The 56185-nt window shown below is 69.5% G+C and carries 55 protein-coding genes and 4 pseudogenes (2 of these 59 cut by a window edge); 29 read left to right on the top strand and 30 right to left on the bottom strand.

Annotation, left to right across the window (positions count from 1 at the left end; genetic code table 11):
• Both CES90_RS12595 and CES90_RS12590 read left to right on the top strand, forming a co-directional pair.
• On the top strand, positions 1–865 hold the 3' portion of the coding sequence (locus tag CES90_RS12595) for an LLM class F420-dependent oxidoreductase (protein WP_189784235.1). 146 nt of this gene lie to the left of the window's left edge; only the last 865 of its 1011 coding nucleotides appear in the window; its start codon lies beyond the left edge, outside the window; its stop codon occupies positions 863–865.
• Between the two features lie 233 nt (positions 866–1098).
• Positions 1099–1386, top strand: a complete 288-nt coding sequence (locus CES90_RS12590) for a hypothetical protein (RefSeq protein ID WP_189784234.1) — start codon at positions 1099–1101, stop codon at positions 1384–1386.
• Positions 1387–1475: 89 nt separating this feature from the next.
• On the opposite strand, the gene CES90_RS51940 is transcribed toward CES90_RS12590, so the two are convergent.
• The 4 genes from CES90_RS51940 to CES90_RS12570 all read right to left on the bottom strand — a co-directional run bounded on the left by CES90_RS51940 (position 1476) and on the right by CES90_RS12570 (position 5110).
• Positions 1476–1670, bottom strand: a complete 195-nt coding sequence (locus tag CES90_RS51940; protein WP_189784233.1) for a DUF397 domain-containing protein — start codon at positions 1668–1670, stop codon at positions 1476–1478.
• Between the two features lie 250 nt (positions 1671–1920).
• Positions 1921–2991, bottom strand: a complete 1071-nt coding sequence (locus CES90_RS12580) for a prenyltransferase/squalene oxidase repeat-containing protein (RefSeq protein ID WP_189784232.1) — start codon at positions 2989–2991, stop codon at positions 1921–1923.
• Entirely contained in the window at positions 2988–3734 is a 747-nt protein-coding gene (locus CES90_RS12575; protein ID WP_189784231.1) for a class I SAM-dependent methyltransferase, read from the bottom strand. The genes CES90_RS12580 and CES90_RS12575 overlap by 4 nt, the downstream gene beginning before the upstream one ends.
• A complete protein-coding gene (locus CES90_RS12570; RefSeq protein WP_189784230.1) occupies positions 3728–5110 on the bottom strand; it encodes a glycosyltransferase family 4 protein in 1383 nt (460 codons plus the stop codon). Before CES90_RS12570 ends, CES90_RS12575 begins: the two co-directional genes overlap by 7 nt.
• 217 nt (positions 5111–5327) lie before the next feature.
• Between CES90_RS12570 and CES90_RS12565 the strand changes: the two genes are divergently transcribed.
• Positions 5328–5993 carry a TetR family transcriptional regulator gene (locus tag CES90_RS12565; RefSeq protein ID WP_189784229.1) on the top strand — a complete coding sequence of 222 codons (666 nt, stop codon included), beginning with the start codon at positions 5328–5330 and terminating at the stop codon, positions 5991–5993.
• A gap of 364 nt (positions 5994–6357) precedes the next feature.
• Here CES90_RS12565 and CES90_RS12560 read toward each other — a convergent pair whose 3' ends face one another.
• From CES90_RS12560 to CES90_RS12545, 4 genes are all read right to left on the bottom strand, one after another.
• On the bottom strand, positions 6358–7938 hold the full coding sequence (locus CES90_RS12560) for an alpha/beta hydrolase (protein WP_229913956.1): 1581 nt from the start codon (positions 7936–7938) through the stop codon (positions 6358–6360).
• 168 nt (positions 7939–8106) lie between these two features.
• Entirely contained in the window at positions 8107–8991 is an 885-nt protein-coding gene (locus CES90_RS12555) for a tetratricopeptide repeat protein (RefSeq protein WP_189784227.1), read from the bottom strand.
• A 47-nt stretch (positions 8992–9038) separates the two neighbouring features.
• A complete protein-coding gene (locus CES90_RS12550) occupies positions 9039–9272 on the bottom strand; it encodes a ferredoxin (protein ID WP_189784226.1) in 234 nt (77 codons plus the stop codon).
• On the bottom strand, positions 9272–10762 hold the full coding sequence (locus tag CES90_RS12545; protein WP_189784225.1) for an aldehyde dehydrogenase: 1491 nt from the start codon (positions 10760–10762) through the stop codon (positions 9272–9274). Before CES90_RS12545 ends, CES90_RS12550 begins: the two co-directional genes overlap by 1 nt.
• A 339-nt stretch (positions 10763–11101) precedes the next feature.
• On the opposite strand from CES90_RS12545, the gene CES90_RS12540 reads away from it, so the two are divergent.
• Positions 11102–12130, top strand: a complete 1029-nt coding sequence (locus tag CES90_RS12540) for an MBL fold metallo-hydrolase (protein ID WP_189784224.1) — start codon at positions 11102–11104, stop codon at positions 12128–12130.
• Between the two features lie 159 nt (positions 12131–12289).
• Here the strand turns inward: CES90_RS12540 and CES90_RS12535 are convergent, their stop codons facing one another.
• Positions 12290–13480, bottom strand: a complete 1191-nt coding sequence (locus tag CES90_RS12535; RefSeq protein WP_189784334.1) for a Cmx/CmrA family chloramphenicol efflux MFS transporter — start codon at positions 13478–13480, stop codon at positions 12290–12292.
• A 654-nt stretch (positions 13481–14134) separates the two neighbouring features.
• Here CES90_RS12535 and CES90_RS12530 point away from each other — a divergent pair.
• Both CES90_RS12530 and CES90_RS12525 read left to right on the top strand, forming a co-directional pair.
• On the top strand, positions 14135–14545 hold the full coding sequence (locus CES90_RS12530; RefSeq protein WP_456300562.1) for an aggregation-promoting factor C-terminal-like domain-containing protein: 411 nt from the start codon (positions 14135–14137) through the stop codon (positions 14543–14545).
• Positions 14546–14760: 215 nt separating this feature from the next.
• Positions 14761–15477 carry a hypothetical protein gene (locus CES90_RS12525; RefSeq protein ID WP_189784222.1) on the top strand — a complete coding sequence of 239 codons (717 nt, stop codon included), beginning with the start codon at positions 14761–14763 and terminating at the stop codon, positions 15475–15477.
• Here CES90_RS12525 and CES90_RS12520 read toward each other — a convergent pair.
• Positions 15461–15832, bottom strand: coding sequence for an ATP-binding protein (locus CES90_RS12520; RefSeq protein ID WP_189784221.1), 372 nt, complete (start codon positions 15830–15832; stop codon positions 15461–15463). The genes CES90_RS12525 and CES90_RS12520 overlap by 17 nt on opposite strands.
• 173 nt (positions 15833–16005) lie before the next feature.
• On the opposite strand from CES90_RS12520, the gene CES90_RS12515 reads away from it, so the two are divergent.
• Together CES90_RS12515 and CES90_RS12510 are read left to right on the top strand one after the other, a co-directional pair.
• The gene (locus CES90_RS12515; protein ID WP_189784333.1) at positions 16006–16854 is read left to right on the top strand and encodes a helix-turn-helix domain-containing protein; all 849 of its coding nucleotides are present in this window, start codon (positions 16006–16008) and stop codon (positions 16852–16854) included.
• A complete protein-coding gene (locus tag CES90_RS12510) occupies positions 16814–17089 on the top strand; it encodes a DUF397 domain-containing protein (RefSeq protein ID WP_189784220.1) in 276 nt (91 codons plus the stop codon). The genes CES90_RS12515 and CES90_RS12510 overlap by 41 nt, the downstream gene beginning before the upstream one ends.
• An 18-nt stretch (positions 17090–17107) precedes the next feature.
• Here the strand turns inward: CES90_RS12510 and CES90_RS12505 are convergent, their stop codons facing one another.
• Together CES90_RS12505 and CES90_RS12500 are read right to left on the bottom strand one after the other, a co-directional pair.
• On the bottom strand, positions 17108–17632 hold the full coding sequence (locus CES90_RS12505) for a GNAT family N-acetyltransferase (RefSeq protein ID WP_189784219.1): 525 nt from the start codon (positions 17630–17632) through the stop codon (positions 17108–17110).
• Positions 17633–17909: 277 nt separating this feature from the next.
• Positions 17910–19067, bottom strand: coding sequence for an RNA-guided endonuclease InsQ/TnpB family protein (locus tag CES90_RS12500; protein WP_229913954.1), 1158 nt, complete (start codon positions 19065–19067; stop codon positions 17910–17912).
• A 353-nt stretch (positions 19068–19420) separates the two neighbouring features.
• Between CES90_RS12500 and CES90_RS12495 the strand changes: the two genes are divergently transcribed.
• Positions 19421–20170: a hypothetical protein gene (locus tag CES90_RS12495; RefSeq protein WP_189784218.1), complete on the top strand. Its 750-nt coding sequence runs from the start codon at positions 19421–19423 to the stop codon at positions 20168–20170.
• Positions 20171–20228: 58 nt separating this feature from the next.
• Here the strand turns inward: CES90_RS12495 and CES90_RS12490 are convergent, their stop codons facing one another.
• Complete coding sequence (locus CES90_RS12490; RefSeq protein WP_189784217.1) at positions 20229–20585, bottom strand: hypothetical protein; 357 nt, start codon at positions 20583–20585, stop codon at positions 20229–20231.
• Positions 20586–20594: 9 nt separating this feature from the next.
• Positions 20595–21764, bottom strand: a complete 1170-nt coding sequence (locus CES90_RS12485; RefSeq protein WP_189784216.1) for a steroid 3-ketoacyl-CoA thiolase — start codon at positions 21762–21764, stop codon at positions 20595–20597.
• A 266-nt stretch (positions 21765–22030) separates the two neighbouring features.
• On the opposite strand from CES90_RS12485, the gene CES90_RS12480 reads away from it, so the two are divergent.
• Positions 22031–23266, top strand: coding sequence for a cytochrome P450 (locus tag CES90_RS12480; protein WP_189784215.1), 1236 nt, complete (start codon positions 22031–22033; stop codon positions 23264–23266).
• A 67-nt stretch (positions 23267–23333) separates the two neighbouring features.
• Entirely contained in the window at positions 23334–23894 is a 561-nt protein-coding gene (locus tag CES90_RS51935; protein WP_373313412.1) for an eCIS core domain-containing protein, read from the top strand.
• Positions 23895–24142: 248 nt separating this feature from the next.
• Here CES90_RS51935 and CES90_RS12470 read toward each other — a convergent pair whose 3' ends face one another.
• Positions 24143–26197 carry a bifunctional glycosyltransferase 87/phosphatase PAP2 family protein gene (locus CES90_RS12470; protein WP_189784214.1) on the bottom strand — a complete coding sequence of 685 codons (2055 nt, stop codon included), beginning with the start codon at positions 26195–26197 and terminating at the stop codon, positions 24143–24145.
• A 271-nt stretch (positions 26198–26468) separates the two neighbouring features.
• Between CES90_RS12470 and CES90_RS12465 the strand changes: the two genes are divergently transcribed.
• On the top strand, positions 26469–27737 hold the full coding sequence (locus CES90_RS12465) for a DUF2330 domain-containing protein (protein WP_189784213.1): 1269 nt from the start codon (positions 26469–26471) through the stop codon (positions 27735–27737).
• Between the two features lie 125 nt (positions 27738–27862).
• Complete coding sequence (locus CES90_RS12460; protein ID WP_189784212.1) at positions 27863–28534, top strand: O-methyltransferase; 672 nt, start codon at positions 27863–27865, stop codon at positions 28532–28534.
• A 442-nt stretch (positions 28535–28976) separates the two neighbouring features.
• Here the strand turns inward: CES90_RS12460 and CES90_RS12455 are convergent, their stop codons facing one another.
• Positions 28977–29372 carry a hypothetical protein gene (locus tag CES90_RS12455; protein ID WP_189784211.1) on the bottom strand — a complete coding sequence of 132 codons (396 nt, stop codon included), beginning with the start codon at positions 29370–29372 and terminating at the stop codon, positions 28977–28979.
• A gap of 116 nt (positions 29373–29488) precedes the next feature.
• Between CES90_RS12455 and CES90_RS12450 the strand changes: the two genes are divergently transcribed.
• Positions 29489–29905 carry a DnaJ family domain-containing protein gene (locus tag CES90_RS12450; RefSeq protein WP_189784210.1) on the top strand — a complete coding sequence of 139 codons (417 nt, stop codon included), beginning with the start codon at positions 29489–29491 and terminating at the stop codon, positions 29903–29905.
• Between the two features lie 598 nt (positions 29906–30503).
• On the opposite strand, the gene CES90_RS12445 is transcribed toward CES90_RS12450, so the two are convergent.
• The gene (locus tag CES90_RS12445) at positions 30504–31166 is read right to left on the bottom strand and encodes a hypothetical protein (protein WP_189784209.1); all 663 of its coding nucleotides are present in this window, start codon (positions 31164–31166) and stop codon (positions 30504–30506) included.
• 87 nt (positions 31167–31253) lie between these two features.
• Between CES90_RS12445 and CES90_RS12440 the strand changes: the two genes are divergently transcribed.
• On the top strand, positions 31254–31766 hold the full coding sequence (locus tag CES90_RS12440) for a GNAT family N-acetyltransferase (protein WP_189784208.1): 513 nt from the start codon (positions 31254–31256) through the stop codon (positions 31764–31766).
• On the opposite strand, the gene CES90_RS12435 is transcribed toward CES90_RS12440, so the two are convergent.
• Positions 31747–33732 (bottom strand): MDR family MFS transporter, encoded by a 1986-nt coding sequence (locus tag CES90_RS12435; RefSeq protein ID WP_229913968.1) that lies wholly within the window; start codon positions 33730–33732, stop codon positions 31747–31749. The two genes, CES90_RS12440 and CES90_RS12435, sit on opposite strands and share 20 nt — an antisense overlap.
• A 315-nt stretch (positions 33733–34047) precedes the next feature.
• On the opposite strand from CES90_RS12435, the gene CES90_RS12430 reads away from it, so the two are divergent.
• A complete protein-coding gene (locus tag CES90_RS12430) occupies positions 34048–35109 on the top strand; it encodes a peptidoglycan-binding domain-containing protein (RefSeq protein WP_189784207.1) in 1062 nt (353 codons plus the stop codon).
• A gap of 264 nt (positions 35110–35373) precedes the next feature.
• Here CES90_RS12430 and CES90_RS12425 read toward each other — a convergent pair whose 3' ends face one another.
• Positions 35374–35664 (bottom strand): recombinase family protein, encoded by a 291-nt coding sequence (locus CES90_RS12425; RefSeq protein ID WP_229913967.1) that lies wholly within the window; start codon positions 35662–35664, stop codon positions 35374–35376.
• 69 nt (positions 35665–35733) lie between these two features.
• Here CES90_RS12425 and CES90_RS12420 point away from each other — a divergent pair, with 69 nt between their 5' ends.
• The 3 genes and pseudogenes from CES90_RS12420 to CES90_RS49455 all read left to right on the top strand — a co-directional run.
• The gene (locus CES90_RS12420) at positions 35734–36066 is read left to right on the top strand and encodes an antibiotic biosynthesis monooxygenase family protein (protein ID WP_189784206.1); all 333 of its coding nucleotides are present in this window, start codon (positions 35734–35736) and stop codon (positions 36064–36066) included.
• Between the two features lie 67 nt (positions 36067–36133).
• The gene (locus tag CES90_RS51230; RefSeq protein WP_268257028.1) at positions 36134–36265 is read left to right on the top strand and encodes a hypothetical protein; all 132 of its coding nucleotides are present in this window, start codon (positions 36134–36136) and stop codon (positions 36263–36265) included.
• A gap of 24 nt (positions 36266–36289) precedes the next feature.
• A pseudogene (locus CES90_RS49455) lies at positions 36290–36493 on the top strand (hypothetical protein); the annotation flags it as partial.
• Between the two features lie 43 nt (positions 36494–36536).
• Here the strand turns inward: CES90_RS49455 and CES90_RS12415 are convergent.
• Entirely contained in the window at positions 36537–37202 is a 666-nt protein-coding gene (locus tag CES90_RS12415) for an HAD family hydrolase (protein ID WP_189784205.1), read from the bottom strand.
• Between the two features lie 186 nt (positions 37203–37388).
• Positions 37389–37976 carry a TMEM165/GDT1 family protein gene (locus tag CES90_RS12410; protein ID WP_189784204.1) on the bottom strand — a complete coding sequence of 196 codons (588 nt, stop codon included), beginning with the start codon at positions 37974–37976 and terminating at the stop codon, positions 37389–37391.
• Between the two features lie 471 nt (positions 37977–38447).
• On the opposite strand from CES90_RS12410, the gene CES90_RS12405 reads away from it, so the two are divergent.
• From CES90_RS12405 to CES90_RS12380, 6 genes and pseudogenes are all read left to right on the top strand, one after another.
• Positions 38448–39092 carry an HNH endonuclease family protein gene (locus tag CES90_RS12405; RefSeq protein WP_189784203.1) on the top strand — a complete coding sequence of 215 codons (645 nt, stop codon included), beginning with the start codon at positions 38448–38450 and terminating at the stop codon, positions 39090–39092.
• Between the two features lie 80 nt (positions 39093–39172).
• Complete coding sequence (locus CES90_RS12400; protein WP_189784202.1) at positions 39173–40825, top strand: alkaline phosphatase D family protein; 1653 nt, start codon at positions 39173–39175, stop codon at positions 40823–40825.
• Between the two features lie 446 nt (positions 40826–41271).
• Positions 41272–43231: pseudogene (locus tag CES90_RS12395) on the top strand (FAD/NAD(P)-binding protein).
• A 77-nt stretch (positions 43232–43308) separates the two neighbouring features.
• Positions 43309–43761, top strand: a complete 453-nt coding sequence (locus tag CES90_RS12390; protein ID WP_189784201.1) for a DoxX family protein — start codon at positions 43309–43311, stop codon at positions 43759–43761.
• Positions 43762–43889: 128 nt separating this feature from the next.
• A pseudogene (locus CES90_RS12385) lies at positions 43890–44177 on the top strand (hypothetical protein); the annotation flags it as partial.
• A 434-nt stretch (positions 44178–44611) separates the two neighbouring features.
• The gene (locus tag CES90_RS12380; protein ID WP_189784781.1) at positions 44612–45106 is read left to right on the top strand and encodes a hypothetical protein; all 495 of its coding nucleotides are present in this window, start codon (positions 44612–44614) and stop codon (positions 45104–45106) included.
• Positions 45107–45206: 100 nt separating this feature from the next.
• Here CES90_RS12380 and CES90_RS12375 read toward each other — a convergent pair whose 3' ends face one another.
• Positions 45207–45584 carry a PIN domain-containing protein gene (locus tag CES90_RS12375; RefSeq protein WP_189784782.1) on the bottom strand — a complete coding sequence of 126 codons (378 nt, stop codon included), beginning with the start codon at positions 45582–45584 and terminating at the stop codon, positions 45207–45209.
• Positions 45581–45844 (bottom strand): hypothetical protein, encoded by a 264-nt coding sequence (locus tag CES90_RS12370; protein WP_189784783.1) that lies wholly within the window; start codon positions 45842–45844, stop codon positions 45581–45583. The genes CES90_RS12375 and CES90_RS12370 overlap by 4 nt, the downstream gene beginning before the upstream one ends.
• Before the next feature lie 313 nt (positions 45845–46157).
• Between CES90_RS12370 and CES90_RS12365 the strand changes: the two genes are divergently transcribed.
• Complete coding sequence (locus tag CES90_RS12365) at positions 46158–46577, top strand: hypothetical protein (protein ID WP_189784784.1); 420 nt, start codon at positions 46158–46160, stop codon at positions 46575–46577.
• A gap of 29 nt (positions 46578–46606) precedes the next feature.
• Here CES90_RS12365 and CES90_RS12360 read toward each other — a convergent pair whose 3' ends face one another.
• Positions 46607–46969: a hypothetical protein gene (locus CES90_RS12360; RefSeq protein WP_189784785.1), complete on the bottom strand. Its 363-nt coding sequence runs from the start codon at positions 46967–46969 to the stop codon at positions 46607–46609.
• A 103-nt stretch (positions 46970–47072) separates the two neighbouring features.
• The gene (locus CES90_RS12355) at positions 47073–47957 is read right to left on the bottom strand and encodes a hypothetical protein (protein ID WP_189784786.1); all 885 of its coding nucleotides are present in this window, start codon (positions 47955–47957) and stop codon (positions 47073–47075) included.
• 345 nt (positions 47958–48302) lie between these two features.
• On the opposite strand from CES90_RS12355, the gene CES90_RS12350 reads away from it, so the two are divergent.
• Positions 48303–48689: a hypothetical protein gene (locus CES90_RS12350; protein ID WP_189784787.1), complete on the top strand. Its 387-nt coding sequence runs from the start codon at positions 48303–48305 to the stop codon at positions 48687–48689.
• Positions 48690–48709: 20 nt separating this feature from the next.
• Here the strand turns inward: CES90_RS12350 and CES90_RS12345 are convergent, their stop codons facing one another.
• Both CES90_RS12345 and CES90_RS52445 read right to left on the bottom strand, forming a co-directional pair.
• Entirely contained in the window at positions 48710–49171 is a 462-nt protein-coding gene (locus CES90_RS12345; RefSeq protein ID WP_189784788.1) for a hypothetical protein, read from the bottom strand.
• Between the two features lie 21 nt (positions 49172–49192).
• Positions 49193–49330, bottom strand: a pseudogene (locus CES90_RS52445) (zinc finger domain-containing protein); the annotation flags it as partial.
• 334 nt (positions 49331–49664) lie between these two features.
• Between CES90_RS52445 and CES90_RS12340 the strand changes: the two are divergent.
• Together CES90_RS12340 and CES90_RS12335 are read left to right on the top strand one after the other, a co-directional pair.
• Complete coding sequence (locus tag CES90_RS12340; RefSeq protein WP_189784789.1) at positions 49665–51611, top strand: hypothetical protein; 1947 nt, start codon at positions 49665–49667, stop codon at positions 51609–51611.
• Positions 51612–51679: 68 nt separating this feature from the next.
• On the top strand, positions 51680–52699 hold the full coding sequence (locus CES90_RS12335) for a hypothetical protein (protein ID WP_189784790.1): 1020 nt from the start codon (positions 51680–51682) through the stop codon (positions 52697–52699).
• A 157-nt stretch (positions 52700–52856) separates the two neighbouring features.
• Here the strand turns inward: CES90_RS12335 and CES90_RS12330 are convergent, their stop codons facing one another.
• The 3 genes from CES90_RS12330 to CES90_RS12320 all read right to left on the bottom strand — a co-directional run.
• Positions 52857–54764, bottom strand: a complete 1908-nt coding sequence (locus CES90_RS12330; RefSeq protein WP_229914027.1) for a UvrD-helicase domain-containing protein — start codon at positions 54762–54764, stop codon at positions 52857–52859.
• 48 nt (positions 54765–54812) lie between these two features.
• Positions 54813–55877 (bottom strand): DUF6083 domain-containing protein, encoded by a 1065-nt coding sequence (locus CES90_RS12325; protein WP_189784791.1) that lies wholly within the window; start codon positions 55875–55877, stop codon positions 54813–54815.
• A gap of 112 nt (positions 55878–55989) precedes the next feature.
• Positions 55990–56185, bottom strand: the 3' portion of a protein-coding gene (locus CES90_RS12320) for a hypothetical protein (RefSeq protein WP_189784792.1). The gene runs 59 nt beyond the window's last position; only the last 196 of its 255 coding nucleotides appear in the window; its start codon lies off the right edge, out of view; its stop codon occupies positions 55990–55992.

Raw genomic sequence — 56185 nt, 5'->3', positions numbered from 1 at the left:
GATCGCGGCGCGGACGTCAAGGATCAAGCTGGGCACGGCGGTTGCCCAGATGGCAGCCCGGTCGCCGACGACCACCGCGATGCACGCCCTCACTCTCGACCACCTCTCCGGCGGGCGGATGCTCCTCGGGCTCGGCCTCTCCGGTCCGCAGGTCGTCGAGGGCTGGTACGGGCGGCCGTTCCCGAAGTCCCCGCTGACCGCGACCCGGGAGTACGTCGACGTCGTACGCCAAGTCCTCAGGCGCGAGGGCCCGGTCGAGCTGGACGGGCGGTTCCACCCGCTCCCGTACGGCGGGCCGGACGCCACCGGCATCGGCAAACCCCTGAAGTCCATCACCCACCCCTTCCGCGCCGACCTGCCCGTCCTCCTCGGCGCCGAGGGCCCGAGGAACATCGCGCAGACGGCCCGAATCGCGGACGGCTGGCTGCCGTTGTACTGGTCGCCGACGCGGACGGAGGTGTACGAGGCCTCGCTGGCCGACGCCCCGGAGGGGTTCCTCGTCGCACCGATGGCCCGTGCGCGTGTCTGCGACGACATCGCCGAGGGGCTGTTGCCCGTGAAGGCCATGCTCGGCTTCTACATCGGTGGGATGGGACACGCCAAGCGCAACTTCCACGCCGATCTCATGGCTCGCATGGGGTACGAGGAGGAGGCCCGGCGGATCCAGCGCCTCTTCCTCGACGGACGGCGCGAGGAGGCCGTACTCGCCGTGCCGGACTCCTTCGCGGACGAGATCTCCCTGGTCGGCCCGCGCGAACGGATCGCGGAACGGCTGGAGTTGTGGCGGAAGGAGCCGGTGACCGATCTGCTGGTCCTGGCCCCGGATCCGCATACGCTGCGGGTGCTGGCGGAGCTCAACGCATAGCGCCGGAGCGGATCGGGGTTCGTGGATTTTCGAAGTTGAGCGGTGGAGCGGTGGAGCGGCCGCGAGATTGGCAGATCTGTTCCACTCCCCGCGCGGAAAGGACCTGGTCACAGACCCCGACACTGGAACAAATCTGCCTATCACCTTCCCTGCTCGCCCTGCCGTCAGGACGCTTGCACCGCTCAACTTCAAGGACCCGGTTTCGTCGAACCCCGGCGGGCAACTCGTGTGGCATGTCTCGATATAGCGGTTCCAATCAAGCGGGTCGGGTCATCGCGATCGTCGCCGATGTCATGGCGTTCATCCTCGGCCTGTGGATCCTGATGTACCTGTTGGACGCGAACGGCACGAACGACTTCGTCCAGTTCGTCCACGACGCCGCCCGCTGGCTCGCGGGCTGGTCACACGACCTGTTCACCTTCGACGAGGCGTGGGCGCGGGTGGTCGCCGGGTACGGTCTGGCCGCCGTGGTGTACCTCTTGGTGGGGCACGCGATCGCCAACCGGATGTACCGCCACTGAGCGGTGAGCTCGGGGATGGGGTGCGTTGGCGACTGCGTGCGCAGGGCGCCTGGACAAGCACACGCCTGCCCAGGGGCCCTGCGCCCATGTCAGAGTGCCGCGAACTCGACGAACGCGGTCCACGCCGTGGGTTCTACGGTTAGTGCGGCACAGGTCGTGTCCTTCGAGTCGCGGACGTGGACCCTGGCGGGGCGGACGGCGAGACCGACACCCGCGCCGAGAGACTGCCCCCGTCCACTGCCCCGACCCTCGACTCGGCATCCGAGTCCGGCCGCGGCCTCCACCTCGTCGCCTCCCTCGCGGACGGCTGGGGCGTCGCTCCTCGACCGGCCGCCCCGGCAAGACCGTATGGGCGGAGCTGCGCGTACCGACCGGAGACCACCCGCTGCACCTGTGCCTTCAGGGCGCGGGGAACTGCGCGAGCAACCCAACACCACCCGCACCCGAAAACACACCCAGGGGGTCGAAGGGGCGCAGCCCCTGGGGATGGGACGGGTAGGGGCGGCGGGGGCGAAAACCCCGGAAAAACCCCTCTCAGCAGCACTCCGAGTCGTCGAGACCCACCGGCAGCCGCTCCCCGCCGAACACCGTGCAGGTCGCCTCGTCGCCCCCTAGCGCGGCCACCGCCAGCAGCAGCGACCCCGCCGTCCAGGACGTCAGCTCCTCGGGCCAGACGGCCTGGTCCTCGAAGACATACCCGGTCCAGTACAACCCGGAGTCGGCGTCACGCAGATGCTGGATGGACTGGAGGATCTCCAGGGCCCGGTCGGACTCGCCCATCGCCCACAGGGCCAGCGCGAGTTCGGCGGACTCACCGCCCGTCACCCACGGGTTGGGGACGACGCAGCGAACCCCGAAGCCGGGCACGACGAAACGGTCCCAGCCCTTCTCGATACGGGACTTGGCCTCCGTACCCGTCAACGCACCGCCCAGGACCGGGTAGTACCAGTCCATCGAGTAGCGGTCCTTGTCCAGGAAACGGTCCGGGTGACGGCGTATCGCGTGGCGTAGCGCGCCCACCGCCAACTCCCAGTCCGGCTGCGCCTCTTCCCGCTGCTCGGCGATGGCGAGCGCGCAGCGCAACGCGTGGTGGATGGAGGACGAACCGGTCAGCAGCGCGTCGACGACCGGCGTGCCGTCGTCCTCGCGCTTCCAGCCGATCTGGCCGCCGGGCTGCTGAAGCCGCAGGACGAATTCGACCGCCGCGTAGACCGTCGGCCACATGCGGTCCAGGAAGGTGTCGTCGCCGGTGGCGAGGTAGTGGTGCCAGACGCCCACCGCGATGTACGCGACGAAGTTGGTCTCCCGGCCGCGGTCGGTGACGTCGTCGGCGTCCCCGTCGGCGTACGCGGCGTACCAGGAGCCGTCCTCGTTCTGGTGCCGGCGCAGCCACTCGTAGGCGCGCTCGGCGGCCTCGTGCTCACCGGCCGCGTCGAGGGCCATCGCCGCCTCGGTGTGGTCCCACGGGTCGAGGTGATGCCCGCGGAACCACGGTATGGCGCCGTCCTCCCGCTGTACGGCGAGGATGCCCCGTACGGTCGCGGCGGCCTGCTCTGCGGTGAGGACCCCGGGCAGGACCAGGTGTTCCGTCCGGGGGGTGGTCACGAAGCGTCCACCCGGGCGGCGTCGGCGGGAAGGTGCGGCTTCGTCGCGTACGCCACGAAGCTCTTGCCGATCAGCGGGTTCAGCGCCTGCTCGGCGACCCGGGTGGCCAGGGGCTTCTTCATGATGTCCCAGACCAGCAGCTTGTGGTACGCCCGCACGGGCAGCGCCTTGTCGTTGTCGACGCCGAACGCGCACTTCAGCCACCAGTACGGCGAGTGCAGCGCGTGCGCGTGATGGGTGCCGTACGGTTTCAGGCCCGCCTCGCGGATCTTGGCCAGCAGCTCGTCCGCCTTGTAGATGCGGATGTGGCCGCCCTCGACCTCGTGGTACGCGTCGGACAGCGTCCAGCAGACCTTCTCGGGGCCGTAGCGGGGCACGGTGATGGCGATACGGCCGCCGGGCTTGAGCACCCGGACCATCTCCGCCAGCACCCCCTTGTCGTCGGGGATGTGCTCCATGACCTCGGAGATGATGACGACGTCGAAGGACTCGTCGGGGAAGGGGAGCGCGAGGGCGTCGCCCTCCATCGCCGTGGCGGTCGCGCCCTCCGGTGCCTCCCCGGCCTCCTTCATCGCCGCGAACCACTTGGCGACCTCGCGGATCTCCTCGCCGTTCTGGTCGAGGGCCACGACCTGGGCGCCGCGCCGGTAGCACTCGAAGGCGTGCCGGCCCGCTCCACAGCCGAGATCCAGGACACGGTCCCCCGGGGCGAGCGGGAACCGGGAGAAGTCGACGGTCAGCACGTGGCCCTGCTTTCGGAATAGTTGCTGGTGGAGGCCGCAGAGGTAGTCGTGGAGGTGCCGGCGCGGGCGATCGCCTCGCGGTAGTGGGCCACCGTGCCCTCGGCGGCCTTGGCCCAGGTGAACCGGGCCAGCACCCGCTCGCGTCCCGCACGCCCGAGCCGTACGCGCAGCTCCGGGTCGCCCAGCAGCCGGTTCAGCGCGGCGGCCAGCGCCCCCGGGTCGCCCGGCGGCACCGCGAGGCAGGTCTCGCCGTCGGGTCCGGCGACCTCCGGGATGGCCCCGCCGGTGGTGGCGACCAGCGGCGTACCGGTGGCCATGGCCTCGGCGGCGGGCAGCGAGAACCCCTCGTACAGCGAGGGCACACAGGCGACCTCGGCCGAGCGGACCAGGTCGACGAGCTCGGCGTCGGAGATGCCCTTGACGAAGTCGACGGCGCCTTCGAGGCCGTACCGCTCGATCGCCTGGGCGACGGGTCCCTCGGCGGGCCGCTTGCCGACGACGACCAGATGCGCCGCCGGGTGCTCGGTACGCACCTTTGCGAGCGCCTCAACAAGAAAAACAAGCCCCTTGAGCGGCACGTCCGCGCTGGAGGTGGTGACGATCCGGCCCGGTATTCGCGCCACGGACGGATCCGGCGAGAAGAGGTCGGTGTCGGCGCCGATGTGGACGACGTGGATGCGGTCGTCGCGTACGCCGAGGTGGTCGACGATCTCCTGGCGGGAGGTGCCGGAGACGGTGAGCACGGACGGCAGCCGCCGCGCGACCCGCTTCTGCATGCGCGTGAAGGCGTACCAGCGGCGCACGGACATCCGCCGCTGCCAGCCCTCGGCCGCGTCCAGCTCCAGCTGCCGGTCGACGGTGATGGGGTGGTGGATGGTGGTGACGAGGGGCGCGCCCACGTTCCCCAGCAGCCCGTATCCGAGGGTCTGGTTGTCGTGTACGACGTCGAACTCCGCGCGTCTGGCGCGCAGATGACGCCGGGCGCGGAGCGAGAAGGTGAGCGGCTCGGGGAAGCCGCCGGTCCACATCGTCACCACTTCGAGGGCGTCCACCCAGTCGCGGTACTCGTCGCGGCCCGGGGTGCGGAAGGGGTCGGGCTGCCGGTAGAGGTCGAGGCTGGGCAGCTCGGTGAGGGAGAGCGCGCCCGGTCCCTCGACGGGGACGGCGTCCTCGTCGAGCACGGGGTAGGGCTGGGAGCCGATCACCTCGACCCGGTGGCCGAGGCGGGCGAGCTCGCGCGAGAGATGCCGTACGTAGACGCCCTGACCCCCGCAGAACGGGTTCCCCTTATAGGTGAGGAGCGCGATGTTGAGCGGTCGCTCGCCGTCAGTGGCGAGGTCATGCCGGGACCCCGCCTGACTGGCCTCAGCGGTCACTCCTGGCCCCCTTCTCACTGCACTTTCCCGTGAGATTACGACGAGACGGTAATCTAGAACAAGTTTCAGAGTTGATCGTTCAAGAGGCTTTGAATCTACCGGCTGGTAGAACCGCTGCGAGGGGTGGATCAGGTGATTCACGCCACGGCACCCGCCCTGGCATGCTGTCTGATCGCACACCCTCACCGACCGTCATGACCGTCACGGAACGAGACCCATGCCTGCGGAAGTCAAGGTGGAAGCCAGTAGCGCGGCCGGCGCACGACAGGACTCGCGGCCGGGCTCACCGCCCCTCACGGAGCGGCAGGAGGCCCGTCGGCGCCGCATTCTGCACGCGAGCGCGCAGCTGGCCAGCCGGGGCGGTTTCGACGCCGTGCAGATGCGCGAGGTGGCCGAGTCCTCCCAGGTCGCGCTGGGCACCCTCTACCGCTACTTCCCGTCTAAGATCCATCTGCTGGTCGCCACGATGCAGGCCCAGCTGGAGCACATGCACGGCATGCTCCGCAAGAAGCCGCCGACCGGCGAGACGGCTGCGGAGCGCGTCGCGGAAACCCTGATGCGCGCCTTCCGCGCCCTTCAGCGCGAGCCCCACCTCGCCGACGCCATGGTCCGCGCCCTCACCTTCGCCGACCGCAGTGTCAGCCCCGAGGTCGACCAGGTCTCCCACCAGACCACCGCGATCATTCTCGACGCCATGGGCCTCGACCGCCCCACCCCCGAGCAGCTGTCGGCGGTCCGCGTCATCGAACACACCTGGCACTCGGCCCTGGTCACCTGGCTCTCCGGCCGCGCCTCCATCGCCCAGGTGAAGATCGACATCGAGACGGTGTGCCGCCTGATCGACCTGACGGCGCCGGAGGACAAGAAGGAGAACAAGAAGTAGCCCCGGCGGCACTCACCAGGGCCACCGGGGCACGTCAAAGACCTACGAGACGGGTTCCCTGCGCCGGTATTACCCGGATCAGGTATTGGGGGTCGCCTTCCAGTCCTGTCCTAGCAACCTTCCGGCCTCTCAGCCCAACCGTCGACGTCGGCACCAGCGGAGTCTGACCTCTCGCAAATGTCGGCTACTCCGGTTGAACTCCCTCACTCGTCCCGTAGGCCGATTTCCAGGATATAACACCCCCATCCGGAGGCAACCCCCAGATGGGATTTTTTACCCATGGCGATGGTCGGAAGTGGGGACGTGCGAGCCGCGTGGGGCCCTCCGCAGGCGGAGGGCCCCACGCGGGACTCATGTCCGGGGTTCAGAAGCCGCCGGCCAACCCCGGGATCCCCCGAGGCGTCGGCAGCGGCAGCGGGTTGGCGCCGCTGCTCTCGCGCTCCGGAGCGGCCTTGCAGGTCACATCCTTCGCCGGCAGCTTGCCGGTGGTCAGGTAGGCCGTGGCCGTCTTGTCCGCGCACGACTTGGAGAAGCCGTAGATGCCGTGTCCGACACCTCCGGCGACCGTGACCATCTTCGCGCCCTTCATGACACGGCGCAGGCCCTGGGCGCTGGTCAGCGGGGTCTGGGAATCCCACTCGTTCTGCAGGATCAACGCGCCGACCTTGTTGCTGATCCTGGTGGCGGGCTCACTGCCGTTCTTCTTCCAGAACGCGCACGGCATGATGTTGGACGCGAAGTCGCCGTACAGCGGATACCTGGCGTTGTCCCGGATCGCGTCCTTGCGGTACTGCTCCGGGACGCGCGGCCAGTTGCGGGTGTCGGCACACAGGACGGTCCAGAAGGCGGCGGTGCCGTTGTCCCCGGGCACAGCGCGGCCGAACGACGGCGGAAGCGGCGTGGGCGTCCTGGTCTCCCGGTCACCGGACGGGCGCCTGCCCTCGGCGGCCTTCTTCAGCTCGACGACCATCTCGGCGGCGTCGCGCACACTGAAGAACACGGCTCGCCCGCCGGAGCGGATGTCATCACCGGTCAGCCAGCTCCCGTCGCCGAGGTCGATGGGCTCGCGGTCGGCCTGGGCGATCAGGTCGTAGAAGGTCTTGCGGACCGCCTGGGGGGTGTTCCCCAGCTTGTACGTGGCGTTCCGCTCAGCGGTCCACTCGGTCCACCTGGTGAAGGCGGGCTCGCTGCCCTCCGCCCAGACCTGGATCATGCCGCGCCAGATCCGCGCCGGGTCGATGGCGCTGTCCAGCACGAAACGGTCGGAGCGCTTGGGGAACATCTGCGTGTAGACCGCGCCGAGGTAGGTGCCGTACGAGTACCCCAGGTAGGAGATCTTCTTCTCGCCGAGTACGGCACGGATCACGTCCATGTCCCGGGCGGTGTTGCGGGTGCTGATGTGGCGCAGCTTGTCGCCCTGTTTGGTGTGGCACTTCTCGGCGAAGGTTCGTGCCCACTTCACGTCCTTGGCGAACGTCTCGGGTTTGTAGGCCCGTTCCCAGTCCTGTTCCTGGTCCGTCAGGCCGCAGCCCACGGGGGAACTCTGGCCGACTCCTCGCGGGTCGAAGCCCACGAGGTCGTACTTGCGCTTCACGGACTTCGGCAGCTGGCTCGCCAACAGCTGCGGCATGTCGACGCCGGTACCCCCGGGGCCACCGGGGTTGATCAGGAGCACACCGCGACGCTCGCTCTTGGTGCTCGTCTTCAGCCTCGATATCGCGAGACCGAGCTTCTTGCCCTTGGGGCGGCTGTAGTCGAGGGGCACCTTGATCGTGGCGCACTGGAAGGCCTTCGGCATCCCCTTGTCGCAGCGGTGCCATGCCGGCTTCTGCTTGAGGTACTGGCTCAGGGGATCCGCGGCGGATGCCGTAGCCGGGGCGATCGCGGGTACCAGGGCGGCGACTGTACTGACCGCCAGGAAAGAAGCTATTCGACTTCTTCGCACGTGGGGGGGTCCTCGGGGTAGTTGCGTGTGAGACGCACTAACCCTTTCGTGCAAGGGAGTTGAGCGAATCCACCAAAGAGACAGGATTGCTCCGACCACGGATGGACGACAGGGCATGCCGGATGGTCCCGGAGTCGGACAACCAAGTCCGGCTCCGCGACGTCTTGCTCAACTGGGCTTCATGGCCGCCTGATCCATGACCTCCAACCCGCTCCAGCTCCGCCCGGCCGCCGTCTCCCCCGCCCAGCGGTCCAGCAGTCCTCGGGCCTCGTCCTCCGGGGCCGCCAGGGAGACGCGCTGGGTGCCGGCGTGGACGCCCTGTTCCTTGTGGATGGTGCCCTCGCTGCAGCAGGCGCAGTAGGTCTGGACGCTGCTGGCGGGTTCCGCTCCGAAGTCGTGGTCGGTGAAGAGGGCGAGCAGGGACTCCAGATCGGTGCGCTCGGCCGCGGCGACCGTCACCGACAGGGTGGGGAGGTCGGAGGGTTCGAACAGGAGGAGTTCGTCGAAGACGGGGTACGTCGTGCCGTTGACGACGCGTTCGCCCTTGGGTTCGCCGTCGTGGACGACGATCTCGCCGTAGCGCCGGCCGCCGGTCACGGGCACGTTGACGACACGGCCGCGGGTCGGGCAGAGGCGTTCCATCCACACGACCTCGCGTTGGCCGTCGGTGTCCAGGCGGACGCAGGCCACGCCGAAGCTGCCGTTGATCTCACCCTCGCCGTCCGGGAGTTCGAAGCCGAAGCCGGACCAGGCGTCGCGGGCCGTGGTCCAGTCGCGGCGGATCGTGGCGGCGATGCCGAGGTTCCAGTACGCCGGGTCGCCCTCGCCGCGCGGTGCGCGGGCGGCGGCCTGGACGCCGAGTTCGTACGCCTTCTCCCAGTTGCGCAGGAACTTGTGGCCGAGCGCGGCGTCGTACCACCACTCAGCGCTCGGCTTCTCGTCCGGGTAGTGGGCGAGTACGCGTTCGTAGAGGTCGGCGGCGCGCTGCCACTCCTCGGCGTCCCAGGCCGCGTACGCCTGCTTGATCAATTCCTTGGCCTCGGACTTCCGCACGCTTCCCCGCCCCGGTCGTTCCTGGTGACGACCGCGAGCGTAAGTCCCTACTCCTCGGGCGGGAACACCGGCTCCCCGCTTCCGAGCAGGGTGATCGCGATGGCCTCCACCGGGCAGCCCTCCGCCGCCTTCAGGACGCGTTCGTTGGCGTCGGGCTCCGGGTCGCTGGGGTGGGACTGCATGGCGGAGTCGAGGTGGAAGGCGTCCGGGGCGAGGTGGACGCACTGGGCGGAGCCGATGCAGAGGGCGCGGTCGACCTCCACGTGCCAGCGGTCGCCCATCACCCGACCCCCTTCCCCGCGGCGACGGTGGCGGGCGGCTCGTATCCGGCGGGCAGGTGGATCATCTTGTGCTCGAGGTATTCGCCGTAGCCCTCGGGGCCGAACTCCCTGCCCAGGCCGGAGTTCTTGTAGCCGCCGAAGGGGCCGAGCATGTCGAGGCTGAAGGTGTTGACGGAGTAGGTGCCGGTGCGGACCTGGCGGGCGATGTCGATGCCGCGTTCGGTGTCGGCGGTCCAGACGCTGCCGCTGAGGCCGTAGTCGGAGTCGTTGGCGATCTTCACGGCTTCGGACTCGTCGCCGTACGGGAGGAGGCAGATCACCGGGCCGAAGATCTCCTCGCGGGCGATGCGCATGGTGTTGTCGACGTCGCCGAAGAGGGTCGGTTCGACGTACCAGCCGCGGTCGAGGCCGGGCGGGCGGCCACCGCCGGTGAGGATCTTGGCACCCTCCTCCTGGCCGATGCGTATGTAGTCGAGGCTGCGCCGCTGCTGGCGCCGCGCGACGAGCGGGCCGAGTTCGGTGGCCGGGTCGAGAGGGTCGCCCACCTTGAGCGCGGAGGCCGCCGCCGCGAAGGCCTCGGCGAACTCGTCGTAGCGGGAGCGGGGGACGAGGATGCGGGTCTGGGCCACACAGGCCTGGCCGTTGATCATCCAGGCGAAGGGGGCGATGCCGGCGACGGCGGTCCGCGCGTCGGCGTCCGGCAGGATCACGGCCGCCGACTTGCCGCCCAGTTCGAGGGTGACGCGGGTGAGGTTGCGGGCGCAGACCTCCATGACCCGCTTGCCGGCGGCGACCGAGCCGGTGAAGGAGACCTTGTCGACGCCCGGGTGCCCGACCAGGTACTCACTGACCTCACGGTCGGCCGGGAGGATGGAGAGCACCCCCTCGGGCAGGCCGGCCTCCGCCGCGATCTCCGCCAACAGGTAGGCGTCCAGGGGAGTTTCGGGCGAGACCTTCAGGATCGCCGGGCAGCCCGCGAGGAGGGCGGGGGCGAGTTTGGCGGCCGCGGTGAACTGCGGCACGTTCCAGGGGACGACGGCCGCGACGACACCGACCGGCTCGCGCCGCACGAGGATCTTCCCGAGTACGCCGTCACGCCGTTCCTCGTACGTGAAGTCGCGGGCCGTCGTGATCGCCGCGTCCCACGCCATCAGCGACGCCAGCGCCTGAACCATCACGCTGGAGGTGTACGGGGTGCCGTTCTGCGCGCTGATGAGGCGGGCGAAGTCCTCGTGGCGTACGGCGAAGGCGTCCTTGATCCGGGTGACGACCGCGATCCGCTCGTCGAGGGTCATACGGGGCCAGGGGCCGTCGTCGAAGGCCTGCCGCGCGGCGGCCACGGCCCGGTCGACATCCGCTCGCGAGGCGTGCGGTACGCGGCCGATGACCTCCTCCGTGTGCGGCGAGACCACCTCGATGACGTCCGTGCCCAGGGGGGCGGTCAGCTCCCCGCCGATGAACAGTTGTCCGTGTTCCACGAGCTCGGTCATGGGTTGCCGCCTCCCGGAGCCAGGTCTCTGACGATCCATCAGACAATGCGGTTGAAAAACTGATACCAGTTCCACTGAGAGGAGTCCATGCGCCTGAGAGTGCGGTTCGCGTGGCGGGTGCGGGTAGTCGTGTCCTCAGGGGCGCGGGGAACTGCGCGAGCAACCACACACACCCCGCACCCGCCCACGAACCCGCAACCGCCGAGCTCTCAGGTGTGCGGGGTCGAAGGGGCGGCAGCCCCTGGGGATGGGGCGGGTAGGGGCGGGTAGGGGCGGCGGGGGTGAAGAAGATACGACAGCAACGCCCAAGTGCAACCCGTTCTAGTTATAGTGGGGACCATGGCGCAGACGGTCAAGCACGGCGGCGGCGTACGCTCCATCAAGGTACCCATCCCGGACAACCCACTGGGCCACACACTCGTGTACGTCGTCGACACCGACCGCGGCCCCGTACTGATCGACACCGGCTGGGACGACCCGACATCGTGGGACACCCTCACCGCGGGACTGACGGCGTGCGGTACGACCGTCGAGGAGATCCACGGCGTCGTCATCACCCACCACCACCCCGACCACCACGGCCTGTCGGGCGCGGTGCGCGACGCGTCGGGCGCGTGGATCGCGATGCACGCCGCGGACACGGCGATCGTACGGCGCACCCGAGGCACCGGCCCGGACCGCTGGTTCTCGTACATGAGGGACAGGCTCACCGCCGCCGGCGCCCCCGAAGAACACCTGGCGCTTCTCCGCACCCCCACCCGCCCCCGCGCCCTCCCCGGCTTCTCCCCCGCGCTGCCCGACCGCGAGATCGTCCCCGGTGAACTCCTCGACCTCCCCGGCCGCCGCCTCCGTGCGATCTGGACCCCGGGCCACACCCCCGGCCACGTCTGCCTCCACCTGGAGGAGGTTCACCCGGCCCAACTCGCGGGCCACGGACGCCTGTTCTCCGGCGACCATCTCCTCCCCGAGATCAGCCCACACATCGGCCTGTACGAGGACCCGGACGACGACACCGTCACCGATCCCCTCGGCGACTACCTCGACTCCCTCGAACGCGTCGGCCGCCTCAGCCCGGCCGAGATCCTCCCGGCCCACCAGTACGCGTTCACCGACTCGGCGGGCCGGGTACGGGAGTTGCTGGCCCACCACGAGTCCCGGCTCACCGCCCTGCTCGCCCTGCTCGCCGAGCCCCTCACCGCCTGGCAGCTCGCCGAACGCATGCAGTGGAACCGCCCCTGGGACCAAATCCCCTTCGGTTCACGCAACATCGCCGTCTCCGAGGCCGAGGCCCACCTCCGCCGCCTGGTGAAACTGGGCCGGGCGGAGACGGCGACGGGGAGCGCGCCGGTCACCTACGTCGCGGTGTGAATGCTCCCCTCCCTGACTGAGGGGACCTGTCGGAGACAGAGGTGGCGAGCGTCCTGGGCTGCCCGGTCGGCACGCTGCGCAGCACCACCCATCGGTCGCTGACCCGGCTGCGATCTCGCGCCGGAGCTGGGCGCGCCCGCGCGTACCGCGGCCACGGCATCAAGCACCAACGTGCTGCCGCCGAAGGAGCGCACACGTAAGCGCGGCTGCCGACGCGGACAGCGCGACGCTGACCCAGGCCGCCAGCCGGTGGTCGTGCGTCGCCCCGGTCGCGGCGCCGGCGAGCAGCGGCCCCAGGAACGCGCCGGCGTTCAGCGCGACCGTGGCGAACGCCCCGCTCAGCGACGGGGCGCGGGACGCGACGAACATGACGTGATGGACGACGGCCGAGCCGATCCCGAACGACAGCCCGCCCTGGATGACGGCCGCGATGAACAGCGGCACCGGGCGCGCGCTGGTCGCGGCCAGCACCGCCCATCCGACGGGCAGGACGTACAGGGTACGGATCAGGCCCGGCCGCAGCCCCGGCCGCACATTGCCGACGCGCCCATTGCCGGCCCTCCCGTCGCCGACCCGGCCCGCGATCGTCACCCCGATGAACGCGCCCACGCCGAACGCGGCGAGCAGGCCGGGTACCGCCACGCCGGGCAGGTCGGCGACGTCCGTCGCGATGACGGCGAGGTAGGCGAAGGTCGCGAACGTCGCCCCGTTGACCAGGGCCGCGAGGAGCAGCGCCAACCGCACGGGACGCGCCCGCAGTTCGCGCGCCTCCCGCCTGATCGAGACGTCATGCGGACGAGGGGCGGAGGAAGAGGGCGCCGACCGGAACACCAGCGCCAGTGCGGGCAGGCACAGCGCGGCGACCGCCCAGAACACCGATCGCCAGCCGGACCAGTCGCCGAGCAGCGCGCCCGCGGGCACACCGATGACGCACGACAGCGTCACCCCGGACAGCAGGATCGCGGTGGCCCTGGGCCGCCGCTCCGGCACGACGAGGCCGGTCGCCACGGACATCGCGACCGCGAGGAACCCGGCGTTGACGATCGCGGCGACGACACGGGTACCGAACAGCACCGGGAAGCTCGCCGTGACCGCGCCGACCACATGCACGACGACGAACGCGGCCAGAAAGCCCGCCAGTGCCCGACGGCGTGGCCAACGGGCACTCAACGCGGCCATCACCGGCGCGCCGACGATCATTCCGACGGCATACGCGGAGGTCAGGCTCGCGGCGGCCGCCACGGACACGGACATGTCGTGCGCGATGCCCGGTACGAGCCCGGCCAGCATGAACTCGGAGGTGCCCTGCGCGAAAACGGCAAGGCTGAGGACGTAGACGAAGACAGGCAAGGAGTCGACTCCAGCGTCGAGGTACGCGAGATACGGGGACAGAGGCACGCGTGCCCGGTCACTGGAAGCGAGGAGTGAGAGGCGAGATCGCCAGAGGGGGCGACCGACCGCCAACTGGCTATTGGTCGCCGCTCGTCACAGAACCCGCTCGCCGCCGAGTGGCCGGCGGCTCGGTTCTGTCCGACTCAGGGTTCGTCACCCGAGGCACGGTAGTCCCGGCCCCACAGGCACTCAACCGGATTACGACGGGCCACGCGCCAGGCGGCGTTCGAGACCCCGGTCACATTCACCCCACCCACGAGCTGAACGCCCCGCTACGCCCCACCACGCTCCGTTACCTGAGCCGTGAACCACCCCACAGGACCCAGATCACATACGAACCGGGGTCGTAGATCGAACCGCATGCCATGCGCACGCCATAACCGCTCCTGACCAGCGCATTGAGAGCCACGTCACACAGCCAACCCTTTCCGCACATACGGCCACAACTAGCAAAAGGGGTGTTTGCGGACAGATCCCCCGGGCTGCTTCTCTGGACGAGTCGCACGGCGCCGACGTGCCCACCCGGGCCGCGGCGCCCACGTACGCCCCCACCGCACCTCACGTGGTGAAGGCATGCCCGCGACGGTCATGTCCCCGAAGAAAAGGTTCCCCGTGACTCTCTCCCTTCTCCGCCGCATCGCCTCCCCGAAGAAGGCCCTCGCCGGTGCCGCCGTGGCCGCCGCCACCGCCGGTACGCTGCTCGCCGCCGCGCCCGCCCAGGCCGCGTCGGACGCCTCTCAGGCACAGGCGATCGCGAAGAAGATGATCGGCGACTCGGCCCAGTACAGCTGCTTCGCCAAGATCGTCGACCACGAGAGCGACTGGGACGTCAACGCGACGAACGCGTCCTCCGGCGCCTACGGCCTGGTCCAGGCGCTCCCCGGTTCGAAGATGGCCTCCGCCGGTTCCGACTGGCAGACCAACGCCGCCACCCAGATCGAGTGGGGCCTGGACTACATGAAGGAGCGCTACGGCAGCCCGTGCGGCGCGTGGAACTTCTGGCAGGCCAACAACTGGTACTGATCAGCCCCACAGAGCAGCTGAGCTGAAGGCGGCGGCCCCGATCCCCGGGCCGCCGCCTTCGCGTTGCCCGCGTTGCCCGCATTGCCCGCATTGCCCTCCAGGACAGTGCCCCAAGAGACAATTTCGCCCCGTTGCGCACGCCCGTAACTTCGTCGCGGCAGCAAGTACGGCCGTAGACCGTCGCAGGAACCACCGCCCGACAAGGGGACAACACCGTGCGCAACCGCATCACCGTCGCCGCCATCGCCACCGCCGCGTCCGTCGCCCTCATCGGCGGCACCGGCCAGGCCTTCGCCGACAGCCAGGCCCCCGCCAAGCCCGCCGCGCCCTCCAAGCTGACCGTGGACGCGTACAAGGCCTGGTTGAAGAAGGCCCCGGGTGGCCTCAGCACGCTCGCGAAGTTCGCCAAGCTGCCCAAGGCCAAGCAGCAGGCCTTCGTCACCTACTTGCAGGACGCGAACGTCATCAAGGCGTTCAAGGCCGACCACAGCGGCGACGTCCCCAAGGGCGGCAAGAAGACGATCCGCTACAAGAAGGACGTCACCTTCGTCAGCACCGTGACCTCCACCGCGCACAAGAACAAGAACGGCACCACCACCCTCAACCTGTCCGTCACGGCGACCGAGCGCATCTTCGACATCCCGGTCACCAGCGTGACGACCCAGCTGGCCTACCAGGTCGGCAAGAACCACCTGGTCAACGGCAAGGGTCAGACGGTCAGCAACAAGAGCCGCAACCACAACGCCGCCTTCGCCTTCAAGGCATCCAAGGGCAAGATCGAGCCCGAGGCCAACATGCTCGACGGCGTGACCAACTGGACCGCCACCCCCAAGTTCAAGAGCGCCGGCACCAAGTCCGTCAACAAGGTCCAGGTGGCCATCGGCCTCGGCGACCACGGCTGGAGCCACGGCTTCGTCAACGGCAAGCGCTGACGCCGCACTCGAACCACACCGTCTTCCCGCCGCCGGGCGCGGGCTCCACGCCCCACTTGCCGACCGTCGCGTCGAGCAGGACGAGCCCGCGCCCGGACTCCTTCTCGAAGTCGGGGACGGACAGCAGCGGAAGCTCCGGGCTGCCGTCCGTCACCTCCACCCGCACCCCGTGCGTCTGCCGCCGGATCACCAACTCACAACGCCGGTCCGGGACATGGCGTACGACGTTGGAGAGCAACTCCGTCACCGCCAGCTTCGCGGGGTCCATCAGCTCGACCATGCGCCAGCGCAGCAGATGCAGCGCGACGATCCGCCGGACATGGCGGGCTGAGTGCTCACCCACCGTGAAGCTCATGCGGTAGTGGGTGGACGGCACCAGGGGCGGGCCGGGGTACGAGAGCGGGGGGACAAATGGGGGAATCGGCTTGTTCACACCACGAGCCTGACGTGGGCCCACTACTCTCGGCCACAGAACAGACACAACCCGTCCCGATGTGGGCCGAGTTGCACGAGAGGGGACCGTACGTGATCCGCCACATCAACGCCCTCGACCCCGGCGCCTCGCCACTCGACTACTACGGCTACGAGTTGCGGCGGCTACGTGAGGCCGCCGGGCTGACGCAGAAGCAGCTCGGCAGCATCGTCAACTACACCGGTTCGCTGGTGGGCCAGATCGAGACCGCGCGGAAGGTCCCGACGCCGGAGTTCAGCGAGCGGGTGGATGCGGCGCTGGGGACGGACGGGTTCTTCACACGCCTGGTTGACCTGGTGCTTCGCAGTCAACTTCCGGCCTGGTTCAGGCAGGTGGCCGAGCTTGAGGCGCGGGCGACCGAGATCAGTACCTTCCAAACGCACCTGGTCCACGGGCTCCTGCAAACCAAGGAGTACGCGAGGGCCGTGCTCGGCACCCTGGACAGGACCGACCTCGACGACCGCACCGCCGTACGACTGGGACGTCAGCGCATCTTCGAGAAGCAGGAATCCCCGGTCTTCTGGGCCATCATCAGCGAAGCCGCGCTCTGCCAGGAGATTGGTGGCCCGGAAGTGATGCGTGGCCAACTGGCCCGACTGTTGGCGTTCGAGGGCAATCCCCGGATCAACGTCCAGGTACTGCCGTTCTCGGCCGGAGAGCACGCGGGCGTGCAAGGCTCGTTCACTCTCTTCCACTTCGTGAGTGACCCAGCCATCGTCTATACCGAGGGGTACGGCAGCGGGCATCCCACCGCGAACCCGGACACCGTCAAGGACTGTTCGCTCCGTTACGATCATCTACGGGCCGCCGCGCATTCCCTCAAGGATTCGGCGGAGTTGATCCGGCGAGTGATGGAGGAACGCTATGGGGAGCAACGCGATTCCGACGGGGACTCAGTGGCGTAAGTCAAGCTACAGCGGCGACCAGGGCGGCGAGTGCGTCGAATGCGCCGCCCTCGGCCGCCTGGCCTGGCGCAAGTCGTCGTACAGCGGCGACCAGGGCGGCGACTGCATAGAGATCGCCGAAACCCCCCGCTCCGCCACCATCGCCATCCGCGACTCCAAGACCCCCACCGGCCCCCACCTCACCCTCACCCCCGCCGCCTTCACCACCTTCGTCAACTGGACGGCGGCGAACTAGCGCGGCAGCGCCACGCGCTCAGCACGCCGTCCCGGGGAGATCGACACGCGGGGCGGAGAAATCCTCAAGGCCCCGAAGAAACGTCAGGCCAGGGCGACCGGAGAGCTGTGTCTCGCCGGTGATGGTGAACCCCGAACGGATCAGTACGGCTCGGGACGCCGCGTTGTCGACCGTGGTGGCGGCGCGCAGGGCGGTCAACCCGTACTTGTCGGCGGCGAGGCCGCACATCTTCCGCACGGCCAAGGTGGCCAACCCTCGGCCCGCGGCCCGCTGCGCGATCCGATACCCGAGGTCGGCACTACCGTCCGCCACGTCCACCAGGTTGACCCGCCCCAGCACCTCGCCCTCGGGGCCGACCAGCACGTGGAAATAACAGACCCCGGCCTCCTGCTCGGCGAGCAGGTCACGGTGCCGCTCGTCGAATCGAGCGAAGTATTCCTCACCTCGGTCCGGGATGGACGCCGCGAAGTAGGCTCGATTCTCCCGCTCGAAGGCGAGGAGCGCGGGGGCGTGGTCCGGACGAAGCAGCTGAAGTTCAGGCATGCGAAGGACGGTATGCAACCAGGCACCGGCACAGGGACCAATTGGCAGTTCCGTCTCGGCTCGTCTTGGCCAAGCTCCGCTCACCAGGCCCTTCGCCGAGACAGATTTGCCAATCACAGAGCCCCGGCTGCCGTCCAGCCAGCCCGCGTTGCAGATCTTGCGTAGTCACCTTCTCGGCCGTGAACGGCCGAGCTTGTGCGCTCGGTCGTTCACACCTTGTCGCGCTCCCGACTGTCCCCTACGACAGGACGGTCACGGGTCGCATCTCCCTTTCCGGTCAGACCGGTTGCGGGACGGGCATGGTGACGAATGCCCACACCGAGCGTGCACGGTCGCGCACGTTGACCCCGGCGACGACGTCGGCAGGCCCAGCGAGACCGCACCGACGACAGCGGAATTGATCCCGGGTGGGCCGGTTGGCCCGCTCGGTGTGCCCGCAGCGCGGGCAGCGCTGCGAGGTATAGGCCGCGTCCACCTCGAGGAAGGGCACCCCGGCCCGTTTGGCCTTGTAGGCCAGGTGCTGTCCGAGCTGGTGGAAGGGCCAGGAGGAGAGGGTGTCCCGCTGGTCGCGACGTAGCCGTACCCGCTCACGGATCCCGCCGAGGTGCTCGACAGCGATCCCGCGACCGGTGCGTTGCGCAACGGACACGATCTCCTTACTGATGACGTGGTTCACCTGCGTGGCATGGCGACGCTCCTTGCGTGTGCGGCGGGCCAGGCGGCGGGTGGCCGAGCGGGTCTGTCTGGCCTGGAGTTCGGCGCGTTTGCGGGCCTGCCAGCGCCGGTAGCGGGACAGACGGCGGCCCTGGTGGTTCGTGCCGTCACTGGTGGTGGCCAGGTTCACGATGCCCCGGTCCACTCCGATCCAGCCGGCCGGCTCGTACACTGCCGGCTCGGGAATGTCGCAGGTGGCCATCAAGAACCACTTCCCGCCACGCTGGACGAGATCACTCTCGCCCTTGCGGTACTGCACGAGGGTCTTGAGCTGGTCGGGTGAGCAGGCGAAGCGGACGCCCTTCATCCGCCCGTCGACAGTCCAGATCGACACCGTGCGCGCGTCGTACTGCCAGGACAGGCAGCGGTCGTCGAACGGCTGAGCCGCCTCCGGCCGGAAGGCGATCGGGGTACTGAGCGCTGTGCGGTGTCGCTTGGAGGTGGGCGGGCCCAGGTTCCCGGCCTGCAGATTGGCCTTCAGGGTCGCGTAGGCGTCGACGACCTTCTTCACCGCCCGCACCACCGGCTGCGCCGACAGTCCGAACGTGGCCTTCAGATCCGCGTACACCTCCTTCTGCAGGCCGTTGCGGTCTTTGAGGTGCTTGGCGAAGGCAACCTGCGAGGCGTAGGTGGCGGCCCGGTTGCAGGCGCGCAGGGTCGCCTCGAGCGCCGGCGCCTGCTCGGGCGTCGGCAGCAGCTTCACCTGCACCACCAGCTTCACGGCATCGCACCGTAGTACGACGTCCGCACACACAACCGCCGTTCACCCGACAGTCACCACAGCAGGTGACCCGCAGGACATCTGTTCGCATTCTCCGGCTCCGCCGGGCAGCCGTACGGGCGCTCCGCGCCGGTCAGAGAGCAGATGCGGCGACGCTCCGCGTCGCAGCCGCAGGAGGCGATTCCTCCCCGGCGTGAACGCCGGGGCATCCTCGCCAGAAGCAGGTGAACTTCCGTAATCCTACTGACGCCCTCACGGGCCGGCCCCTGGCCTTGAAGTCCATGTCAGCGGCCGATACCGTTCGGATGCCCAGATGCTTGGGCGTGGCCGGCGTCGGGAAAGAGGACCACTTCGTGTCAACGCACGTTCGCTTTGCTGCAGGCTTCGGAGCAGCCGCCCTCACGCTGGCCCTCACGGCATGCGGCTCGGGGACGGACACAGAAGACAGCGGCAAGGGAGCGTCGGCCGCGGCGGGAGCCACGGGTGGGTCGGGGGGACAGGGCTCGAAGGACTGTCCCGACAAGCACACGGCAACGGTCGACGACACCAAGCTCGGCGGCAAGGCGGAGATCGACCTCTGTGGGCTTCCCGAGGCCCACAAGGCGACCGTCAGTGTCCCGTGGGCGAAGGTCGGCGAGAAGCCCTCCGACAGTGCCAACCCGACGAACGTCTGGCCGGTGTCGTGCAAGAGCGACTCCGACGACAGCTGCACGTTGATCAAGAAAAAGGTCAACACGTGGGACGCCGGGACCTGCGGAGGCAGCGAGGTCAAGCCTGACTGCCACCCGCAGCGGAACGAAGAAGTGTCCGTGGTGTGCCTGGCCAAGTACGACTACGGGAGGACGGAGAACTCCTCGGATCCGTCTGCCCGTTGGTACGGCGTACTGCTCGACAAGCGGCTGCTGGCCACCGGGACGGACGGTCGCGAAACCGACCACGTCGAGGTGTTCACCGACAAGGGTGGCAAACCTGTCGGCTTCATCGCCGCGAAGGAACTGAACAAGGTGTCGGTCGACCTGCCCGCCTGCGACGGCGCCATGCTGCACGGCTCTGATGCCCGTGACCTGGCCCAGATCGAAGGCCTGCCCGTCGACGAGGGCTGACGTGTCCGGTGCGTGACCTACGGGGCGGAGGAACTCCGCTCCGTACGGCATGGCGCGCTCACCACGCCGACCACGGCACCCGGCAGGTATGGGGGCCCATGCCTGCCGGGCACAGCGTCCTGATCACCGTCTTGCGGACGGCCCGCCACGTCCGCAGGGAGCACGCCAGCTGGACCCGCAGCTCGACCGCTTCCCTCGCCCCACTGCCCTGGCCGGGGTTCTCCCAGGCCCACTGCTCCGCGAGATGGTCGTAGAGGTAGGCGGTCGTCAACCCACTCTCGGGACAGGTGCGTACGACGGAGTCGGCAACGCCCCGGACGCTACGGCCCGCCACCGCCTCCGCGACGAGTCCCCGGACCCAGGCCAGCCCCTCCTCGTCCGCGTACAGACCGAGCCTCAGATTGCGCGTCCTCATCCCGCCAGGCTACAGCCGCTGGATGATCGTCCCGGTGGCGAGCCCGCCCCCGGCGCACATCGTGATCAGCGCGAACTCCTTGTCCAGACGCTCCAGTTCATGCAGGGCGGTGGTGATGAGCCGCGCCCCCGTCGCCCCCACCGGGTGCCCCAGGGCGATCGCACCGCCGTTCACATTGACCTTCTCCAGGTCCTGCTCGAAGACCTGGGCCCAGCTCAGGACCACCGATGCGAAAGCCTCGTTGATCTCGACGAGGTCGATGTCCTTCAGGGACATACCGGCCTTGCCCAGCACAGCCTTCGTCGCGTCGATCGGCCCGTCGAGGTGGAAGTGGGGGTCGGCCCCCACCAACGCCTGTGCGACGATCCGCGCCCTCGGCCGCAGCTTCAGCGCCCGCGCCATGCGTTTCGACGCCCACATGATCGCGGCCGAACCATCGCTGATCTGGGACGAGTTGCCAGCCGTATGGACAGCCGTCGGCATGATCGGCTTCAGCCTCGCCAGCGCCTCCATGGACGTGTCCCGCAGGCCCTCGTCCCTGTCGACCAGCCGCCACATGCCCTGCCCGGCCCGCTGCTCGTCCTCCGTCGTGGGGACCTGGACCGCGAACGTCTCCTTCTTGAAGCGCTCCTCGGCCCATGCCACGGCCGCCCGTTCCTGCGACAGCAGGCCCAGGGAGTCGACGTTCTCGCGGGTCAGGCCCCGGTGTTTGGCGATCCGCTCGGCCGCCTCGAACTGGTTCGGGAGGTCGACGTTCCACTCGTCGGGGAACGGCTTCCCGGGTCCGTGCTTGGAGCCCGACCCGAGCGGCACGCGGGACATCGCCTCGACGCCGCAGGAGATGCCCACGTCGATGACGCCCGCCGCGATCATGTTGGCCACCATGTGCGAGGCCTGCTGAGAGGAACCGCACTGGCAGTCGACGGTCGTCGCGGCCGTCTCGTACGGCAGGCCCATGGTGAGCCAGGCGGTCCGCGCGGGGTTCATGGACTGTTCGCCGGCGTGGGTGACCGTACCGCCGACGATCTGCTCGACGCAGTCGGCGGGGATACCGGTGCGGCCCAGCAGCTCACGGTAGGTCTCGCCGAGGAGATAGGCGGGATGAAGGTTGGCGAGCGCGCCGCCGCGCTTGCCGATGGGGGTCCGTACGGCTTCGACGATCACGGGTTCGGCGGGCATGGGTGCGGGGTCCTTTCCTCCGACCCGCGCCCCGTAGGGGCGCGGGGAACTGCGCGACCAGCCACAGACGGCCCGCAGTCTTCTCACTGCCTTCCAGCGGAGCGAACTGGTACGCGTTCTAGTTCTGTACAGCAGTCTGCTGACGGCGACTCCGATGCCGCAAGGGGCGCGCGGCAATTGAGGGCCCCATGCCCCTTGCTACTTCTAGAACCCGTTACTACGGTCGGCGCAATTCCCCATAGCTGATGCTCCGTCAGGAGTTGCCGATGCCCTGTCCAGCGCTGCCCGACGGGTTCGACTTCACCGACCCCGACCTGCTGCACCACCGTGTCCCCCTCCCGGAGTTCGCCGAGCTGCGCCGCACGGAACCGGTCCACTGGGTCCCGCAGGCGCCCGGCATCGCGGGCTTCGAGGACGAGGGCTACTGGGCCGTCACCCGGCACGCGGACGTCAAGTACGTGTCCACGCACCCGGAGTTGTTCTCCTCGTATCTGAACACCGCGATCATCCGGTTCAACGAGCACATCGAGCGTGACGCCATCGACGCGCAGCGGCTGATCCTGCTGAACATGGATCCGCCGGAGCACACCCGGGTCCGCCAGATCGTGCAGCGCGTGTTCACGCCACGGGCCATCCGCGCTCTGGAGGACAACCTGCGCAACCGCGCCCTCACCATCGCCGAGCAGGCCCTCGCCCACTCGGGCCCGTTCGACTTCGTCACCCAGGTCGCCTGCGAACTGCCGCTGCAAGCCATAGCGGAGCTGATCGGCATCCCGCAGGAGGACCGCATCAAGATCTTCGAGTGGTCGAACCGGATGATCTCGTACGACGACCCGGAGTACGCCATCACCGAGGAGATCGGCCAGCAGTCGGCCATGGAACTCATCGCGTACGCCATGAACATGGCCGCCGACCGCAAGCAGTGTCCCGCGAAGGACATCGTGAGCACCCTGGTGGCCGCCGAGGACGAGGGCAACCTGGCCTCGGACGAGTTCGGCTTCTTCGTGCTGATGCTGGCGGTCGCCGGCAACGAGACCACGCGCAACGCCATCACCCACGGCATGCACGCCTTCCTCACCCACCCCGACCAGTGGGACCGCTACAAGCGCGAGCGCCCGGCGACGGCCGCCGAGGAGATCGTCCGCTGGGCCACCCCGGTCAACTCCTTCCAGCGCACCGCCACCCAGGACACCGAACTCGGCGGCAAACTGATCAAGAAGGGGGATCGTGTCGGGGTCTTCTATGCCTCCGCCAACCACGACCCCGAGGTCTTCGACGACCCCGACACCTTCGACATCACCCGGGATCCCAATCCACACCTCGGCTTCGGTGGCGGAGGGCCGCACTTCTGTCTCGGGAAGTCCCTGGCCGTCCTGGAGATTGACCTGATCTTCAACGCGGTCGCCGACGCGATGCCGGACCTCAAACTCGTCGGCGAGCCGAGCCGGCTGCGCTCCGCCTGGATCAACGGGGTGAAGCACCTCCAGGTGACCGCCACCTGACGGCACGGCACGGCACCGCACCGCACCGCACCGCTGGACCGCACATGCCCGTTCGGTCGCCCCAACGTTGCCCTCGAATCCCTGGTCCCCTCCCCGGTCTGTCACATATGCAGGCAGGATCGCGTCCCAGACCGGAAGAGGCCCCGTACGCGCTCAGGACTACGCCCGCAAGTCCGGCACCGGCATCGAACGGGCGCCGGCCCGCCCCCGGGTCGGCGGCGGGAGTACGCCGCTCCAGCGGCTCCTCGCCCTGCAGGGCACCGCCGGGAACGCTGCCGTCGTACAACTGCTCCGTGAGGCGGGACATCCCGGGGCGCGGGAGCGGCACCAGCACGGTGCCGGCTGCGGCCACGAGGTGGCGGAGGCCCAGGTGCAGCGCTCCGCCGTCCATGACGTCCTGCGCGGCGCGGGGCGGCCACTCGACGACGCCACCCGTACCGACATGGAGGCACGCCTCGGCGCCGACTTCTCCGACGTCCGCGTCCACGACGACGGTGCGGCGAGGGCCTCGGCGGCGGCGGTGGGGGCCCGCGCCTACACCTCCGGAAGCCATACAGGGGACGCCCTTCGCGCGCGGAACCCCCACGCCTTGCGCTTCGGCGACGTCCTCTCCCCGGAAGGGCCATAGGGCGTGTTGCGAAAGTCCCGTCGTCCGCCCGGAGGGCGGGCCGGGCGGCGTCATGGGGGTCCCCCCGCTCGAGCGAAGCCGAGAGTGGGGGAGCGTGCTCTCGGCGCACCGGGCGAAAGCCCAAGTACATCCAGATACGAGGGTGTGTGCCCGGCACGCCGAGAGCACGCGCCTCCGCGGACATCAGCCGCTGCCGCGGCGGGCGCGTGGCAGCCCGCCGGGCGACGACGGGAAGGTGACGACAGGCCCTAGCGCCGTTCCACAGCTGCTGACTCCTGGCTGCTGGTTGGTTGTGGTTGCTCACGCCCACGCGGCGGAGCCGCATCATGTCCCGCCCCGCGCCCCTTGCGGGGCGCGGTGGTCCTGGGCCCCGTAAGGATGTACGTCAGGGCGAAGCCGCCCCCCACCACCGCCGCGCCGCCCACCGCGTCCAGAACCCAGTGGTTGCCCGTTGCCACGATCGCCAGGACGGTGAAGGTCGGGTGGAGCAGGCCCAGGACCTTCATCCACACCCTGGGGGCGACGATGGCGATGGTCAGGCCGCACCACAGGGACCAGCCGAAGTGGAGTGAGGGCATCGCCGCGTACTGGTTGGTGAGTTCGGTGAGCCTGCCGTAGTCCGGCTTGGAGAAGTCCTGGACACCGTGGATCGTGTCGATGATGCCGAGGCCGGGCATCAGGCGCGGCGGCGCCAGGGGGTAGAAGAAGAAGCCGAAGAGGGCGAGGACCGTGGTGAAGCCGATGGTGGTGCGGGCCCAGCGGTAGTCGGCGGGGCGGCGCCAGTAGAGGATGCCGAGGACGCTGAGCGGGACGACGAAGTGGAACGACGTGTAGTAGAAGTCGAAGAAGGTCCGCAGCCAGTCGACCTGGACCACCGCGTGGTTGAACCAGTGTTCGATGTCGATGAACAGGGCCTTCTCGGCGGCGAGGATCTGTGACGCGTGCTCCTCGGCGGCGGCCCGGCTGCCGGTGGCCTCGAGACGGGTGCGCTGATAAGCCGCGTAGGTGACGCGGATCAGGAGCAGTTCGAGGAGCAGGTTCGGGCGGGTGGCGACCCTGCGCAGCAGCGGGGCCCAGCTGAAGCGGGTCTCGGCCTTCGGGGCGTACTCGGTGGGGATCGGGGCCCGGTAGTACTCCGAAGTGCGGGACAGGAACGGGACGGCGAGGGCGGCGGCGAGCGCGGCCAGCAGGACGACGTTGTCACGCAGCGGGTGCAGGACACCCATGTTCGGCACCATCATCTTCGCGGGCAGCGTCATCACCAGGACGACGGCGACCGGCCACACGTACCGGCCGGAGGCCCTCGTGCCGACCCGGCCGACGACCGCGAGCAGCACCCACAGCAGCTGGTGTTTCCAGGACGTCGGGGAGACGGCGACCACGACACAGCCGGTGATCGCGACGGCGAGCAGCAGCTGTCCGTCACGGGCGTAGTGGATGGCCCGCCGCATGCCGAACGCGGCGACGGCGGCCGCGAGGGCGAAGAAGAGCGCGATCTCCAGCGGGCCTTCGAGGCCGAGCCGGAGCAGGGCGCCGTGCAGGGACTGGTTGGCGAGGTCGTCCGCCCGGCCGCCGAGGCCGACGCCCGCGAGGTGGTACACCCAGTAGGTGTACGAGTCGTGCGGCATCGCGGCCCAGGTGAGCGCGGTGACCCCGGCGAACGTGGCGCCGGTGGACGCGGCGGCCTGCTTGCGGCCGGTGAACCACAGCAGCGGCACGAAGAGCAGCACGGTCGGCTGGAGGGCGGCGGCGAGCCCTATGAGGACCCCGCTGATGCGCTCGCCCCGGACCGCGAAACAGCCCGCGAGGACGAGCAGGACGGGGATGATGCTGGTCTGGCCCAGATACAGCGTGTTGCGTACGGGCAGCGACAGCATCAGCAGCGTGACCGCGACGGGCGCCGCGAGCAGGGTGCTGCGCCGGGTGACGGGCTGGGGCAGGGCGCGGGCGGCGACCAGGCCCAGGGCGACGACCAGGAGGAGAGTGCCGAAGGTCCAGCCCCAGCCGAGGGCCTGTTCGGCCATGCGGGTGAGAGGTTTGAGGACGAGGCCGCTGAAGGGCGTACCGGTGAACTTCGTCGACTCGTAGAGCGAGCCCGTGACGTGCAGGACGCCCGCGGGCCCGACCCAGGTCTCCAGATCCGTCAGCCGCTCACCTCTGGGCGTGTTCAGCACGACCGCGATCTGCCGCAGGGCCAGGACGCCGGCGATCAGCCACAGCACCGCCCGTACCGTCCCCAGTCGTGCGGCCACCAAGCCGGCCCTCCCGGCACCGCTCGGTCTGCTCTGCTCCGCGTTCGCCACGCCCCGTTGCCCTCCCACCCCGTCGATGTCCCGTCCAGAAGGCTCGCACTGCCCCTGCCGTGAGACGCGGGCAATCCCCTCTTTACCTGAGAGTCGCCCCTCTTTTGTCCGGATGACGATAGCCCGCCGCACGTTGCCTGCCACCTCGAGGGCGCGACGTGGATCACAGCGGATCACAGATGCACATCACCGGTATGGCTGTGACGGGCCACGGACAAACACCTGGGAACATGGCCGCACGCACATATGCGCGGCAGAAGGAGCACGGGGGATGAGGACCAACAGTCTCGTACGGGGGCCTGGGCGTGGGCGGTTGTGGGTGGTCGTCCTGGCGCTGCTGGGGTTCCAGCTGGCATCGCTCGTGGCACCGGCGTACGCCTGCGGGTGCGGCGCGATGCTGCCGGACGCGCAGCGGAACGTGTATGTGAACCGCGAGACGTCGATCGTGCGCTGGGACGGCCGCGAGGAGCAGATCGTCATGCGGCTGACGGTCACCGGCGACACCCGTACGGCCGCCTGGATCATGCCGGTGCCGAACCGGGCGACGGTCGAGCTCGGCGACGCGGCCCTCTTCGACCAGCTCGCCGAGGAGAGCGCCCCCGAGTACCGGACCCGGGAGTACTTCTGGCCGAAGTCGAGCGACTGGCCGTTCGACATCGGCGAGGTCGACGGCGCGGGGGCCGCGCCGGGCGAGGGTTCGGTGGGTGTCGTCGGCCGCGAGCGGCTCGGTCCGTTCGACGTGGCCCGGCTGACCGCCACCGACTCCGGCGCCCTCGGCGACTGGCTCGACAAGAACGGCTTCGAGCTCTCCGACCGCCTGGACACGGCGCTCCAGCCATACGTCGAGCAGAAGTGGGAGTACGTGGCGATCAAGCTGGCGCCGGAGGACACGGGCACGGACATCCCGCTCAACGGCACCCTCGACCCGCTGCACCTCACCTTCGCCAGCGACGAACTGGTGTACCCGATGCGCCTGTCGCGCCTGGCCACGACGCCGCAGGCCCTCAGCCTGTACGTCCTCGCCGAGCACCGTATGGAGCCGAGCTCGACGATCGGCGGCGAGACCCCGGAGGTGAGGTTCGCCGGACGCATCGGCCTGCAGTACGGCACGCTCGGCGCGCTCACCGACGCGGGTACGGACTACCTCACCGCCGTCGACCAGAACTTCCCGCAGCCGTCGCGGATCTCCGGCGACCACACCCTGCGGCAGACGGAAACCGACGAACCCTACCGAGAGGTCATCTACGTGGACGAGATGTGGACCGTGGGCGGAATCCCCGGCTGGCTGTTCTCCTTCGGCATCGGCTTCGCCGTACTGGTGATCAAGGGGGTGGCCGTCGCGATCGTGCTCAGGCGGAACGCGCGCAAGCAGCCGCCGCCGGTGCCGGTGGGGTACCCGCAGGGTCCGCAGGGGGGATACCCGCCGCCGGGCGGGTTCCCGCCGGGTGCGTATCCGCAGGGCGGGCATCCGCAGGGCGGGCATCCGCAGGCTGCGAACCCGACGGCTGCCACGGACGGGGCGTCCGGCCCGAAGGACTGAAACTCGCGGCGGCCCGTGCGATATCGCTGGCACGGGCCGCGGGCTGCGCCTACCATTCGTTAGGGCAACTAGTTAGCCGACCTAACTAGCCACACGAAGAGCGAGAGCGCAGGAGGCATGGCTTCATGAGTGAGTCGCGGGCCTGGGAAGACGTCGACGACTACTTCATCACCCACCTCTCCCCCAACGACGAACCCCTGGAGGCCGCGCTGCGCGACAGCGACGCCGCCGAGCTCCCGCCGGTCAACGTCACCGCCAACCAGGGCAAGTTCCTCCAGCTCCTGGCCCAGATCCAGGGCGCCCGCCGCATCCTGGAGATCGGCACCCTCGGCGGCTACAGCACCATCTGGCTGGCCCGCGCCCTGCCCGCCGACGGCCGGCTGATCTCCCTGGAGTACAGCGCCCGGCACGCCGAGGTCGCCTGCCGCAACATCGCGCGCGCCGGCCTCGACACACTCGTCGAGGTACGGGTGGGCCCGGCCCTGGAGTCGCTGCCCAAGCTGACCGACGAGAACCCCGAGCCGTTCGACCTGGTCTTCATCGACGCCGACAAGGCCAACAACCCGCACTACGTCGAGTGGGCCCTCCGGCTCACCCGCGCGGGCAGCCTGATCATCATCGACAACGTCGTACGGGGCGGCCGCGTCGCCGACGCCGACAGCACCGAGCCGGACATCCGGGGCACCCGGGCCGCCATCGAACTCATCGCCGCGCACCCCAGGTTGACCGGCACGGCGATCCAGACGGTGGGCAGCAAGGGCTACGACGGGTTCGCGCTGGCCCGGGTGCTCGACTAGGGCGTGTTGCGAAAGTCCCGTCGTCCGCCCGGAGGGCGGGCCGAGCGGCGTCATGGGGGTCCCCCGCTCGAGCGAAGCCGAGAGTGGGGGAGCGTGCTCTCGGCGTGCCGGGCGGAAGGCCCCCTAGATGGACTGGACGTACTTGGGCTTTCGCCCGGTGCGACGGTGGGGGCCCCTCCCGCTCATGGGCCCCTCCCGCTCGAGCGAAGCCGAGAGTGGGGGAGAAGCCGAGAGTGGGGAGCGTGCCAGGCGTCGGGCGGCAGGCGGCAGGCGGCACTTTCGCAGCACGCCCTAGCTAGGGCCTGTCGTCACCTTCGCGTCTGCCCGCGACGTCATGCACCTACGCGGACATCAGCCGCTGCCGCGGCGGGCGCGGGGCCGCCCTCCGGGCGACGACCGGAATGTGACGACAGGCCCTGGGGGGCCAGAGGGCTTCGGCTGGTCAGGGCTCGTGGTAGAAACCCACGTTGACGCTGCGCGGGGCCGTGCGGTCGAGGATGACGAGCTCGCCGGAGCCGCCGGCCGGGATCTTCGCCGTACCGCCGTACGGGAGGGGCTGGGGCGGATGGCCGGGGAGTGCCAGCCGGACCTCGGAGGAGGGGTCGGCGTGGGTGCCGCGCAGCCAGGTGACCTGCCATGTGCCGTCGGGGCCGCACAGGAACTCCAGGTGAACGCGGGACACGAACAGCCAGTCGTCCGGTGTCGCGAGACGGCACACCGCCCGGTCCCGGCCCACCCTGAGCATGGCGCCCGGCTCGCTGGGCGCGTCGGCCATCTGCATTCCGGCCGTCGCCCCGGCGTCCGCCTCGGACACCGAGGCCATGGTGAGTTCGAGCACGTACCGCTCCTAACGGGTCAACACCAATTATCGCTGCGCACGGCGCGTTTGGCGCACGCCGCCGCATGATAATTCCCCAGCTCGTCCCGTTGTGTGGCCTCCGGCACAATGGATGTATGACCGAGCGAAAGCCACCCGGTGTCAGCTTCGAGTCCTTCGTCGACAAACAGATCCGCGACGCGGAGGCACGCGGCGACTTCAAGTCCCTCCCCGGCGCCGGCCGCCCGCTCGCCGGCGACGACACGACGTACGACGAACTCTGGTGGATCAAACAGAAGATGGCCCGCGAGGGCATGTCGGTGCTGCCACCGACCCTGGCGCTGCGCAAAGAGGCGGAGGACGCGCTGGCGGCAGCCGCCGTGGCCCCCTCCGAACGCGTCGTCCGCAAGATCATCACCGAGATCAACACGAAGATCCGAGAGATGATGTTCAAGCCGCCACCGGGACCACCGCTGGGTCTGAAGCCGTACGACGTGGAGGCGGTCGTGCGGGAGTGGCGCGAGAGACGCGAGAGGCATGAGCCGGGCGGCTGACAGCAAGCCGAGGCGCGTCACCTTCGAGCGGCAGCCCCTCGGCCGCACGAGGTCGCGGAAGCGGTCAATGAAGGTCCGGGTCGGTACTCGCTCCTCGGGCCAGTGCATCCCAGAGGATGGCTGCCACGAAGGGACTCTGTCGCTCGATCTTGTCCAGCCACTCAGCTGTCACTTGTCCAGCCACTCAGCTGTCAGCAGCCCCGCTCGCTCGGCCACCAACTCGGCGGCCGCCTCCGTCAGCAGCTCTTCGACGACGGACGACACATCGTTCTGAATCTTTAGCATGGTCTGCAGCGGGTCGGCGCCTCCGTCGGTGACCGGCAAGCCCGCGAAGCGAGCGGCGCGGCGCAGGCGGTCACTCGTGAGTGTCCCGGGGAACATCTCCCGTGAGTGTCCCGGGGAACATCTCCGCGAGGAACACCGCGGTCACCGTGCATTCCATCAGCCCGACAACCGCACACGCCATGCGTCTCGACGCCTCGCACGGCTGGGTCTCAGCAGCAAGTTCCCGCTGCCGTTCCACCAGTTGAGCGAACGACAGCGTGAGTGGTGGTGTCCTTACCGGCCTTACCGGTGGTCAGGTCGTCCGTCATCCCCCTCAACTCCCCTTCGCGTGACGCCTGGTGAACGCCCATGGCAGCTGGTGGGACCGGTCCGGGCCCGCGTCACGGCCCGCTCGCGCCTCGCGGTCCGCCCTCGTGTCCCGCCGGTCCGCCGTCACCAGGTCCTCGAACAGGGCGCGGGCCTCGATCATGGCCTCGCGCATCTCCTCCGTACCCGCGGAGCCGCCCGCGGCGTTCGCGGCGTTCGCGGCACCATGTATCCGGCGATAGCCGTGCACATGATGCGCGTGGTGCACGGACAGCGCCTCCAGCTGGGTCCCGTAACGGCCGGCGTCCGGGAAGCCACGCGCCGCGGCCAGCTCGCCGAGCAGCCGGTCCGCCTCGGCGACCGCCTCGCGCGGCGAGTCGACGAAGCGCTCCTGAGCGGCGGCCCAGCGGGCCTCGTACCGTTCGCGCTCCGCCGCCCGCAGCGGCCGTTTCTCCAGCGAGCCGTGCCGCCTCACCCGCTCGGTGAGCGCACGCGCGGCCGCCCTCTCGTCGCCGTCGTGGTGGGCCACGATCCGGTCGTACTCGGGCCCGAACCGCCTCCGCAGCGATCCGCCGCCGCCGGTGCCGCCACGGGTACGCAGCGTCAGGACGGCCGCGACAACGACCACGGCCGCCACGATCACGATAGTGATGATCAAGCCTGTGGACATGATTGCCTTCCAGGTCTCGCGGCCCAACGGGCCGCCTCGCGCACCGGGTTGCCCGAACCCCGTCCTTCAAACGGCGACAATGGCCGCATGACCGCCACGACCACCCTCTGGACCGTCGCCCCGGAGCCCTTCGACTCCCCCGTCGCCGCCGCGCTCTGGCGGGCGTACTACACGGAGGTCAGCGACCGCTGGTACCTGCTGCACAAGGGCCACGTCACGGACCCCGAGGAGCTGGAGCGCGAGGTCGCGACGGACACCGGGGCGTACCTGGCGCCGCCGCACGGGGTGCTGCTGGTGGCGCGATACGGGGGCGAGCCAGTGGGTACGGCGGGGGTGCGGCTGATGACCGACGACACCACAACCGCCGAGCTCAAACGGGTCTTCCTGCGCAAGGACGCCCGCGGCAAGGGCGGCGCCACGCTGCTCGTCACGGCGGCCGAGGACGCGGCCCGCTCCCTGGGCGCCCGGCGGATCGTCCTGGACACCCGGAACGACTTGGTGGAAGCCCGCACGCTGTACACCCGACTCGGCTACGAGGAGACCGAGCCGCACAACGACCACGACTACGCGGAACACTGGTTCACGAAGAACCTGACGTAGCCGTACTCACATGACTCACGTGCGGCCGTTCCGCGTCCGAGCCGCACAGTTCGGCGTTGAGTTCCTCGACCAGGCGGACGAGGTCGGTCGGGCGGTCGGGGCCCCACCAGTCGCCGAGCAGCTCGGCGAGGGACTCCTCGCGGGCCTTGGCGAGCCTGTCGGCGGTCTCGCGGCCGGTGCCGGTGAGGACGAGGTCGAGGCCCTCACGGCGGGCGAGGCGGCGCTCCTCGACCTGCCGGGACGCGGCCATGATCACGTCCAGCGGTACGGCGCTGCGCTCGGCGAGGACACCGGGCTCGGCCCAGCCGTACCGCCGGATCCGCAGCAGCAGCCAGCCGGCGGCGGGCAGCAGGTCGTAGCCGGCCCGTGCGGTGATCTTCCGGTAGATCTCGCGCCGCCCCTCACGGGACCCGAGCACCGACAGCGCCCGGCACACCTCGTCGTACGACGACCGCTCGACGGGGTTGCTGGCGAACGTCTCCGTGCCGTCCGGCGCCGTGACCGACCCCCGCAGCCGGTCCTCGCGCAGGAACCAGGCGAGGACGAAGCCGAGAAGGGCGACCGGGGCCGCGTAGATGAAGACCTCAGTGATGGCGGAGGCGTACGCGTCGAGGACGGGCGGCCGGAGCGCGGCGGGCAGTTCGGCGATCCCGCGCGGGTCCGCCCGGAGCCCGTCGACGCTGACGCCGGGCGGGAGGGGGGCGCCGTCGAGCGCGTTCGACAGCTTGCCGCCCAGGCGCCCGGCGAAGACCGTGCCGAAGACGGCCACGCCGAACGAGGCGCCGATGGAGCGGAAGAAGGTCGCGCCGGAGGTGGCGACGCCCAGATCCTCGTACGGGACGGCGTTCTGCACGATGAGCACGAGGACCTGCATGACGAGGCCGAGCCCCAGCCCGAAGACGAGGAAGTACGCGCTCATCTCGCCGTCGCCGCTGCCCGCGTCGAGCTGATGCAGAAGCAGCAGCCCGAGCGTGGTGACGGCGGTCCCGACGACGGGGAACACCTTCCAGCGCCCGGTGCGACTGACGATCTGCCCGGAAACCGTCGAGGACAGCAACAGCCCGAACACCATCGGCAGCATGCGCACCCCGGACATCGTCGGCGACACACCGTGCACGACCTGGAGGAACGTCGGCAGGTAGGTCATGGCGCCGAACATCGCGAAGCCGATGACGAAGCTGATGATCGCGGAGAGGGTGAAGGTGCGGACACGGAAGAGCTTGAGCGGCAGTACGGGTTCGGCGGCGCGGCGCTCGGCTGCGACGAAGGCTGCGGCGAGCAGTATGGCCAGGACGGCGAGGGCGATGATCTGCGGGGAGTCCCAGGCCCAGGTGGTGCCCCCGAGGGAGGCGACCAGGACCAGACAGGTGGCCACGGAGGCGATGAGGAAGGTGCCGAGGTAGTCGATGAGATGCCGCTCTGCCCGACGCGGGATGCGCAGCACGGTGGCGATGACGAGCAACGCCACCGCCCCGACCGGCAGGTTGACGTAGAAGACCCAACGCCAGCTCAGGTGCTCGGTGAACACCCCGCCGAGCAGCGGCCCGAGCACACTCGTCGCACCGAAGACCGCACCGAACAGCCCCTGGTAGCGCCCGCGTTCACGCGGCGGGACCAGATCACCGACGATCGCCATCGACAGCACCATCAACCCGCCGCCGCCGAGCCCCTGAACCGCCCGGAATCCGATCAACTGGGGCATGTTCTGCGCCATTCCGCACAGCGCCGACCCGATGAGAAAAATCACGATCGCCGTCTGGAACAGCCTCTTCCGGCCGTACTGGTCACCGAGCTTGCCCCACAGCGGCGTCGCCGCCGTCGCGGCCAGCAGATACGCGGTCACGACCCACGACAGGTGTTCGAGTCCACCCAGGTCACTCACGATCGTCGGCAGCGCGGTCGACACGATCGTCTGGTCGAGCGCGGCCAGCAACATGCCCAGGAGAAGGGCCCCGATGGAGACCATCACGCCACCGGGCACCTGCTGCTCGGTGGCGGGGGCGATGTGCTGGCGAAGGGCGGTACCGCCGCTGTCTTCGCTGGTGCCGGTGTCGTCGGTCATGAAGACCTCCCGAGGGCCCGAGGGTCTCGCACAGCGTCCCCAGTGTCCCTCTTCCTCAGCTTTCCATTCCATCGTGGCCGGTGTGGCCGGTTATGGCCTGTCGAAGGCCTGTCGAAGGCCTGTCGAACCCCACCGGAACCTGTAATTCCTGGGGCGACTGGGAGATTGTGTGGCGACGGTTTGCATAAACTCGGGAGCCTTAACGGGGAGGACGACTACATGAGCGAACCGAACAGTCATATATGCCCGGAATGCTTCGCGCCCCGAGCCTCGGACGGCACCCCGTCCTGCGGCTGCGCCCGCCGCGTCTCCGACGCCCACCTCGAAACCCGTACGGCGGAGGCGGCGGCCGCGGAGGACTTCGACCCACTCCGGATCCGGCCGTATGTGGAACTGGGCGACGAGCCGGCGACCGACGAGAAACCTGAAGCATTAACGATTCAGCTGCGACGCGTGGAGCCCAGCCCGAGCAGAACGGCGCCCGACCACGCCGAGACGCTCGCCATGCGGGTGGCCACGCCCATGACCGCGACAAAGCCGGACGCGGCCGACGTACGCCTCTTCCAGGAGCAGGGGCAGCGCCCCCGTCCGACCATCCCTTTCCCTCCGGCCTCCCCTCCGGCGCGGCCTCCGCGGGGACGGCGACGACGCCCTAAGGCACTCGTCGTCGCCCTGGCAGGAACCGCCGCCGCGGGCGTGATGGCCGCCGCGGGACTGGCGAGCGCGCTCTTCTCCTACGATGCCCCCAAGCGGAGCAGCGCACTGCCGGACGACGTACGGGCGAGCGCCCCGGACACCTCGCCCGACGGGGACTCGACGCCGGTGGAACCCACCGGGGAGGCCGGGAGCGAGGCACACGCCCCGGCGCCACCGATCAGCGCTCCGCCGCCGAGCCCCACCAAGAGCCCGTCCCCGTCGCCCTCACAGACGTCCGCCTCACCCTCGCCGTCCACGTCCGCCTCCCCGACGCAGAGCGCGCCCAGCGCCGGCGCCTCGGGACGAGCGTCGGCCTCCGGCGTGGAGGAGGATGCGGGCAAACGGGCCATGGCGCCCAAGACGCTCCGCCTGGGCGACGAGGACCCCGAAGTCACCGAACTCCAGCTCCGGCTACGCCAGTTGGGCATCTACAACGGCGACATCGACGAGAGCTTCGACACCCAGGTCGAACAGGCCGTCATCGCCTACCAGATCAACCGCAGCATCCCCGAGGACAAGGACGAGCGAGGCGTCTACGGCCTCACCACCCGCGCCCAACTGGAGTCCGAGACGAAGGAACCGTGACCCGAGCGGCGGCGCCCGAGGCCCCCTCCGCCGTTCGCCGCTCCTCGCGGTCGACGGGCGGGGTCGGCCGACGGGGTCAACAGCCCTGCACCAGTGAGGTGGGTACGGGGCCTGTTGGGGCGCCTCAGCGCGATTGCTCAGCCTCCGCGCACGCACGGCATGTCACGGCGCGATCAGGGATGCGGCGAGTACGGGGCTCATCCAGCGCGAACCACAGGGTCAGGTGCGTGACCTTGCCCTGACGTACCCGGCGAACGTGCATCATCACTTCATACTTACGAGTCTGCTGCCGGGGCTCCGCCACTTACGCACGCCGTTCGCGGTAGGGGCGCTACTCGCCTTTATGACTACAGCGTCCACGTGACCAGCGCGAACGGCGGCCATCATCTCTTCGAACTCGGGCCGCTCGACGTTCGGGTCCCAACCCGACTTACCCACATCCGCGAAGTGGCCGGCCATGGCCCAGCCCTTCGCCGTGATCAGGGCTTCGCACTTGGCCCTTTGGGCTTCGGGGCTCGCCTTGCTTTCATCCTCACGCTGCTTGCTCTGACGGATGTAAGAGACTGCTCGTACATCGTCCAGGTCAGGGTGCCATCCCGGCGCTCTCTTGCTAAGAGGTGATATGTGCCCAGCGTAGTAAAAATCAACGTCCTCACGGTTCCGGCCGAGCAGCGCGAGGTGCTGGAGAAGCGGTTCGCGTCCCGCGCCGGCGTGGTCGAGAGCTCGGACGGCTTCGAGTGGTTCGAGCTCCTCCGCCCCGTCGACGGCACCGACAACTACCTCGTCTACACCCGCTGGCGCGACGAGGCCGCCTTCCAGGCGTGGATGGAGGGCCCGATGAAGCAGGCCCACCAGAGCGGCGAGGCCGGCGCCGAGCGACCCAAGCCGGCCGCCTCCGGCTCGACCGTCTGGACCTTCGACGTCATCCAGCAGACGGGCCCGAAGACCGAGGGCTGAGCCACCGACACGAGCGACCCCTCGGCCGACGCCCTCCGGCGTGGGCCGAGGCCACCGTCCTCAACAAATGGCTACGAAACCCGCGCGGACGACCGCCATCATGGACGCCATGGACACCTCCAGCGCCAAGTGGATCACCATCGCGGCCTACGAGAACCTGCCGGGCCGCCCGACCCCGATGGCAGCCACCCGCGCTTGACTGCGCGACCGCGGCATCGACTGGATGCCCTTCGCGCCGGATGAGATCCAGTGGAATCTGGCCTGTGGCATCGGCCCTGACGGCCACTGGCACGGCTGGTTCGGCGTACGCGTCCACCCCGACGCCCTACGACGGCTCGGCCTCCATCCCGACCAGCCGACGGCCAAGGTCATCGGCCCCTCCCCACCCGGCTGGTGGCACGCCGCCGCAGAACGCAACGCCCGGCGCCCTTCGGGGTGCTGCCGAACCCCACGGACCGCACCGAACCCGCTCAGCCGACCCGCACCCGAATCCCGCCACCCTCAACAACCTCGACCCGCACCGACGTAAGGTCGGAAACCACCGCGTCCGGCCCGTGCGCCCGCGCCCGCTCCCCGATGCCCACAACCCGCATCCCCGCGGCGCGCCCCGCTTCGATCCCGGCGCCGGAGTCCTCGAAGACGGCGCACTCCTCGGGGGCGATGCCCAGTTCGGCGGCGCCCTTGAGGAAGCCCTCGGGGTCCGGCTTGCTCGCGCCGACCGACTCGGCGGTGACGCGCACCTCGGGCAACGGCAGCCCGGCGGCGCCCATCCGGGCCGTGGACAGGGGGATGTTCGCGGAGGTCACCAGGGCGTGCGGCACACCGGCGGCGACGAGGGAGGCGAGGAACTCGGGGGCGCCGGGTATCGGGACGACGCCCTCCACGTCGGCCGTCTCCTCGGCCAGCATGCGGGCGTTGTCCGCGAGGTTCTGCTCCATGGGCCGGTCCGGCAGGAGCACCGCCATCGTGGCGTACCCCTGGCGTCCGTGGACGACCTGCATGATGTCGTCGCCCTCGAGCCCGTGCCGCTCGGCCCAGCGTCGCCAGACCCGTTCGACCGCGGCGTCCGAATTGACGAGGGTGCCGTCCATGTCCAGCAGGAGGGCGCGGGCGGTCAGAACGGTGGTGGCCGTCATCGGCGGGCTCCAAGGTACGAACGAGCGGCGGACGCGCGGGAAGCAGGGCTGGGGCCGAAGATCGAGCCGCCCCCGAAGGGACAAGGCGGCCCCGCCCGCCGGTCAGGGAGTGCGGGCGGGAGCCACTTTGTTCCTCCACGGTACAAAACAAACCGGCCCCCCGCCACCCCCTCCCTCATTCCGCCGTCATCCCGTCACGGCTTCCCACAGACTCCACACACCGAGCCCCGCCATCAGCACGGCCGCGATTCGCGTGATGAGCTTCAGCGGCACCCTCTTCATCAGCGCCCTGCCCCCGACGATGCCGAGCCCGGCCACGGCCCACAGCGCGAGGACCGCCCCGAGCCCCACGGACAGCGGATCGTCGTACCGCGCCGCGAGGTTGGCCGTCATGATCTGGGTCAGATCACCGAACTCGGCGACGAGGATGAGCATGAAGCCCGCCCCCGAGACCCTCCAGAAGCTCTGGTCCTCGGGCCGTCGGATCTCCGCGCCGTCGTCGTCCCCGCCCTTCGTCATCAGCAGCATCGCCGCGCCGCCCAGGAACAGCACCCCGGTCAGCGCGTGCACGATCTGCCGCGGAAGCAAGGTGAGGACACTGCCCGCCGCCACCGCCAGCGCGACATGCACGGCGAACGCCGCCGCGACGCCGGCGAAGACGTACGAGGCGCGGTAGCGGGTGCCCAGGACGAGGCCGGCGAAAGCCGTCTTGTCGGGGAGTTCAGCAAGGAAGACGACGCCGAAGACGAGCGCCGTGACACTGAAGCTGATCAAGGTTCCTCAATCGGTCGGGGCTGCCCCACCGAGAGAAATCATCCGCTGACGCGACGCGACACCTCGGCACGGCAGCGCACACGTCACCCGTGCCGTAGGGCACGGATGTGCACTGCTTGCCGAAGGTCTCGCTGGCGGACCCCTGCACAGGACCCGCTCCGGGCGCCGGCTCAGACGAGCTGAGCAGTATGTCGACGGTCCGGCGAAGAGCTACTCCCCTTCTGCGCCGCCCATCGTACGCGACCCGTCACACCGGAACCCTTGCGACCTGTCACGCCAGAACCCTTGTTGTGTCATGTTCGCGTCACTAACTTCTCACCGAACACACATGCGCCCGTAATACGGCGCGGCCACTCTTCAATCGCTCGCCGGCTCATCACACGAACCGCAAGAACCGCAAGAACCGCAAGAACCGCACGAACCGCACCTCCGCACCCCGCTCCAACATCCCCACCCCCCAAGGGAGTTCGCATGCCGAAGTTCTACGCGCGTCGACGGCTCAGCATACTCGCAGCTCTTACCGGACTCATAGCCTCCGTCGGCCTTTTCAACGGCTCGACGGCCTCCGCCGCGCTCCCGACCCCCGTGAGCGCCACCACCGCCCGCAGCTACCTCGCCAGCCTCACCGTGGCGACCGAGGACCGCACCGGCTACAGCCGGGACCTGTTCAACCACTGGATCACCATCAGCGGCACCTGCAACACCCGCGAGACGGTCCTCAAGCGCGACGGCTCGAACGTCGTCACCAGCTCCACCTGCGCCGCCACCAGCGGCAGCTGGTACTCCCCGTACGACGGCGCCACCTGGACCGCCGCCTCCGACCTGGACATCGACCACCTCGTACCGCTGGCCGAGGCCTGGGACTCCGGCGCGGACAGTTGGAGCAGCTCCACCCGTCAGGCCTTCGCCAACGACCTGACCCGCCCGCAGCTCATCGCCGTCACGGACAACGTGAACCAGGCGAAGAGCGACCAGGACCCGGCCGAGTGGATGCCGTCGGTCAGCTCGTACCGCTGCACGTACGTCCGCGCCTGGGTCCAGGTGAAGTACTACTACGGCCTCTCGGTCGACTCCGCCGAGAAGAGCGCGCTCACCAGCTACCTGGCGAACTGCTGACGCACCGACCGTCCCCGGAACCTCCCCACCGGCCTCCGTCGCCCCGTACCGTACGGGGCGACGGAGGAGAGTGATCGCTTATGGCGGGGCTGCGCCTGGGACCGCTGCTGAGATTTGTGGACGGCTCGTCCGCGACCGTGTGGGTCGAGGCGAGCCGTCCGTGCACCGCCGAGGTACGGTGCGCCGGCGGCGGGGGCGGCGAGGCCCGTACGTTCCAGATCGCCGGGCACCACTACGCGCTGGTCACGGTGACAGGGCTGGCCGCGGGCACGGCGTCGGCGTACGAGGTCCTCCTCGACGGCACGCGCGTGTGGCCGCTGCCGGACTCCGTCTTCCCGCCCTCGGAGATCCGCACCCCGGCCGAGGACGACACCGCCCGAACCGTGCGCGTCGCCTTCGGCTCCTGCCGCTGGGCCGCGCCGGCCGCCGGGGAGCCGGACCCGGTGGGCCCGGACGCCCTGGACACGCTGGCGTCCCGGATCGCCGCCGAACCGGACGCCGAGCGCCCCGACGTACTCCTTCTCCTCGGCGACCAGGTCTACGCGGACGAGACGTCCCAGGCCACCCGCCGCTGGCTCGCCGCTCGGCGGAGCCTGAGCGACCCGCCGGGCGACCAGGTCGCGGACTACGAGGAGTACACCCACCTCTACTACGAGTCCTGGCTGGACCCAGAGATCCGCTGGCTGCTCTCCACCGTCCCCAGTCTGATGATCTTCGACGACCACGACGTCATAGACGACTGGAACACCAGTGAGGCCTGGCTCGCCGACATCCGGGCCACCCCCTGGTGGCGTGAGCGGCTGCTGAGCGGCCTGATGTCGTACTGGGTCCATCAACACCTCGGGAACCTCTCCCCCGCCGAGCTGGCCGCCGACCCGGTCCACGCCGCCGTACGCGCCACCGCGGACGGCACGGACGTCCTGCGCGCCCATGCCTCCCGGGCCGACCAGGACCCCTCCTCGGTCCGCTGGAGCTATCGGCGCGACTTCGGACGCGTACGCGTGCTGATGATCGACACCCGGGCCGCGCGGGTCCTCGACGAGGGCAACCGGTCGATGCTGAACCCGGGGGAGGCGGAGTGGCTGCGGGCGCAGGTCCTCGACGGCCCCGGCTCGTACGACCACCTCCTCATCGGCACCTCGCTGCCCTGGCTGCTGCCGCACCTCGTGCACGACGCCGAGGCCTGGAACGCCGCCCTGTGCCGGGGCGAGCGCGGGGAGCGGTGGGCGCGGTTCGGGGAGGACCTGCGGCAGCGGGCCGATCTGGAGCACTGGGCGGCGTTCCCGGCGTCCTTCGAGGCGCTGACCGGGCTGATCGCGGAGGCGGGCTCGGGGGCCGGGGCGCCGGCGACGGTGCTGGTGCTCTCCGGGGACGTCCACCACGCGTACGTCGCCGAGCCGTCCTGGCCGTCCGACGCCACCGGCCCGGACGCCCGCGTACTCCAGCTCACCTGCTCTCCCGTGCACAACTCCATCCCGCTCTCCATCAGGCTCGGCTTCCGCTTCGGCTGGAGTCGTACGGGGCGGGTGATCGGCCGCTGGTTCGAGCGGCACGGGCGGGGCGAGCGGCCCTCCATCGACTGGCGCAGGACGGGCGGCCCCTGGTTCGGCAACCAGCTCATGACCCTGACGCTGCACGGCCGCTCGGCACGGCTTCGGCTCGACCAGGCGCGGGCCCGGCGGGGCGGGAAGGCCCGGCTGGAGACGGTGACCGAGTCGGCACTCGCACCCTGAAGACCCTAAATACACCCATTCCGCAAGGTTGTTGCCCGCGTTGTCCGTGATGCTCGTGAGGCATCCCACACCGGGGCCCTCTGATCGGTCCCAGGGCCCTGCTCCCGTGACGTACGACGGCATGATGAGGCGGACCGTCCGCTTCCTGCGGGCGGTCCGCCGCGCCGCGCCCCCACGCACACACGCGCCCCACTCGCACGGGAGTTACGCCATTGTCCGAGACCAGTGACGCCGGGATCGACGGAGATGATGTCGGCATCGACGGAGATGGTGTCGGACTCGACGAACACGGCGTCGGACTCGACGGGGATGGTGTCGGGCTCGACGAACACAGCGCCGGACTCGACGGACACAGCGTCGGACTCGACGGGGATGGTGTCGGGCTCGACGAACACAGCGCCGGACTCGACGAACACAGCGCCGGGCTCGACGGGGATGGTGTCGGCATCGCCCTCGTCGGCGCGGGCCCGCGCGGCACCAGCGTCCTGGAGCGCCTCTGCGCCTCCGCGCCCGAACTGCTGCGGCCCGGCATCCGCCTGACGGTCCACGTCATCGACCCCGACCCACCGGGCCCCGGGCGGGTCTGGCGCACCGCCCAGTCCCCCCACCTCCTGATGAACACCGTGGCCTCCCAGGTCACCCTCTTCACCGACGAGAGCGTGGACTGCTCGGGGCCCATACGCCCGGGGCCGAGCCTGTACGAATGGGCAACCGGCGAGCCCGGCCCCGAGGACGCGCTCGGCCCCGACGACTATCCGACCCGGGCCCAGTACGGCCGTTATCTGGAGTGGGTCTTCGCCGAGGTGGTGCGCGGGGCGCCGCCCGGGATACGGATCGAGACGCATCGCACCCGCGCGGTCCGCCTCGACGACGCCCCCGACGGCAGCCAGCGGCTCACCCTCGCCACCGGCCGGGTCCTGACCGGCCTCGCCGCCGTGGTCCTCGCCCAGGGCCACCTCCCCGTGGTCCCCGGCCAAGCGGAACGGCGACTGACCGCGTACGCCGACCGCCACGGGCTGCGCCACTTCCCGCCCGCCAACCCGGCCGACCTCGACCTCTCCCCCGTCACCCCGGGCGAGCCGGTCCTGCTGCGCGGCCTCGGCCTCAACTTCTTCGACCACATGGCCCTGCTGACGACGGGACGGGGCGGCCGGTTCGTATACGACTCCGGCGCCGCATCAGGCCTCCGCTATGTGCCCTCGGGCCGCGAGCCGCGCCTGTACGCCGGCTCCCGGCGCGGTGTGCCGTACCAGGCGCGCGGTGACAACGCCAAGGGGCCGTACGGCCGCCACGTCCCGCTCGTCCTGACCCCCGAGGTGATCGCGGGCTTCCGCAAGCGCGCGGACTCCGGGGAGGCGCCCGACTTCCTCGCGGAGATATGGCCGCTGGTGGCGAAGGAGGTGGAAGCGGTGTACTACGAGGGGCTGTTGAAGGGGAAGGAGGGCGAGGAGCGGGAACACGCCAGGCTCTTTCGCGACGACTTCCTCGCCACGCCCCACCGCAGCCCTCAAGAGGCCGCCGTTCTCGACGAGTTCGGGATACCGGAGGCCGACCGCTGGTCCTGGGACCGGGTTTCGCGGCCGTACGCCGGAGTCGTCTTCCCGGATCCACAGGCGTGGCGGAGCTGGTTGCTGGGATATCTGCGCAAGGACGCGGTGCAGGCCGCGCTCGGGAATGTCGAGGGCCCGGCGAAGGCCGCGCTCGACGTACTGCGGGATCTGCGCAACGAGTTGCGGCTGGTCGTGGACCACGGCGGGCTCACCGGCGCGTCCCGGCGGGAGCATCTGGACCGCTGGTACACCCCGTTGAACGCCTTCCTCTCCATCGGCCCGCCCCGGCGCCGTATCGAGGAGATGTCCGCGCTGATCGAGGCGGGCGTGCTGACGGTGCTCGGCCCCCGGCTGGAGGTGCGCCCAGCCCCAGACGACAGGGCCGGTGTCGGGGCCGGTGTCGGGACCGGGGCCGGGGCCTGGCTGGCGTACTCCCCCGATGTGCCCGGCTCGGCGGTCCGGGTGACGACGGTCGTCGAGGCCCGTCTCCCGGAGCCGGATCTGCGCCGTACGGCCGACGGGTTGCTCGCCGGCCTGCTGAGGGCGGGCGCGTGCCGTCCACACCGCGTGGACGGTTACGAGACGGGCGGGCTGGATGTGACGGACCGGCCGTACCGGGTAATCGACCGTCATGGGGTGGCCCACGAACGGAGGTTCGCGTTCGGAGTGCCGACGGAAGGTGTGCACTGGGTGACCGCCGCGGGCGCGCGGCCGGGAGTGAATTCGGTCACGCTTTCGGACGCGGACTCGGTGGCGCGAGCGGCGCTACGTGCGACGACTTTCACGGTATCCCCCCATTAAGGAGATGAAGTATTGGCCAAATGTTGAACTTGCAAGCATTGATGGTCATGCCTAACGTGGAGTGACCCGCCGGTAGCAACCGTCCCCACCGGTCTCACAAGGACCGGGTGATACCGAAGGAGTCCTCCACTCATGTCCGGACGCCTCAACAGCGCCCAGCCATACGCCCTCGGGCTGTTCCGCATCGTCATCGGTCTGCTCTTCCTGTGCCACGGCGCCCAGAAGCTCTTCGGCCTCCTGGGCGGCGCCGACGGCAAGGGCGCGACCGTCGCCACCGGCACCTGGCCAGGCTGGTACTCGGCCGTCATCGAACTCGTCTGCGGCGCCCTCGTCATCCTCGGCCTCGGCACCCGCTTAGCGGCGTTCATCGCCTCCGGCGCCATGGCGTACGCGTACTTCAAGGTCCACCAGCCGATGGCCCTCTGGCCGGTCGAGAACGGCGGCGAGCCCGCGGCCATGTTCAGCTGGGCCATGTTCCTGCTGATCTTCACCGGTTCCGGCGCGCTCGGCCTGGACCAGCTCTTCGCCAAGCGCTCGACGGCGGAGGGGAAGAGGGCCACGAACAAGGAACCCGTGGCCGCCTGACCCTGACCGATGCCGTGGCCGGAGGGGCCGCCGGGGGTGCGTGCGCACCAGTGAGTTGCGCACGCGTCACACCACAGTCCTACCGGACCGGCACTCATCCCGGGTTTGATCACAACTGAAGACAGGCTCTAGCGAAGGCCACCCCAAAGCAGACCGCGACCGGCACCGTCCCGGTCGGCGGAGGCAAGGTCACCTTCGAGATCGACAAGGACGATCCCCGGAACCCCACCGGCAACCGGTTCACCAGCGAGCGCTTCGAAAAGGCCCTGAACGTCACCCTCAACTCGGTGGTGTTCCGCTCCTCTGGCCAGGACCTGACCACCGCCGGCACTTACATCGAGATGACCTCCCGCCTGACCGAACCCGTCCTGTTGGGCCTGGCCGTCCTCGCCATCCGCAACCGCGTCAAACGCTGACGGCCCTGCCCCAGCCCAGCGAAGCCCCGTGAACGGTTCGACCGAACCGTTCACGCCCGCCCACAGCGGGTGGGGCCAACTCGACGCCTAAAAGGGGCCGGTACTCACTCCTCAGGCCAGTTCACGGCTACGTGCGCTACTTGCCTGCACCATCGATCAGGCTTTGAACTGCGCAGAAACCTGTTCGGCCCCTAGGTCCGCGGACGCGCTGAACATGAGTGCAGGAAGCGGTTCGACCGAACCACTTCCTGGACACAGCTGCCAGCGTCGAACGCGAGTCCAGGAAGCGTTTCGATCGAAACACCTTCCTCGGACATGCCAAGTCGTACTTGCCTAACATGCCTGCACCCGACATCAGGTCCCTGAACTAGGCAAAGGTGCTCCAACCCCAGATAACGATGACAGTGCAGCGCTGTGCCAGGAGGGTGAGGGACATGACGAACACCGACAAGCCGACTCATCCGCCCCGGCCGGTCCCGTACGTAATGGACGGAGAACAGGCCGAACTGCTCGCCCGGCTCTCTGGCCGCTACGCCGACGTCCTGCCTGAAGTCCGGGACCGCGCTCCAGAGGCGTCGGTGCCCGTGCTGCTGCACGCGGTTCACGCTCACCAGGCCCGCCGGCTGATCGAGTCCGCTCCGCGCTGGCAGAAGACAACGGGGCGCGTCGTGGAACTCGAAGACCGCGCCGAGGACGTGGCCGCCGCCCTGGCGTTGCTGCGGGTTGCTCGCGCCGACCTGGACGGCTTGGAAGGCGCCCTGCTGCTGGCCGCCCGCTCCATCAGCACGAACACCGGCAAGCCCCTGCTGACGTTCAAGAAGATCGCCGCCGCGCTCGACGTCGAGTCCGAGCAGGCCGCCCAGGGCCGTTACCGCCGCAAGGTCGGTAGGCCGAACGCCGCTTCTTCCGGCGTCGACGGCACCCCGTAGACGCCTATAACCCCATCGCGGCCACGTCGCTACGCTGCGGCGGGCGCTGAGGGCCTCGCTGCCCCGGTTTCTGGTGCCGCACAGAGTGCTATCTGCCCGGTCAAGGGCTCATGGGATTCAGCGGGCTGACTCCCGTCCCCGCGTACAGGCCGGGGTCCAACGACAGCAGGGTGGCGTCCTCGCCGGCCTGCCGGGCAACGATCACTGAGGATGCTGGATGCAGCACCCGCCAGTCCGCCTGCCGCCATGCCCCAGCCACCAGGGCGTGAGCACGGGTGAAGTCGGCGGCCGTGGTGAAGCGGCGCTCCAGGATGTGCTGTCCGGCGCCTGGCCGCTCACGCTCGGCGACCGCTGCGGACAAAGCAGGAATCACGATCTCGGCATAGCCGTAACTGGCCTCGACATACAGGCCGTTGAGGAACTCGTCGCCTTCGGCAAGCGCCCGGATGCAGGTGTGGTCGAGCAGGACACGGATCACGCGGCGTGGTGCCCCCGCCCGAGGTGCTGCAGGAAGGACCGGGCCCGAGCGCGTGCATCGTCGGAGACGGTCACGCCGGTCGTCTGCCGGACCTCTTCCAGAGCCTGCTGCCGTCGCTGATCCTTCTCCTCCTCGGTCAGCTCACGCGTCACCAGCTCTGTCAGGAGCTCGTTCATGGTCGTGCCGCGCTCGCTGGCCAGGATCCGCAGGCGGTCGCGGACGTCCCTGGTGGTCTTGATGCTGGTGTCCTGTTCTGCCATGAGGTCACTCTACCGCCAGTAGAACACCTGCGAGAGTGCTGACGGTCACGGCTCTGACCACGATCTGCAGCTGACCTCCGATCGATGGCAGACCACGATCTGCAGCTGACCTCCGATCGATGGCAGACCCCGACCAGCGCCGAGAGTGGTCGTCCGCCAACCCACCAGTGCGCACCATCACACCAGGTCAGGCCCATATGGAGTAGCCGATACGCGAACACACCGGCATGATCGGGGAATGTTCGACAAGCTCCGTCGCCGCCCCCGCGCAGTGGCTCCGCCCGTTCCGCATCCGCCCCCGGCCCCACCGGCAGTGGCCGACGCTGACCTACCCGCCCGCGTCACCCGCGTACGCGGAGCCCTTGCCGCCGCCGGCGTCAATCTCGAAGAGCTCGGCGCCGCTCCCGAACCTGCGTGGTTCACTCACCTGCGCAACGGGCATCGCCTGCCTCTCGGCCCGGCGGAACTGAAGGAGACAGCCGACCACCTCCCCGGGATCGCGGTGGAGGCCGTCCTCTCCGGCGAGGCCTGCACGAGGCTGCTCAGCCACATCGAGGTACTCACCACCCTGCGTGAGCTGAAGAACGGCGGGCTGGATTTCCGTTTCTGCCACGGTGGGCTCCCCGAAGACGCGGCAAGGGTGCGGTCCCTGGCCGACTACGTCCGCGATCAGGTCGCAGCTGCGGCCAATGGCGATGACGACGCGGCTGCGAGTCCCGGAAACGCTGCCTGACGTCCCGGTGGCCAGCCAAGGAATCGGCGTCACGCGACTCCGAAGCTGGGCAGCAGCTCCTCCTGCGTGTGCTTGATGCTGGGGAAGAGGCGGATGCGCTCGTACGGCCTGCCGCGCCGGTCGACGGCCTGTTCGCGCACGCCCCACGGCGCGTCCGGCAGGGGCACCGTCTGCGTGTACTCGACGCAACCGGCTGCGTAGTCCTGCGGTGCCTTGCGGAGGATCTCGACCATTTGGGCCTCGGCCAGCTTCTGGACGGCCACCGCGGAGGAGGCCATCAGCAGCAACCACAGCATCAGCGGGCGCATGCGGAGCCAGCCGCCGCCCACGATGCTGTGGAAGTGCTGCTCCCGGTGGTTCTGCGACCAATCCGTCAACGGCACCGTCGTCATGCTGGCTTCCCTCCGTGGCTTCTCGGTCAGTGGCTCGGATCTTGGCGGTGCCAACGGCGTCATGCGCTCGGCGGCCCGGCACGCTATGGGCAGCCGAGCGACATCAGGTCAGCAGACTGTGTTCGGGCTGGTGGGGGTGGCCGAAGTCGCTGTCGGTGAACATGTATGTGCCGTCGTGGTCGTAGGCGTCGGACGAGACCTCGCACAGCGTGCCGATTTCGGCGATCGGGCAGGTCCATACCCCGTTCCACCGAGGATGCCGATCGGTGAGGGGCACGCCGCACCGCACGCATCGGATCGCCGGCACACCGTTGAGCTGGAGTCTGGCGATCAGCGCGTCCCTGCCGAGTTCTGGGATCTGCTCGTCGTATCCCAGGAAGGAAGAGAAGACCTGCGCCATGTTCCACGTGGCCGGATCACGGGTCTGCTCCCAGTCAGTCAACTCCCGAGCCGGGTAGGTGACGCGCAGGCCGAACCTGGGGAATCCCTGCGGGCCATCACCTGCTTCCTCGGAGAACGGGTGCAGTTCTTGCGCCCGATAGTCAGGCCGGATCGTACGAATCTCCGCTTCGAGAACGGGCCGGCAGACTTCGTGCAGTTCAGCGAGGGTGGTAAGGATTCCACGCTCCGCCTTCGCGGTGTCCTGGGCCTGGAGCCAGCCGCAGCAGGAGGCTGAGGCGAGGAAGCCGTCCATGAAGACGGCCTGCTCAACGACCGGGTTGTCACCGCCCAGTACGCGGTGCCGCATCAGGCCGCCTTCGACTCGACCGTGCCACTCCACCTGCTCCCCCGAGCACGCTGCTTGCACCGCATCGGCGGGCGCGGGGTAGACCTGCGTGAACTGGCGGAAAATGTCGCGGTCTTCGTGGGCCTCGAGCTCCTCGCACTCCTCATCGTCGAGGAAATCCTCGACCTCAGCGACCGTCCCGGCCTGACCCGGTACGCGCCGCTTGCGCGCCTTCCGGTCCTTCTTCCGCTTCTTCGGCATGGCCCTCCGCTCCGATGAAAGGTGCCTGTTCCCTGCACGTCAACACGCGAGATCGCGTCTCTGCCGGGGGCCGGAGCTCTTCAGCGTTCCTCGCGTGAGCACAGGTGGCCAGCCGGGCAGGCTGCGCAACCGCGGTTGTCCACCATGTGGGGGGGGCGCCACGGCCGGGCTGGCGAGGCTTCCCGGCTAGTGTCGTCCCACGCCCCGGCAACGAGCCGTCGGTGACGTCAGCTATCCGCCAATCAGGTTCACTTTGGCCCCGCCGGGCAGGCTGCGCAGCGACCGCATGGAATTCGCACTCCGCGTCTGCGGCGCATGAACCTGACCTCCTGTCACGATGCCCTCATGGAGCCACTGCAGATCCCCTGCCCTGCTGACCAGATCCCGGACGCAACGGGGACCAAGGCGTTCAACGCCGCGTACAAGGCCGCCAAGGACGCGGGCGCGACATACGTCGGCATCGAGCGGCGCGGCCGGTGCTGGACTGTGAAGACCGACAGGGCCCCGGGGCACGTCGTCGCTGAGGCCGCGGCCGCCATCGTCCGCAAGGCCATCGTCCACCTCCTCCTCAACCGAGAGGTACGCAAGTACGCGTCGGTAGGCCCGGACTACGTGCAGTTGAACGGCATCACGAGTGAGCAGCGAGCCCGCGAACTCGCCGCCGCCGTGCACGCCGCCTTGTACGGAGACCCGGAACCACTGGCCCGCGCGGTACCGAGCATCTCCGACTGACGGCCAGGAACCCCCGTCTGTCACCCGGCGGATGTCTGCGCAGCGGCCTCAGGAGGCGGCCCCGGGATCGGCGCGCTGGCCTTCGCCGCGTTCCAATCCATGCGGAACCTGGCGGGCAACTCACGCCGTTCGATCACGCGAATAGCGACGGGGTCGATGTAGACACCGTCTTCGCCTGCACGCTCGAGGAAACCTCGTGCTGTGAGCCGTTCGACGGCTTCGCGGACCTCGCCGACAGTCAGGAAGTCGATCGGCATGAGGATCAGCGCCAGCCCGAAGTTGTTCATCTTCGGTCCGCCAGGCTGCAGCACATCCGCCTGCTTCAGGGCCAGCCACAGCAGGACCGCAGCCTCATACGGATAGGCTGCCAACGCCTCCAAAGCGTCCTTGTGCCAGGCCACCACCAGCGTGTCAGCGTCAGTCGAGTCCAGCTCCATGTACATGCGATCCGCTTTTGGCGGCAGGATCCGGTAGGGCGGCATGGGCTCCAGCGCGCGCCGGGCGTCCGAGATCCGCCCGCGGTGCAGCTGGGATCGACCGGCCCGGTCGGGTGCGCACTTCTCCCCCGGCGCGGCACGGCAGTCCGGGCAACTCCGGGCGCGGGCCCGTTCGCGGACAGCCGGCGGCACAGCTCGACTCATCATTACCTCCCGAAGGACCTCACGGGCGCACTCGCCTGGCGAACACGGTGGGGACAACGTGCACGAGACGCCGAGGTCACCAAGGGCTCAGCCGACCGGGTAGCGACGCCATGCCGGTCATGGCGAGAACCGCCGAACGACGCCACAACGCTCACCGTTCGCCGAGCAGGGTCTCGCCAGGCTGATTGGGCTGGGTCGTTGTCCACTCTCCAGTGCTGAGCGTCCCTCAGCTGGGGGAAGCCCTTGGGCTGGAGGGGTGATGAGTGGCCGTGCATCGGGCGCGCCGGGGCCATGGTGAGCGGTGCACAGCGAGGCACCGTCCGGCAGGAGCGCCATGGCGTACGAGGTGGTTAACGCAAAGTTCCGCACGGAGCTCCATGCCCGGTGGTCAATCTTCTTCGATCACCTGCGGATTCCCTGGGCCTACGAGCCGGTCACCTTCCACGACACGCAGCGCACACCCCGGACGCCGGCGTTCTGGCTGCCTCAGCAGCGGATCTGGTTCGACGCCGAGCCGCAAGCCCCGGCCTGGTGGGGCCGCTTCGCGATGGCGGCCGCGGGCAGCGACCACTGGGCCGCCGGCCACTGGGGCGAGGAGGCGGAGCGCTGCCTGCCGGTGGAGGTGCCGGAGGAGTGGCGCGGGTTGCCTCTGCTGGCCGAGGGCCTGCTTTTCCCGGACGACGACTACGGGCCCTGGCACTTCTTCGACGCACGCGGCATGCGCACCTACGACGACGAGCCCTACCAATGGACGATGTGCCCCCAATGCGGAGCCTTCGGCGCCACGTTCTGCGGCTACGCCGAGCGCCTGTCGTGCGGCTGCCTGCATGACCCGGAGCACCACAACAAGGTCGACGGCCACAGCGACAGGCGGCTGCTGCTCGCCTACCGGGCCGCGCTCACCGAAGTGTGGCACCAGGACGGTGCCTTCGGGGACACGCTGCTGCTGCCCACCGTGCGCGAGGCCCTGGTCGACCAGGCCGGTGCCGCCGCAGCCCAGAAGTCCTGCACCGGCGACTGCCAGTCGCTGTGGAGCCAGCGGTGCCAGGAACTTCCCCCGGCCGCGTTCCGGGGGATCCCGGACCCCGACACAGATCGCCTGTGCGCGCAGTGCCCCGGCTTCGTCTGCGGGCAGTGCGGCGAGCAGCCGGCGAGCGCGCTGGACATGCCCTGCCGGGTCTGCGAGCCGGTGACGCTCCTGTCCGAGAACCTGGCCCGGCAGCGGCTCAACGGGCTGGTCAAACAGCTCGCCTCCGCCACCGGCCAGCACGGGCGCACGATCAACACCCTCCTCAACCAGGCAATCGGTGTGAAGACGAGGAAAGGCATCTCCCTGGCCCAGCTCGGAGTTGCCCTCACCCACGTCGACCAGTGGCTTGAGAACCCCTCGTCGATGCCCACCGGCCGACCCGCCGTGTCCAGCACCAACCTCGCCCAGCTGCACGGCGCGGAGTTGCGTAACCTCCTCACCACCTACGTGGGCCCGCTCGCGAAAGCACTGCACACCGACATCCCGCTGATACAGCAACGCCTCAACGACTGGATGGACGCCCCCAGCCGCGCCGAGGCCACCGACGAACAGCTACGCGACGCCATCCTCCAGGCGGCCGCCTGGCTGGAGGACCCCACCTCCTACCGCGCCTTCGTGGACCCCCAGACCGTCGAGCCGGGCGGCCTTCCCGCACCGATCCACACCAAGCCGGCCCCCGCGGACTCGACCTGCAGCCTGTGCGCCGCCCACGTGGCGGCCGGGGAGACCATCGGCCGGATGCCCCGTCCGCGCCCGCCGTTCCATTCCATTGCCTGGCTGTGCGCGCACTGCCTGTACGACCGGCGCGCCAAGCCACGGCTCACGGATGTGCTGCTGCGCGTCTTCCACCACGTGTTCAGCGGCAGCACCACCGTTCCGCTCAACACCGCCGAGGCACGCGTCATGTGCGAGGCGCTGTCGCGGGTGCCGGCCGAAACCGAGGATGAGCAGCTGCGGGAGGCGATCGCCGCCCTTCACACGGGCATCGACGCCAACGCGACGGCGATGCTGCTCAACTCCCGTCCGGCCATCGCCGCAGTCAACGCCCTACGGACCACAACGCCGGGCCTGGACGGCAGCGACGCCGTCACTCTCGCCGCCGTCGCCGAGCACCTTGCCCAGTGGGAACAGAACCCCAGCGGCCTCGACCCGGAGCAGTTCGCCAACCGCGTCGAGTGGCGGCAGGCCGTCCTCAGGTGCGCCTCCGCACCCACCGCGCTGTCCAAGCGCGGCGGCCCCTTCTGGGTGTAACCAAATCCTCCGGCGCCTGCCACGGGTCCCCGGGCCGGCGAAGAGTCCCTGCTCATGAGGAGAAGTCCATGGCCATGCAACTCGCCGAGGGCGTCGTCCTGGAGGGATACGACGCGCTCAAGGCCGGAGACGTCAGCAGCCTGGAGGGCATGTTCAGCAGCTATCTCCTCGAGGAGTTCGACCGCACCGGCGAGATGGCCTTCGGCAACCCCGTAGCGGGCTACCTCTCCACCTGTCTCTTCCGCTGCGAAGGGGAGGACGCCGGGTTCCTGTCCGTGGACAGTGGCCGCTACTCGGTCGAAGTGATCTACGTGAAGGAAGAGTTCCGCGGCCGCGGCCTCGCCACCTTGGCCCTGACCGAGTTCAACCGGCACTGCCCTCAGACGCTGGCGCTGAAGACGCCGCTGTCACCGGGCGGTGAGGTGCTCGCCGCGCGCCTGGGGCTGGACCGGGCGGACAACACACCGGCCGAAGGTGCCAAGAACGAGGGAGCCCTCCGAAGCATTCTGCAAAGCATCAGGACCGGGTGCCCGCACGGGCCAAAGAAGACCGGCGATCCGCGGAAACCGTGCGGACGCTGCTACAGGAGAGGACTTCGCCGGTACGCAAGCGTCGTTCATCGGGAAGCACGCGCAGGCCAAACGAATGCTGGCCGGGCTCTGATACGGCTGCCGGTACTGAGGCGGCGCAGGCTGGTTCTGGCTTTCTGGCCGCCCTCATCTCGGTGGATCGACGGCGACCTCCGAGACGACGGCGGCGAGCTCACTGGCGCCGACTGCCTCATCGGCGTCCTCCAGGAGCTGAAGGGCATCACTGCCTCGGGGCCGCGCGCACCAGTTTGCGCAGGATGCCCCGCTGGGAAACCGCCGGACCGGCCAGTCCCGCTCGATCAGGCAGCGTGGATCACGCGCATGAACTGCTCGAAGTCCATCTCCTGCCCGTACTTGAACGGCTCCTGGATGACGTTCCACTCGCCTCGCGTTACGCCGTCTCGGCATACACGAACGGGAAGCGACCCGCTCGCCCCCACGACCACGATCCGCCCGACCTCGTCGAGGGGGCCCTCCTGGCCTCCGGGAAGGAAGTAGACCCAACCCTCCTGGCTCCAGTCATCGACCACGATCGAGGGATAGGCCGCGTTCACGGCCTCCAAGCCCTGCCGCCCCGGCCAAGACTCCCCGAACCTGGCTTCGTACTCGTCAACGCGCTTGATCTCTTGGAAGTGTTCACTCATGCGCATGCACGCTAGCCGGGCGGCGGGCCGAGCCGGTCCCAGGGTGACGGGCCCGTGTCTGAGGGGCAAGGCTCGCCCATCGTGCTGGGAGTGCTGGGGTATTGGTTGATCCAGGACAGTCCGCCGAGGTCGAGGCGCTCCCGGGCGCGGGTGACGGCGACGTAGGCGAGGCGTGCTTCGTCGAGGTCGATGTCCGGCTGGCCATTGCCGTCAGCGGTGTTGTTCGTGCTGCCGGCCCGGGGCTCGAAGTCCGTGCCGATCGCGACGGTGGGCCATTCGCGGCCCTTGGCCTTGTGGCCGGTGGAGACGACGACGTCGGCCGCGTGCTCGGGATGCAGGTTCTGCACGGCGGCGACGACGAGCTCGGGGCCGTACTCGTCGACGATGTCGACGAGCGGCAGCAGGTCGCCGCCTGCGGGGTCGGATGTGGCGTACTCGTGCAGTTCCTCCCACGAGGTGAAAAGGCACAGTTCGGGATGGCTGGTGCGGCGTCCCGCCTTGAGCTGGCCGGCGGCGGCCGCGAGCTTCTCCAGGGCCTCTCCGCCGCCGGCCATCGCAACGCGTTTGTTGTTCTCCAGCAGGCGCAGGACTTCGTAGATGGCACCGGAGTTGGATCGGCACAGCACCGCGTTGGGGTGATCGACCGGCCCGACGGTGGTGTGCAGGGCGGGGGCGCCCTTCAGACGCAGTGGGGCTGCGAGGATGGTCAGCCAGCGGTTGGCCTCGTCGGCAACGGCCTGGCCGAACCGGAAGGACTGGGTGAGGGTCAGCTGGACGCCGTCGAAGTCGGTCATCACGTCGTAGGCGCCGCGCCAGCCGTAGATCGCCTGCGCGGAGTCCCCCACCATGATCAGCTGGGCATGGTCGCGCTGGGCGGTGAAGACCTTCTCCAGTACGCGGTTGGTGTCCTGGGCTTCGTCCAGCAGCAGGAAGTCGGCCGGGATCACCGGTTCGGTCAGGGCCCAGATCTTCAGGTAGTGGTCGGGTTCGAAGCGGACCGCACCGCCCTGGGGGTTTTGCAGGTCATCCCAGGCGCGCCGTGCGTAAGGCAGGACGAGGCGGGCCAGGTCGGGCCGGCATTCGTCGGGCAGGCCGCGCAGCTTCGGCACGTGCTTGGGCAGGATCGCGGTGTCGGCGGAGTGGCAGAAGCGGCGCACCGTCTGCAGCACGCTGTAGGAGATCGTCTTGTGCGTGATCAGCCGACTGGCGAGCACGATTCTCGTGCCGGTGGTGATCCCGATGCGCTCGCCGATCCGCCAGCTGGGTTCACGGGGAGCGTTCAGCCGAGCGGCGTAGCGGTGGCCGGTCTCGCGCATGGCCAGGCCGTGCCCGGTCATACACCGCACGTTCGGGGGGAACTTCTTGGCGGCGTCGTCCACGACGGACCGGTTGTAAGCGAGGAAGAGGCCGCGCTCGCGTGGTACGGAGCGGGCCAGCATCGTCAGCAGGGTCGTCTTGCCCGTGCCGGCACCGGCCTGGACGACGAGATGGGAACCTGTGTGCTTGGCCGTGAGCGCTTGTTCCTGCTCCGGTGTCGGCGCGGGACTGGCGTTCGCCGGGCGAGTCGGCCCGGACCTGGCCGGGCGCGGGCGGCGTGCCGGGGAGCGGTGCGGCTGCGGCTGGTCGGGCAGTTGGGGAGTCTCCAGTACGGCGAGCCACTCGCGTGCTAGAACAACCGCGCGCTCGATGACCTCCGACGGCGCGCCCTGACGTGTGACCACACCCAGTCGCCGGTTCAGCCGGTTGTTGGTCTCCTTGAATCCGAGGCCTGAGCGCGACGCGATCAGCGTGATCAACTGCCGCAGCTCGGTGTGAGGGGACAGCTGCGTCGGGGCTGGCGGTGGGGCAGCCGAGGCGAACAGGTCCATCTGGTCGTCCGGCGTGGGAGATTCGCGCCGGTGTGAGGAGGAACGGGCCATACCACCCTCGTGATCTCACTTAGTTTCGACGCGTAGAGTAGCGGCAAATTACGGAGTGTTCCCATCTTGGGCGTCGACCCATTTCTGATGCGTGCGGTCGCGGCGCTCCCGCCTACGCTGGCAGAACGAGCACACCCACCCCTCGGGGACCTGCGAGACGCTCCCGTTGCCGCACCCCGGCGTGGCGCACTCCGTCCGCCTCGGGCCCAGGCGGAGGTCGGCCATCACGCTGTCCGTGTCCCGCGCCGCAACGCCAGAGGGCCGCTGCCGCAAGATGTGGGCGTCATGCCGCAGCGGATCGAAGTGCACCCACTGCGGTGGCACGGCGTCAGGGATGTAGCCGGAGTCGTGCGATGGGCAGCGCTGCTTCATCCACCGGCTGAACTCTGCTGGGTAGAGCGTGTGCAGGGCGAACACCCACATCGTCATCCCTGCCCACAGCACCTGCTGCCCGGCGCGCCCCGGCGCGTGGGGGATCTCCATCTCCTCCCAGGAGCCGTCCTGCGTCCACACGAGGTTGCGGCACCTCTCCCCCGTGCTGTCCGCGCGTGCCACACACTGGAGGGTGTCGATGCTGGAGGGTGCCAGCCACAGCATGCGGCCGTAGGCGATCACGTGCCGGACGTCCCCGACGTCCTGGACGTACTGTTCGGCCACCTCGTCCTCGCAGCGGGCCGGCGCGAGGTCGGGGATGAACTGGCCGGACGCGATGAGCTGGTCCGACTTCCGCCGGAAGACAGCACGTGCCTCTGCGAGCGACAGATCGTCATCCTCGTGCTCAACCCTCGGGCAGAACGCGGGGTGCGGTACATAGCAGTGGCTGCTCCCGCCGTCGCCGGGAAACGCGACGCCGCTCATGACGTGCCACCGCATCCGGGCGGGGACGGAAGCGGCCCGGATGAGCTTGGGCACCACAGGAAGGCGCTTCTGGTCGTAACGGGTGAAGTACTCCATCAGCAGCCCGCAGTACCGGCACCGGGTCAGGGCATCGCGCCGCAGCGTCGCGGAGTAGTTTTCCCGGTGCAGCCACATGGTCCGCGCGGCACTGAACCCCAGCGTGCCGCCGCGGTACTCCTCTTTCAGGGACCCGTCCCAGTTGTAGCGCTCTGACACGGGAATCTTGTACCGCTATGACAGGCTTCTTGATGGTATTGGCCCATTAGGGGGCGTTTCTCGGAGCGGCGCCAATTCTGCGGCTACCTCGAACAGATCAGGCACCAGGAGGTCACAGGCCGGTCACGAGCGGCGTCGGCTCACCCGCACCGCCGGGGTGGATCTCCAGACCGCCGTCGGCGTTCAGCACGGGACACCGGCCGGGATAGGTACGCCGTGCCGTAGCGAGATCACGCTCATCGAAATGGCCCGTGAAGATCACCACGCCGGAAACGAGCTCCACCTTCTGCGCACCGGTAGGCCACCGG

It is taken from the genome of Streptomyces capitiformicae, from assembly GCF_002214185.1.
Classification (GTDB): domain Bacteria; phylum Actinomycetota; class Actinomycetes; order Streptomycetales; family Streptomycetaceae; genus Streptomyces; species Streptomyces capitiformicae.
This window is presented reverse-complemented; position numbering and strand designations above follow the sequence as displayed.

Coding starts and splice junctions, on each gene's coding strand:
- CES90_RS12460 (WP_189784212.1), top strand. CDS start 27,863: ATGAGTGAGTCGCGGGCCTGGGAAGACGTCGACGACTACTTCATCACC.
- CES90_RS12330 (WP_229914027.1), bottom strand. CDS start 54,764: ATGGCCCGTTCCTCCTCACACCGGCGCGAATCTCCCACGCCGGACGAC.
- CES90_RS12350 (WP_189784787.1), top strand. CDS start 48,303: ATGGAGCCACTGCAGATCCCCTGCCCTGCTGACCAGATCCCGGACGCA.
- CES90_RS12545 (WP_189784225.1), bottom strand. CDS start 10,762: ATGACCGAGCTCGTGGAACACGGACAACTGTTCATCGGCGGGGAGCTG.
- CES90_RS12430 (WP_189784207.1), top strand. CDS start 34,048: ATGAGCGAACCGAACAGTCATATATGCCCGGAATGCTTCGCGCCCCGA.
- CES90_RS51230 (WP_268257028.1), top strand. CDS start 36,134: ATGGCTACGAAACCCGCGCGGACGACCGCCATCATGGACGCCATGGAC.
- CES90_RS12370 (WP_189784783.1), bottom strand. CDS start 45,844: ATGGCAGAACAGGACACCAGCATCAAGACCACCAGGGACGTCCGCGAC.
- CES90_RS12380 (WP_189784781.1), top strand. CDS start 44,612: ATGACGAACACCGACAAGCCGACTCATCCGCCCCGGCCGGTCCCGTAC.
- CES90_RS12335 (WP_189784790.1), top strand. CDS start 51,680: ATGGCCATGCAACTCGCCGAGGGCGTCGTCCTGGAGGGATACGACGCG.
- CES90_RS12340 (WP_189784789.1), top strand. CDS start 49,665: ATGGCGTACGAGGTGGTTAACGCAAAGTTCCGCACGGAGCTCCATGCC.
- CES90_RS12480 (WP_189784215.1), top strand. CDS start 22,031: ATGCCCTGTCCAGCGCTGCCCGACGGGTTCGACTTCACCGACCCCGAC.
- CES90_RS12450 (WP_189784210.1), top strand. CDS start 29,489: ATGACCGAGCGAAAGCCACCCGGTGTCAGCTTCGAGTCCTTCGTCGAC.
- CES90_RS12465 (WP_189784213.1), top strand. CDS start 26,469: ATGAGGACCAACAGTCTCGTACGGGGGCCTGGGCGTGGGCGGTTGTGG.
- CES90_RS12490 (WP_189784217.1), bottom strand. CDS start 20,585: ATGAGGACGCGCAATCTGAGGCTCGGTCTGTACGCGGACGAGGAGGGG.
- CES90_RS12485 (WP_189784216.1), bottom strand. CDS start 21,764: ATGCCCGCCGAACCCGTGATCGTCGAAGCCGTACGGACCCCCATCGGC.
- CES90_RS12505 (WP_189784219.1), bottom strand. CDS start 17,632: ATGCCTGAACTTCAGCTGCTTCGTCCGGACCACGCCCCCGCGCTCCTC.
- CES90_RS12355 (WP_189784786.1), bottom strand. CDS start 47,957: ATGCCGAAGAAGCGGAAGAAGGACCGGAAGGCGCGCAAGCGGCGCGTA.
- CES90_RS12440 (WP_189784208.1), top strand. CDS start 31,254: ATGACCGCCACGACCACCCTCTGGACCGTCGCCCCGGAGCCCTTCGAC.
- CES90_RS12435 (WP_229913968.1), bottom strand. CDS start 33,732: ATGGTCTCCATCGGGGCCCTTCTCCTGGGCATGTTGCTGGCCGCGCTC.
- CES90_RS12345 (WP_189784788.1), bottom strand. CDS start 49,171: ATGCCGCCCTACCGGATCCTGCCGCCAAAAGCGGATCGCATGTACATG.
- CES90_RS12360 (WP_189784785.1), bottom strand. CDS start 46,969: ATGACGACGGTGCCGTTGACGGATTGGTCGCAGAACCACCGGGAGCAG.
- CES90_RS12400 (WP_189784202.1), top strand. CDS start 39,173: ATGGCGGGGCTGCGCCTGGGACCGCTGCTGAGATTTGTGGACGGCTCG.
- CES90_RS12520 (WP_189784221.1), bottom strand. CDS start 15,832: ATGAGCTTCACGGTGGGTGAGCACTCAGCCCGCCATGTCCGGCGGATC.
- CES90_RS12415 (WP_189784205.1), bottom strand. CDS start 37,202: ATGACGGCCACCACCGTTCTGACCGCCCGCGCCCTCCTGCTGGACATG.
- CES90_RS12445 (WP_189784209.1), bottom strand. CDS start 31,166: ATGTCCACAGGCTTGATCATCACTATCGTGATCGTGGCGGCCGTGGTC.
- CES90_RS12510 (WP_189784220.1), top strand. CDS start 16,814: ATGGGGAGCAACGCGATTCCGACGGGGACTCAGTGGCGTAAGTCAAGC.
- CES90_RS12550 (WP_189784226.1), bottom strand. CDS start 9,272: ATGGGCGACCGCTGGCACGTGGAGGTCGACCGCGCCCTCTGCATCGGC.
- CES90_RS12405 (WP_189784203.1), top strand. CDS start 38,448: ATGCCGAAGTTCTACGCGCGTCGACGGCTCAGCATACTCGCAGCTCTT.
- CES90_RS12590 (WP_189784234.1), top strand. CDS start 1,099: ATGTCTCGATATAGCGGTTCCAATCAAGCGGGTCGGGTCATCGCGATC.
- CES90_RS12540 (WP_189784224.1), top strand. CDS start 11,102: ATGGCGCAGACGGTCAAGCACGGCGGCGGCGTACGCTCCATCAAGGTA.
- CES90_RS12390 (WP_189784201.1), top strand. CDS start 43,309: ATGTCCGGACGCCTCAACAGCGCCCAGCCATACGCCCTCGGGCTGTTC.
- CES90_RS12565 (WP_189784229.1), top strand. CDS start 5,328: ATGCCTGCGGAAGTCAAGGTGGAAGCCAGTAGCGCGGCCGGCGCACGA.